This window comes from Kribbella sp. NPDC056861, assembly GCF_040687575.1.
Classification (GTDB): domain Bacteria; phylum Actinomycetota; class Actinomycetes; order Propionibacteriales; family Kribbellaceae; genus Kribbella.
Genome location: NZ_JBFBNQ010000005.1, coordinates 228250 through 285610, shown reverse-complemented (window position 1 = coordinate 285610; position 57361 = coordinate 228250). Strand labels below are relative to the sequence as shown.

The 57361-nt window shown below is 69.2% G+C and carries 51 protein-coding genes (2 of these 51 running past the window's edge); 28 read left to right on the top strand and 23 right to left on the bottom strand.

All coding sequences use genetic code 11. The annotated features are described in order from the left end of the window. From AB0P21_RS25670 to AB0P21_RS25640, 7 genes are all read left to right on the top strand, one after another. Positions 1 to 2490: the 3' portion of a DUF4153 domain-containing protein gene (locus tag AB0P21_RS25670; protein ID WP_363699725.1), read on the top strand. Its footprint begins 54 nt before the window's first position; 2490 of the gene's 2544 nt are visible here — the last part of the coding sequence; its start codon lies off the left edge, out of view; the stop codon is at positions 2488 to 2490. A 255-nt stretch (positions 2491 to 2745) separates the two neighbouring features. Next, the gene (locus AB0P21_RS25665; protein ID WP_363699724.1) at positions 2746 to 3687 is read left to right on the top strand and encodes an alanine racemase; all 942 of its coding nucleotides are present in this window, start codon (positions 2746 to 2748) and stop codon (positions 3685 to 3687) included. A 4-nt stretch (positions 3688 to 3691) separates the two neighbouring features. Further along, positions 3692 to 4900, top strand: coding sequence for an MFS transporter (locus AB0P21_RS25660; RefSeq protein ID WP_363699723.1), 1209 nt, complete (start codon positions 3692 to 3694; stop codon positions 4898 to 4900). Continuing rightward, complete coding sequence (locus tag AB0P21_RS25655; RefSeq protein ID WP_363699722.1) at positions 4897 to 5643, top strand: methyltransferase domain-containing protein; 747 nt, start codon at positions 4897 to 4899, stop codon at positions 5641 to 5643. Before AB0P21_RS25660 ends, AB0P21_RS25655 begins: the two co-directional genes overlap by 4 nt. 81 nt (positions 5644 to 5724) lie before the next feature. Then, complete coding sequence (locus AB0P21_RS25650; RefSeq protein WP_363699721.1) at positions 5725 to 6501, top strand: class I SAM-dependent methyltransferase; 777 nt, start codon at positions 5725 to 5727, stop codon at positions 6499 to 6501. A 66-nt stretch (positions 6502 to 6567) separates the two neighbouring features. Beyond that, entirely contained in the window at positions 6568 to 7938 is a 1371-nt protein-coding gene (locus tag AB0P21_RS25645) for an NAD(P)/FAD-dependent oxidoreductase (protein ID WP_363699720.1), read from the top strand. After that, complete coding sequence (locus AB0P21_RS25640; protein WP_363699719.1) at positions 7931 to 8641, top strand: hypothetical protein; 711 nt, start codon at positions 7931 to 7933, stop codon at positions 8639 to 8641. The genes AB0P21_RS25645 and AB0P21_RS25640 overlap by 8 nt, the downstream gene beginning before the upstream one ends. On the opposite strand, the gene AB0P21_RS25635 is transcribed toward AB0P21_RS25640, so the two are convergent. The 6 genes from AB0P21_RS25635 to AB0P21_RS25610 are packed head-to-tail and all read right to left on the bottom strand — an operon-like array spanning position 8595 to position 13919. Further along, positions 8595 to 10430, bottom strand: a complete 1836-nt coding sequence (locus AB0P21_RS25635) for an FAD-dependent monooxygenase (protein ID WP_363699718.1) — start codon at positions 10428 to 10430, stop codon at positions 8595 to 8597. The genes AB0P21_RS25640 and AB0P21_RS25635 overlap by 47 nt on opposite strands. Before the next feature lie 4 nt (positions 10431 to 10434). Next, the gene (locus tag AB0P21_RS25630; protein WP_363699717.1) at positions 10435 to 10800 is read right to left on the bottom strand and encodes a putative quinol monooxygenase; all 366 of its coding nucleotides are present in this window, start codon (positions 10798 to 10800) and stop codon (positions 10435 to 10437) included. Between the two features lie 22 nt (positions 10801 to 10822). Beyond that, positions 10823 to 11758, bottom strand: coding sequence for a hypothetical protein (locus tag AB0P21_RS25625; RefSeq protein WP_363699716.1), 936 nt, complete (start codon positions 11756 to 11758; stop codon positions 10823 to 10825). Then, positions 11751 to 12644 carry an alpha/beta fold hydrolase gene (locus AB0P21_RS25620; RefSeq protein WP_363699715.1) on the bottom strand — a complete coding sequence of 298 codons (894 nt, stop codon included), beginning with the start codon at positions 12642 to 12644 and terminating at the stop codon, positions 11751 to 11753. Before AB0P21_RS25620 ends, AB0P21_RS25625 begins: the two co-directional genes overlap by 8 nt. Continuing rightward, on the bottom strand, positions 12641 to 13159 hold the full coding sequence (locus AB0P21_RS25615; protein ID WP_363699714.1) for a cupin domain-containing protein: 519 nt from the start codon (positions 13157 to 13159) through the stop codon (positions 12641 to 12643). Before AB0P21_RS25615 ends, AB0P21_RS25620 begins: the two co-directional genes overlap by 4 nt. 16 nt (positions 13160 to 13175) lie before the next feature. Then, positions 13176 to 13919 carry an SDR family oxidoreductase gene (locus tag AB0P21_RS25610; protein ID WP_363699713.1) on the bottom strand — a complete coding sequence of 248 codons (744 nt, stop codon included), beginning with the start codon at positions 13917 to 13919 and terminating at the stop codon, positions 13176 to 13178. A gap of 82 nt (positions 13920 to 14001) precedes the next feature. On the opposite strand from AB0P21_RS25610, the gene AB0P21_RS25605 reads away from it, so the two are divergent. The 5 genes from AB0P21_RS25605 to AB0P21_RS25585 are packed head-to-tail and all read left to right on the top strand — an operon-like array spanning position 14002 to position 17208. Beyond that, positions 14002 to 14472, top strand: coding sequence for a helix-turn-helix domain-containing protein (locus tag AB0P21_RS25605; protein WP_363699712.1), 471 nt, complete (start codon positions 14002 to 14004; stop codon positions 14470 to 14472). Between the two features lie 24 nt (positions 14473 to 14496). Then, positions 14497 to 14841: an IclR family transcriptional regulator C-terminal domain-containing protein gene (locus tag AB0P21_RS25600; RefSeq protein WP_363699711.1), complete on the top strand. Its 345-nt coding sequence runs from the start codon at positions 14497 to 14499 to the stop codon at positions 14839 to 14841. Between the two features lie 51 nt (positions 14842 to 14892). Next, the gene (locus AB0P21_RS25595) at positions 14893 to 16440 is read left to right on the top strand and encodes an NAD(P)/FAD-dependent oxidoreductase (protein ID WP_363699710.1); all 1548 of its coding nucleotides are present in this window, start codon (positions 14893 to 14895) and stop codon (positions 16438 to 16440) included. After that, positions 16382 to 16852 (top strand): cupin domain-containing protein, encoded by a 471-nt coding sequence (locus tag AB0P21_RS25590; protein WP_363699709.1) that lies wholly within the window; start codon positions 16382 to 16384, stop codon positions 16850 to 16852. Before AB0P21_RS25595 ends, AB0P21_RS25590 begins: the two co-directional genes overlap by 59 nt. Next, positions 16849 to 17208 (top strand): nuclear transport factor 2 family protein, encoded by a 360-nt coding sequence (locus AB0P21_RS25585; RefSeq protein WP_363699708.1) that lies wholly within the window; start codon positions 16849 to 16851, stop codon positions 17206 to 17208. The genes AB0P21_RS25590 and AB0P21_RS25585 overlap by 4 nt, the downstream gene beginning before the upstream one ends. On the opposite strand, the gene AB0P21_RS25580 is transcribed toward AB0P21_RS25585, so the two are convergent. Then, complete coding sequence (locus AB0P21_RS25580; RefSeq protein WP_363699707.1) at positions 17205 to 18644, bottom strand: alkaline phosphatase PhoX; 1440 nt, start codon at positions 18642 to 18644, stop codon at positions 17205 to 17207. The genes AB0P21_RS25585 and AB0P21_RS25580 overlap by 4 nt on opposite strands. Before the next feature lie 68 nt (positions 18645 to 18712). Further along, complete coding sequence (locus tag AB0P21_RS25575; RefSeq protein ID WP_363699706.1) at positions 18713 to 19165, bottom strand: nitroreductase family deazaflavin-dependent oxidoreductase; 453 nt, start codon at positions 19163 to 19165, stop codon at positions 18713 to 18715. A 149-nt stretch (positions 19166 to 19314) separates the two neighbouring features. Between AB0P21_RS25575 and AB0P21_RS25570 the strand changes: the two genes are divergently transcribed. Further along, a complete protein-coding gene (locus AB0P21_RS25570) occupies positions 19315 to 19986 on the top strand; it encodes a VOC family protein (RefSeq protein WP_363699705.1) in 672 nt (223 codons plus the stop codon). Positions 19987 to 20058: 72 nt separating this feature from the next. Continuing rightward, positions 20059 to 20952: a redoxin domain-containing protein gene (locus tag AB0P21_RS25565; RefSeq protein WP_363699704.1), complete on the top strand. Its 894-nt coding sequence runs from the start codon at positions 20059 to 20061 to the stop codon at positions 20950 to 20952. Here the strand turns inward: AB0P21_RS25565 and AB0P21_RS25560 are convergent, their stop codons facing one another. From AB0P21_RS25560 to AB0P21_RS25540, 5 genes are all read right to left on the bottom strand, one after another. Beyond that, positions 20953 to 21666: an SDR family oxidoreductase gene (locus tag AB0P21_RS25560; RefSeq protein ID WP_363699703.1), complete on the bottom strand. Its 714-nt coding sequence runs from the start codon at positions 21664 to 21666 to the stop codon at positions 20953 to 20955. Beyond that, positions 21663 to 22013, bottom strand: coding sequence for a VOC family protein (locus AB0P21_RS25555; RefSeq protein WP_363699702.1), 351 nt, complete (start codon positions 22011 to 22013; stop codon positions 21663 to 21665). The genes AB0P21_RS25560 and AB0P21_RS25555 overlap by 4 nt, the downstream gene beginning before the upstream one ends. An 85-nt stretch (positions 22014 to 22098) precedes the next feature. Further along, positions 22099 to 24837 carry an AAA family ATPase gene (locus tag AB0P21_RS25550; protein ID WP_363699701.1) on the bottom strand — a complete coding sequence of 913 codons (2739 nt, stop codon included), beginning with the start codon at positions 24835 to 24837 and terminating at the stop codon, positions 22099 to 22101. Between the two features lie 38 nt (positions 24838 to 24875). Beyond that, positions 24876 to 25841, bottom strand: a complete 966-nt coding sequence (locus AB0P21_RS25545; RefSeq protein WP_363699700.1) for a hypothetical protein — start codon at positions 25839 to 25841, stop codon at positions 24876 to 24878. 74 nt (positions 25842 to 25915) lie between these two features. Next, complete coding sequence (locus tag AB0P21_RS25540) at positions 25916 to 26791, bottom strand: helix-turn-helix transcriptional regulator (RefSeq protein WP_363699699.1); 876 nt, start codon at positions 26789 to 26791, stop codon at positions 25916 to 25918. A 165-nt stretch (positions 26792 to 26956) separates the two neighbouring features. Between AB0P21_RS25540 and AB0P21_RS25535 the strand changes: the two genes are divergently transcribed. After that, positions 26957 to 28174 (top strand): MFS transporter, encoded by a 1218-nt coding sequence (locus AB0P21_RS25535; RefSeq protein ID WP_363699698.1) that lies wholly within the window; start codon positions 26957 to 26959, stop codon positions 28172 to 28174. Further along, positions 28171 to 28647 (top strand): helix-turn-helix domain-containing protein, encoded by a 477-nt coding sequence (locus AB0P21_RS25530; protein ID WP_363699697.1) that lies wholly within the window; start codon positions 28171 to 28173, stop codon positions 28645 to 28647. The genes AB0P21_RS25535 and AB0P21_RS25530 overlap by 4 nt, the downstream gene beginning before the upstream one ends. Before the next feature lie 3 nt (positions 28648 to 28650). Here the strand turns inward: AB0P21_RS25530 and AB0P21_RS25525 are convergent, their stop codons facing one another. The 6 genes from AB0P21_RS25525 to AB0P21_RS25500 all read right to left on the bottom strand — a co-directional run bounded on the left by AB0P21_RS25525 (position 28651) and on the right by AB0P21_RS25500 (position 36033). Beyond that, positions 28651 to 30072 carry a DUF4832 domain-containing protein gene (locus AB0P21_RS25525; RefSeq protein ID WP_363699696.1) on the bottom strand — a complete coding sequence of 474 codons (1422 nt, stop codon included), beginning with the start codon at positions 30070 to 30072 and terminating at the stop codon, positions 28651 to 28653. 21 nt (positions 30073 to 30093) lie between these two features. Further along, the gene (locus tag AB0P21_RS25520; protein ID WP_363699695.1) at positions 30094 to 31845 is read right to left on the bottom strand and encodes a DUF4832 domain-containing protein; all 1752 of its coding nucleotides are present in this window, start codon (positions 31843 to 31845) and stop codon (positions 30094 to 30096) included. Between the two features lie 28 nt (positions 31846 to 31873). Next, positions 31874 to 32683 carry a carbohydrate ABC transporter permease gene (locus AB0P21_RS25515; RefSeq protein WP_363699694.1) on the bottom strand — a complete coding sequence of 270 codons (810 nt, stop codon included), beginning with the start codon at positions 32681 to 32683 and terminating at the stop codon, positions 31874 to 31876. Then, positions 32676 to 33578, bottom strand: a complete 903-nt coding sequence (locus tag AB0P21_RS25510; RefSeq protein WP_363699693.1) for a sugar ABC transporter permease — start codon at positions 33576 to 33578, stop codon at positions 32676 to 32678. The genes AB0P21_RS25515 and AB0P21_RS25510 overlap by 8 nt, the downstream gene beginning before the upstream one ends. 1 nt (position 33579) lies before the next feature. Then, positions 33580 to 34830, bottom strand: a complete 1251-nt coding sequence (locus AB0P21_RS25505; RefSeq protein ID WP_363699692.1) for an extracellular solute-binding protein — start codon at positions 34828 to 34830, stop codon at positions 33580 to 33582. Positions 34831 to 34893: 63 nt separating this feature from the next. Further along, the gene (locus tag AB0P21_RS25500; protein WP_363699691.1) at positions 34894 to 36033 is read right to left on the bottom strand and encodes an ROK family protein; all 1140 of its coding nucleotides are present in this window, start codon (positions 36031 to 36033) and stop codon (positions 34894 to 34896) included. A 75-nt stretch (positions 36034 to 36108) separates the two neighbouring features. Between AB0P21_RS25500 and AB0P21_RS25495 the strand changes: the two genes are divergently transcribed. Continuing rightward, positions 36109 to 37347, top strand: coding sequence for a Gfo/Idh/MocA family oxidoreductase (locus tag AB0P21_RS25495; RefSeq protein WP_363699690.1), 1239 nt, complete (start codon positions 36109 to 36111; stop codon positions 37345 to 37347). Between the two features lie 20 nt (positions 37348 to 37367). Here the strand turns inward: AB0P21_RS25495 and AB0P21_RS25490 are convergent, their stop codons facing one another. Further along, on the bottom strand, positions 37368 to 38699 hold the full coding sequence (locus tag AB0P21_RS25490; protein WP_363699689.1) for an ABC transporter ATP-binding protein: 1332 nt from the start codon (positions 38697 to 38699) through the stop codon (positions 37368 to 37370). Positions 38700 to 38880: 181 nt separating this feature from the next. Between AB0P21_RS25490 and AB0P21_RS25485 the strand changes: the two genes are divergently transcribed. From AB0P21_RS25485 to AB0P21_RS25460, 6 genes are all read left to right on the top strand, one after another. Next, on the top strand, positions 38881 to 39306 hold the full coding sequence (locus tag AB0P21_RS25485) for a hypothetical protein (RefSeq protein WP_363699688.1): 426 nt from the start codon (positions 38881 to 38883) through the stop codon (positions 39304 to 39306). Between the two features lie 161 nt (positions 39307 to 39467). Next, entirely contained in the window at positions 39468 to 41516 is a 2049-nt protein-coding gene (locus AB0P21_RS25480; protein ID WP_363699687.1) for an AAA family ATPase, read from the top strand. A gap of 44 nt (positions 41517 to 41560) precedes the next feature. Beyond that, on the top strand, positions 41561 to 42763 hold the full coding sequence (locus AB0P21_RS25475; RefSeq protein WP_363699686.1) for an ATP-grasp domain-containing protein: 1203 nt from the start codon (positions 41561 to 41563) through the stop codon (positions 42761 to 42763). Next, the gene (locus AB0P21_RS25470; RefSeq protein WP_363699685.1) at positions 42760 to 44403 is read left to right on the top strand and encodes an IucA/IucC family protein; all 1644 of its coding nucleotides are present in this window, start codon (positions 42760 to 42762) and stop codon (positions 44401 to 44403) included. The genes AB0P21_RS25475 and AB0P21_RS25470 overlap by 4 nt, the downstream gene beginning before the upstream one ends. Before the next feature lie 135 nt (positions 44404 to 44538). Next, on the top strand, positions 44539 to 46260 hold the full coding sequence (locus AB0P21_RS25465; RefSeq protein WP_363699684.1) for an IucA/IucC family protein: 1722 nt from the start codon (positions 44539 to 44541) through the stop codon (positions 46258 to 46260). Continuing rightward, positions 46257 to 47444: a type III PLP-dependent enzyme gene (locus tag AB0P21_RS25460; protein ID WP_363699683.1), complete on the top strand. Its 1188-nt coding sequence runs from the start codon at positions 46257 to 46259 to the stop codon at positions 47442 to 47444. Before AB0P21_RS25465 ends, AB0P21_RS25460 begins: the two co-directional genes overlap by 4 nt. Here AB0P21_RS25460 and AB0P21_RS25455 read toward each other — a convergent pair. From AB0P21_RS25455 to AB0P21_RS25445, 3 genes are all read right to left on the bottom strand, one after another. Further along, a complete protein-coding gene (locus AB0P21_RS25455) occupies positions 47441 to 49660 on the bottom strand; it encodes an NADP-dependent isocitrate dehydrogenase (protein WP_363699682.1) in 2220 nt (739 codons plus the stop codon). The two genes, AB0P21_RS25460 and AB0P21_RS25455, sit on opposite strands and share 4 nt — an antisense overlap. 127 nt (positions 49661 to 49787) lie before the next feature. After that, positions 49788 to 50732, bottom strand: a complete 945-nt coding sequence (locus tag AB0P21_RS25450; RefSeq protein ID WP_363699681.1) for an alpha/beta fold hydrolase — start codon at positions 50730 to 50732, stop codon at positions 49788 to 49790. Between the two features lie 13 nt (positions 50733 to 50745). Beyond that, positions 50746 to 51396 carry a TetR family transcriptional regulator gene (locus AB0P21_RS25445; RefSeq protein ID WP_363699680.1) on the bottom strand — a complete coding sequence of 217 codons (651 nt, stop codon included), beginning with the start codon at positions 51394 to 51396 and terminating at the stop codon, positions 50746 to 50748. 151 nt (positions 51397 to 51547) lie between these two features. Here AB0P21_RS25445 and AB0P21_RS25440 point away from each other — a divergent pair, with 151 nt between their 5' ends. The 5 genes in view from AB0P21_RS25440 to AB0P21_RS25420 are tightly spaced (at most 57 nt apart) and all read left to right on the top strand, a layout consistent with a single transcriptional unit that may run on beyond the window. After that, positions 51548 to 54124, top strand: a complete 2577-nt coding sequence (locus AB0P21_RS25440; protein ID WP_363699679.1) for a chitobiase/beta-hexosaminidase C-terminal domain-containing protein — start codon at positions 51548 to 51550, stop codon at positions 54122 to 54124. 57 nt (positions 54125 to 54181) lie between these two features. Further along, the gene (locus tag AB0P21_RS25435; protein WP_363699678.1) at positions 54182 to 55153 is read left to right on the top strand and encodes a TIGR03885 family FMN-dependent LLM class oxidoreductase; all 972 of its coding nucleotides are present in this window, start codon (positions 54182 to 54184) and stop codon (positions 55151 to 55153) included. Continuing rightward, a complete protein-coding gene (locus AB0P21_RS25430; protein WP_363699677.1) occupies positions 55150 to 56823 on the top strand; it encodes an alpha-amylase family protein in 1674 nt (557 codons plus the stop codon). The genes AB0P21_RS25435 and AB0P21_RS25430 overlap by 4 nt, the downstream gene beginning before the upstream one ends. Positions 56824 to 56873: 50 nt before the next feature. Beyond that, positions 56874 to 57197, top strand: a complete 324-nt coding sequence (locus AB0P21_RS25425) for a plasmid stabilization protein (RefSeq protein ID WP_363699676.1) — start codon at positions 56874 to 56876, stop codon at positions 57195 to 57197. 12 nt (positions 57198 to 57209) lie between these two features. Continuing rightward, positions 57210 to 57361: the beginning of a phosphoketolase family protein gene (locus AB0P21_RS25420; RefSeq protein ID WP_363699675.1), read on the top strand. 2224 nt of this gene lie beyond the right edge of the window; 152 of the gene's 2376 nt are visible here — the first part of the coding sequence; the start codon lies at positions 57210 to 57212; the stop codon falls past the right edge of the window.

Here is a 57361-nt window from a genome sequence, read left to right as displayed (position 1 = left end):
CTGGTCGCGGTCAGCGTCACGGTGGCATCGATCCTCGCCGCGACCGGTGCTGTCGGCAGTGTGCCCTTCTGGCTCACGGTCCCCGTGACGGTGGCGCTCGCGCTGGGCGTGACTCAGCTGCTCGCCGTCGGGATGACCTCGCCGTTGCGCGAGATGACCGCGGCGGCTCGGGGCATGGCACGTGGCGACTACTCCGCTCGCGTGACCGCGACGTCGAGTGACGAGGTCGGCGAGCTGGCCAGGGCCTTCAACCGGATGGCCGAGGACCTCGCGGCGGTCGATCGTCAGCGTCGCGAGCTGGTGGCGAACGTGAGCCACGAGTTGCGTACGCCGCTGACCGCGCTGTGCGCAGTACTGGAGAACCTGGTCGACGGCGTCGCCGAGCCGGACCCCGTCACCTTGCGTACTGCGCTCGACCAAGCTGAGCGCCTTGCCGCCCTGGCCTCCGATCTCCTCGATCTGGCGCGCGTGGATGCCGGTGAGGCCAAGCTCTCCGCCACGCAGGTGCCGATCACCGACCTGCTCGAACGCGCCGTCGCCGAGGCAACGGTGACCGGCCGCGAGGTTCGGTACGACGTACAGGTCACGCCGCCGGACCTCACCGTGGCCGCCGACCTCTCGCGGTTGCACCAACTCGTCGCGAATCTGCTCGACAACGCGTCCAGGCACAGCCCGGCCGGGGGAGTCGTGCGGCTGGTCGCGTTGGAGACGCCCGACGGCTGGCGGCTGGAGGTCATCGACCAAGGGCCCGGCATCCCTGCCGCCGATCGCGACCGGGTCTTCGAGCGCTTCGGAACGCTCGCGGAGGCCGATGGCGGTGGCGGCACCGGCCTCGGGCTGGCGATCGCTCGCTGGGTGACCGATCTGCACGGCGGCACTATCCACTTCGTCGAGCCCGAGCCGCGCAGTACCGGCGCTCGAGCCCGCGTCGACCTGCCTCGCGAACCACGTCAGCTGCACAACCATCTGCCCAGCAAGGCCAAGGAGCCCGTGATGACCCAACCGGTCAGTCCCGCACCCCCCGCACCCCCAGCACTGCCTCGCGATCCAGAGTCGCCGATGGACGCGTTGTTCGGGCGGTTCTGGCCCGATGCCCGGATCCCCGGCAACGTCCGCGCGGTGCTCTACAGCCTCGGGGTCGGTCTGCTGGCCGGCATCATCCTGCCGTTCCGCGACATGGGGATCGGCTCCACGATCCTGCTGCTGGCCGCGGGCGGGGTGGTGCTGCGCTTCAGCGCCAACCGCGGCTCTCGTTTCACCCAGGCGTGCGCGGTGCTGTGTGGGCTGCTGGCCCTGACGGCGGTCGTGCGGGACGCGGAGTGGATCGTGATCCTGTGCATCCTCGCCGGTGGGGTGGTCTGCGTGGCCGGGCTCGTCAACGGCCGCAGCATGCCCGCCTTCTTCCTCGCCGGCTTCTCTCTGCCGCTCGCGGGTCTGCGCGGCCTGCCCTGGCTGGGCCGGTCCCTGCAAGCCGTGACCAGCTTCAGGAAGAGCGCCGCGGCAGTGCGTACGGTCGTCTGGTCGGTGCTGGGTGTCCTTGTCTTCGGGCTGCTGTTCGCTTCCGCTGACGCCCTGTTCGCCAAGTGGGTGGGCGCGATCGTCCCTGACCTGCAGCTGGACACCTTCGTACTGCGGGCCTTCCTGACCGTCTTCATCGGAGGCCTGGTCCTCGCGGCGGTGTATCTCGCGCTGAACCCGCCGAACGTCGAGTCCGGCAACGGTCCGGTGCGGCCGGTCGCGCGCCGCTACGAATGGCTCGCGCCGGTCCTGCTGGTGGACGCCGTCTTCCTGGTTTTCCTTGCTGCACAGGCCACCGCGAGCTTCAATGGGCATGCGTACCTCGAACGCGTCACCGGCCTGACCTACGCGGAGTACGTGCACCAGGGCTTCGGCCAGCTGACCGTCGCGACGGCGCTGACCCTGCTCGTCGTCTGGGCAGCAGCCCGCAAAGCACCCCGTACGACGCCCGCCGACCTCGCCTGGCTGCGCGGCTCACTCGGCGTCCTCTGCGCGCTCACGCTGGTCGTCGTTGCCTCGGCGCTCTACCGGATGCACCTCTACCAAGAGGCCTACGGCTTCACCGAACTCCGCCTGCTGGTCGACGTCTTCGAAGGCTGGCTCGGGCTGCTGGTGATCGGCGTGATGATCGCGGGCATCACCCTGAAGGCGACCTGGCTGCCCCGGGCAGCACTCCTCACCGGCGCGGCCTTCCTGCTCGGCCTGGCGGCGATCAACCCCGACGCCTGGATCGCCCGGCACAACATCGACCGCTACACCGCCACCGGCAAGGTCGACTGGCTGTTCCTGCAGAACCTGTCGGACGACGCCGTACCGGTCCTCGACACCCTGCCGAAGGAGGTCGCCGGCTGCGCGCTGAACGGCTACGACCGCAGCGACGACGACTGGCTGGAGTTCAACTTCGGCCGCCACCGCGCCCAGTCGGTGATCACCCGCGACCACCTGCCCTGCCCTACCCCAACCGTTCGCTGACCGCGACGTCGAGTTCCACGTCCTGATTGCTCATTTTCTGCCCAGATTCGAAGGGGTCCGGGCGGTGGATCGCTGACTTAGACTCCGATGCTCCGGACCGACCGCAGGGAAGGGGGCGTCATGCGCTGCATCGAACCGCCAGTCGAGAGCTGATCTGCAGAGTTGAAGTGTGGCGCTGCGCCCGGCGCTCCGGCGCGGGCGCACGTCACCAGCCATCCGGTATCTCCTGGCTACCGGTCGATCCTGCGAGGACCGATGCCCGCCGTACCTGTGACCGTCGACGCCCGGCAACTCGATCGGAACATCCAGCGTTTCCATCAGCAGGTGGCGGCCGCCGGCTGTGTGACCAGAGCGCACCAGAAGGCGCATCGCACCGTCGAACTGGCCTCCCGGCAGGTGCTGGCCGGCGCGGTCGGCATCGCCGTCCACAGCGCGCAGGCGGCGCTGGATCTCGCCGCCGCCGGGGTGACCGATGTCGTGGTCGCGTGGCCATGGCGGGAGCCGTGGCGATGGCCGCTCTACGTCCGCGCCGCCGCTGAGCTCGAACACCTCGCCGTGCACGTCGACGTGGCGGAATCGATCACCGGCCTGGGCCGGGTGGCAGCCGCGGCCGGGACTCAGATCGGTGTCCGGATCGACCTGCGGCACACCCCGCCCGCCGACGTCCTGCCCCTGGCCCGCCTGGCCGACGCCACTGCCGGGGTGCGGCTGGACGGAGTGACCGGCTACCACGGGCCGGAAACCACCGAGGACATCAAGGACTTCGCGCTGCTCGGGCGACGTAACGCCGAACACCTGGTCGGCGTCGCAGCGTCGATTCGGGCCGAGGGGATCGAGTGCCCGGTGGTGAGTGCGGGCGGTACCCCGACAGCTCCGGGAGCCCTTGGCGTCGACGGCATCACCGAGATCGTCGCGGGGGCGTACGCGACGCTGGACGCCGGGCTCGCCGCCGCCGGCGCGGGTGATCTCGCGGACGTCGCGATCAGCGTGTCCGGCGATCATGCCGACCTGCTGGCCGATTGTGCCCAGCCCTGGGACGCCGGATCGGACGCGACGCCCTGGCAGGGCCGGCTGCTGCCTGGTCACATCTGCCCGCTGGCCAGGAACCTGATGCGCGCCAAGGTCGAGATCACCGTGATCGACGCCGGCGTGGTGGTCGATCGGTGGCTGCCACAAGGCAGACCGGATCGCGAGTAAGCCGGTGTCGGTACGGTTCTGGATCTTTCTCAGCGCCCGGACGGTGTCGGTGCTGGGCAGCGCCTTCGGGCCGATCGCCCTCGCGTTCGGCGTGCTCTCGCTGCCAGGCGTCACGCCCGTCACCCTCGGCGTGGTGCTGGCCGCCCAAGGTGTTCCACAGCTCGCTCTGCTTCTCCTCGGTGGGGTGATCGGTGACAGGTTCCCCCGCAACCGGGTGCTGGTGGTCGCCGAATTGGCGTCAGGTCTCGCGTACGCCGGGCTGGCCACGATGCTGCTCACCGGCCGGGCCCCGCTGGCGCTGTTGTGTACGGCCGCCTTCGTCGCGGGCGCGGCCTCGGCGCTGCTGCTGCCGTCTCTCACCGGCACCGTTGCCGACCTGGTGCCGGCCGACTCGCTGCAACGCGCGAACGGTCAGCTCCGGCTGGGCACCAACTCGGCCCGCATCGCCGGCGTGCTGGCCGCGGGAGTGGTCGTCGCCTGGGTCGGACCGGGAGTGGCGCTGGCCGTCGATGCGGCGACCTATTTCGTCGCGGCCGGGCTGCTCAGCGCGGTCCGGCTGGATGGTTCGAAGAGCACCGGTCGCCGTGACCTGCGCACCGATCTGCGCGTCGGCTGGCGCGAGTTCACCAGCAGGCCCTGGTTGTGGTCCACCGTGCTCGCGGCGGCGGTGATCAACGCGGCCCTGTCCGCCGCGTTCGGCGTCCTCGGTCCCGCACTGGCCAAGGATCGCCTCGGCGGCTCCTTGAGTTGGTCGCTGGTACTGGCCGGCTACTCCGTCGGCATGCTGGCCGGAGTGGTGGTGGCGATCAGGTTCAAGCCCCGGCGGCCGCTGCCGACGGCCGTCCTGTTCGCGCCGTTGCTGGCCCTGCCCCTGCTGGCCCTCGGCTTCCGTGCGCCGGTGCCGGTCGTCGTTGCCGCGGCCGTCTGCGCGGGCGTGGCGACGGACATCTTCGGTGTCCTGTGGGACACCACCATGCAGCTCGAGGTGCCGGCTGCCGCACTGTCGCGGGTCAGCTCCTACGAGTACCTGGTTTCGCTGTCCCTGAAGCCCGTCGGCGCAGTGGTCGCGGGACTGGCGGCGGCCGAACTCGGTCCGGCCGCCGGACTGCTGCTGTTCGGCGGTCTGATCGTCCTGGCCGCGGCCGGGGCGCTGTCCCACCCAGCAGTCCGGCACCACCTACCCCGACCACAAGATCTTGGAGTCAGCTCATGAGCGAGGGATACGTCGAAGGATTCGCCCAGGCCTATGACAAGCTCTGGCATCCCTACCCGACCAAGTCCGCGGCGTCGCTGCTGAAGCTGCTGCAGAGCGCCGCGCCCGACGCCCACACCGTGCTGGATATCGGTTGTGGCACCGGCATCCTGGCGCATCACCTGCAACAGGCCGGTTACGCGGTGACCGGGCTGGACAAGTCGCCGGCGATGCTGGCACGGGCCCGGGAGCGTCTCGGTGGGGCCGTGGTGCTGATCGAGGGGGACGCGGCCGACTTCGCCGTCGACGAGCAGTTCCCGGTGGTGGTGTCGACGTACGACATCCCGAACCATCTGCCGGACCTGGAGCGGATCGCCGACTACCTCCGGTGCGTGTACCAGGCGGTCTCGCCAGGCGGTCTGTTCGTGTTCGACATCGCCACCGTGGTGGGGCTGCGGGGCATGAACACGGTCCAGATCCGGGAGACCGATGAGGTGATGCTGCTGTTCCGGGGCGCGCTGAACGAGGCCCTGGGGGTCGGCTTCTACCGGATCTCCGGAGTCGTCCAGGCCGAGGACGGCCGCTACGACAGGTTCGAGACCACGATGACCAACATCGTCGTACCGGTCGATCGGCTCGTGGAGCTGGTGGCCGAGGCCGGTTGGGTCGACAGCTACCTGGCCGCCCAGGACGATCTGCTGACGCCGCTCGACGAGGTGCCCGGTCAGCACTCGCACCTGTTCGTCGTCTCCCGCAAACCCTGAGTCGGCGGCGAACTGTCACAGCCGGTCCGGCTGCACTGTCCTAGACAGTGACACCGGCCGACGACGAGACAGGAGCTTGCCGTGACGGTTGCGGCGATGGTTGCCGAGTTCGACGATGTCGCGGGGTGGACCGCCGACGCGGTCGAGGAACTCGGGATCCGGTACGCGATACCTGCTGCTTGTCGTGGCAGCGCGAGTCCGGCGGCTCTTGCCTGGCTGGCCGAGGCGTGCGAGTTGTCGGCGGGGACCAGGTTGCTGGACGTCGGCGCGGGAGCGGGTGGGCCGGCTGCCTGGGCGGCGGAGCGGTTCGGCGTACGGCCGATCTTGGTGGAACCGATGCAGGCCGCCTGCCGTGCCGCCTCGCGACTCTTCGGGCTGCCGGTGGTTGCTGCCGATGGGGCTCGGATTCCGTTGCTCAGCGGGTCGGTCGACGCGGCTTGGTGTCTGGGTGTGCTGGACACGGTCGAGGACAAGGCTGGTCTGCTGGCCGAGATCCATCGGGTGCTGACGCCCGGCGCCTCGTTCGGGCTGCTGGCTGTTGTCGCTCACAGCAACGAGAGTCTGTGGGCGCCGGACGGCAACCATTTCCCGACCCAGCACGAACTCAGCACGCTGCTCGACCGGTCCGGCTTCACGCTGCTCGAGCAGACCAGCCGCCCGAAGGCAGCGCCGCTGTCGTGGTCGCGGCGGGTCGAGCAGGTCAACGCGGCGATCGCCGCCAGACATCGCTCGGCACATGCCTACGCGCTGGCGGCCCGGCAGGGGGAGCGGCTCAGCCGGCTCTTCGCCAGCGACCAGATCTCGATGCAGCTGATCCACGCGATCAGCCGCCCGACCGCGGAGCAAGGACCCCGATGACCCCGCCAGTCACAATTGGGAGGGCTACTCGGTCTTAGCTGGTGAGAGCGAAGAAACGAGGACATCGTGCGGACCATCTTGGTGGTGGGTGGCGGGTACGCCGGCTTCTACACGGCCTGGCGACTGGAGAAGAAGCTGCGGCGGGACGAGGCGCAGGTGGTGCTGGTCGATCCCCGGCCGTACATGACCTATCAGCCGTTCCTGCCCGAGATCGTGGCCGGGTCGATCGAGGCCCGGCATGCGGCGGTGTCGCTGCGGCGGCACCTGAAGCGGACCAAAATCCTGGCCGGGACGGTGACGGGGGTCTGCCATCGGCACAAGACCGTCACGATCCATCCGTCGCTCGGCCCCGATCTGGAGTTGAGCTACGACATCATCGTGGTCACCGCGGGCGCGGTGACCCGCAAGCTGGCCATCCCGGGCGTCGCCGAGCAGGCGATCGGGATGAAGCACGTCGAGGAAGCGGTGGCGATCCGCGACCGGCTGCTGACCGCCTTCGACCAAGCCTCGATGCTCGAGCCCGGGCCGCTGCGCCGGCGGCTGCTCACGACGACCTTCGTGGGCGGCGGTTTCTCCGGGGTCGAGGGCTTCGGTGAGCTGCTGTCGTTCGCGACTGCTCTGCTCAAGTCCTACCCGCAGCTGGACGCCAGTGAACTGGCCTTCCATCTGGTCGAGGCGCAGGGCCGGATCCTGCCCGAGGTGACCGACAAGCCGGGCGCATGGGTGGTGCGGTCGCTGGAGAAGCGGGGCGCGCACGTCCATCTCAACAGCCAGGTGGTGTCCGCTCGCGACGGCCACGTGGTGTTGTCCACCGGCGAGGAGTTCGACTCCGAGCTGATCGTGTGGACGGCCGGCAACGCCGCGAACCCGATGGTTCGCAGCCACACCGATCTGCCGATCGACCCGCGCGGCCTGCTGAGTGTCCGCGCTGACCTCCGGGTCGGAACCCGGGACGAGATCGTGCCCGACGCCTGGGGTGCCGGCGACGACGCCGCGGTCCCCGACCTCGCCTCCGGGGTGCCGGGTGCGCTGACCGTCCCGAACGCGCAGCACGCAGTACGGCAAGGGAAACTGCTGGCGAAGAACATCGTCGCCGTACTCCGGGGCCGCGAGCCCAAGAACTACGTGCACCACAGCCTCGGCGCGGTCGCCACCTTGGGGCTGGGCCGCGGGATCTTCCAGTACCGCCGGATCGTCATCAAGGGCTTCCTGGCCTGGCTGATGCACCGCGGGTACCACGTGCTGGCGGTGCCGACCTGGGAGCGCAAGATCCGGGTGCTGGCGATCTGGGTGACCGGCGCGCTGTTCGGCCGGGACATCGTCTCGCTGGCCTCGGTCCAGCATCCCCGGGACGCGTTCCTGGCCGAGGACGTGCCGGTCGTGAAGTCTGCTGACCGCTCTCACGCGCAAAGGGCGAGCGCCGCCGGTAATGGATGACTCGAGCCGACCTGCTGCCGAGTCTCTGGTCGAACTGCTCGACGAACGGCAGCACCTGCTCGAGATCGCGCTGTGGATCTTCGACTCGGAGGCAACCGCCGACCGGATCGTGCAGGAGACCTATCGCCGGTGGTACGCGCTCGCTGGGGGCGAGCGCGCCGCCATCGCAGTACCGCGGGCCTGGCTGACCCGAGTCGCGGGCGCCGTCTGCCTGGAGGTGCTCGCGTCCCTCGGCACAACGGAGTGGCCGCCGGACCCGGCGCCGATCGCCCACCTGCCGCACGGTCCGGATCAGCGGCACCTGCAGGTGCTGAGATCCATCCGGACGATGCTCAGACAGCACGACCGGGTGGTCCACCGCTTCGCTTCCGCCTGCGCCGAGCGCGACCTCGCCACGGTGGAAGGCATGCTGACCGCCGACATCACGGTCATCGCCGACGGCGGCGGCAAGGTCCGCGCACCCATCACCCCGATCCACGGCGCCGCCGAGGCCGCCCGCTTCGTCACCGCGCTGCTCGCCGATCAGCAGTCCCTCGCACTCACTCTCGAACCGGTCAACGGCCGGCTCGGCCTGACGCTGCGTCGAGCAGGACGAGCCTGTGCCGTCATCTGTCTGAGCACCGACGGCAGCGAGGTGACCGCCATCTGGATCATCCTCAACCCTGACAAACTTCGCAGGTGGCACCGGAGTACAGGCGGCTGAGGTAACGGCGGCAAGCGTCGTAGTCGAGTTCGTCCATTCGCCAGGCGACGTGGCCGTCCGGCCGGATCACGTAGAGGGCCTCGGAATCCGGCTGGGTCAGCCCGTACCGCTCGAAGACCTCGACTGATTCGACGGACTGGACACGGTCGTCGCGCCGGGCGGCGACGCGGCCGATCAGCTGAGTGGCGATGGTGCCGCCGAGCGCTTCGATCGACCGGAGCTGGGCGGTGTGCGCGGCGATCTCGGCCTCGTCGAGGTTGCGCCGCGAGAAGGCGACCACCTGCAGGCGATAGCCGGTCAGCAGGTCGAACATCTGCCGCCCCGCGCCGAGCTGCGCGTCCGGCGCGCGCTGACCCGCCCGCGGTCCGGCGAGCGAGTACAGCAGTTCGTTGATGTTGTAGTCGCTGGCCGGATAGCTCAGACCGAGCTGCGACAACCGGCGGAAGGACTTGCGATGCGGGATCGGTGCGGCCGACATCCGGCCGACCAGGAACGGGCCGAAGAAGTCGCGCAGCTTGGCCCGCACGCCGTGCAGATCGGCCGCGACCTTGTAGAGCCGGTCGGTGAACCTGAGCAGCTGCACGCCGACGGGTTGCCGCTCGTCGGAGTAGCTGTCGAGCAAGGTGGGCGCTGCGCCGGTTCGGAGTACGGCGGCGAGTTTCCAGGCGAGGTTGGCGGCGTCGTGGAGACCTGTGTTGAGGCCTTGCCCGCCGGCCGGGGAGTGGATGTGCGCGGCGTCGCCGACCAGGAAGCCACGCCCGACCCGGTACTGCTCGACCTTGCGCAGGTGCACCTTGTAGCGGGTCACCCAGACCGGCTGGCTCAAGGTGACCGGGATCTTCATGGCTTCTCGCAGCGCCGCCTGGAGCCGTTCGAGACTGGCCGGCTCGTCGGCGGAGTCGGTGGCCATCACCCGGGACACCTTGGATCCGTCGAGCGGCAGGAACAGCCCGATCCTCTCGCCGTTCATGAAGACCCGGAACCGCGAGTGGTCCAGCGGCCAGTCCACCTTGCAGTCGGCCAGCAGATACTGCTGCGCGTACTGATCGCCCTCGAAGGCCAGCCCGAGCGAGCTCCGCACCGTACTGCGGGAACCGTCCGCGCCGACGACGTACCGGCAGCTGATCGTGGACCCGTCGAGGACCGCCGTGACCTGGTCCTCGGTCTGTTCGAGCGAGACCAGCCGGGTGTCGCGCTCGACGGTCAGGCCGTGCCGGGCCAGGTCCTTCAGCAGCAGTTCCTCCACCTCGGCCTGCGGCGCCATCAAGATGAACTGGTACGGCGTATCGCCGGCCCGCGCCCGGTCGAAGTCGAGCCCGCCGACGTGCCTGCCCTTGATGTGGAACTCGATCCCGGTGGTGACCACGCCCCGGCTCAGCAACTCGTCGGCCAGCCCGAGGCCGCGGAACAACTCGATCGTCCGGGCCTGGATCGCGAAGGCCCGCGACTCGGTGGCCGGCCCGCTGCCCGCGTCGATGATCCGCACCTGCACCCCCTGCCGCACCAGCAACGCCGCGGTCATCAGCCCACTCGGCCCGGCGCCGACCACCAGCACCTCGCAATCGGTGCCGTCGGCAACCAAAGGCGAAACTGCCGGATGGTCGCAACTGCCTGTCGCAACCGGCAACCGTCGTCGCGCCTTACCGAGACTGTCCAGGAAGTGCCGGACCCGTCCGCCTCGACGCTGCCGTGCGGTGACCGTGGGCAACGGATTCCCGCTGACCCGGCCCCAGACCCTTCGCGCCATGATGATCGACAACGCCAGCAGGGCGATGACGAGGAGCCCCATGACGTCACTCCGCCACGGCGATCGCAGCCGGCAGCTCGCTGCACATCCTCAGGAACTGCTGGCGCAGCGGACCCTCGACCAACGACGCGATGGCCTGGACGAACGCCTGCGTCGTCGGCTGGGCGAGGTGCACCTCCAGATCGGCCTTGGACCGGAACATCTCGTAGATGACGAACTGCCGCCGGTCGGCGCGATCGCGATGGACGTGGAACTCGATCGCGCCCGGCTCGGCTCGCAGCGGTTCGGCGAGGGCGACGATGAGTTGCTCGACCTCGTCCTCCCGGCCCGGCCGCGCGGTGGCGAAGCCGAGATGGACGTACGGGCCGGTCTCGTCGGGATCGGGTGCTGGCAGCTGGGGGCGGGTGCTCATGGCTTCTCCGATTTCGCTGGGGTCAGTCGACGGTGAAGGTGGTGCCGATGCCCATGCCGGTGATCCACTCGGGCACGGGTTCATAGCTGGACCAGGCGAGCGGCCGGCCGGCGGCGACCTGGCCGATCAGCCAGCAGCGCACCTCGTGGCCGCCGGTCCCGGCGTACTCCTCGAGCTTTTCGTGGCCGAGGTCCGCGATCGCGGCCGGCTCGTTGTCGGTCAGCCGCTCCAGGAACCACTGGTCCCAGTCGGCGTTGACCGGCGCGGTGGGGTTGCCGCCCATCGCCCGGACCCTCGGTTCGCGCGCGGCCGCGAAGGCCTGCGCATCGGCGCGACCGTGGATCAGAGCGTCTCGCCGGTCACCCGTGACAGCGGGGTCGCGCGGGTCGTTGGACGGCAGCCAGTGGGACAGCCCGCCACTCGCGGCGATCAGCACCCGTCCGGCGTCCGGCGAACTGCGCAGCGCCTGGCCGAGCGCGTGGCCCAAGGTGAAGCAGCGTTGCAGGGAAGGCAGGGGAGGAGCCGCCGTGTTGACGACCAGCGGGACCATCGGCAGGTCGATTCCGCCGGTGATCATCTCGTAGCCCTGCACCACACCATGGTCGACCGTGAGCGAGTAGGACAGCGAGATGTCGAAGCCGGCCGCGGCCAGCCCGTCGTATGCGGACCAGGCGAGCTGGCTGGCGATCGGCAGCGGTCCGGCGGTACTGCCGAAGTCGCCGAACCCGACCGCCTGCTCGACGCCCAGCACGAACGGCGGCATCACGTCGTAGAAGTTCGCATGGAAGTGATCGGGGCCGACGACAACGATCGCGTCGGGCGCCAGCCGCTCGACCGCGCGGCGGACCCGGTCGGCGTCCCGCAGGAACCGGCCGCCGGGCGCGCTGACCTCCTCCGGCGGAAGAAGGGTGGCGAAGGGGCTGTGCGACATCCCGACGAAGCCGACGATCTCAGCCATCGGAGGGGTTCTTCCCGAGCAGCAGCCAGGCCCGATGGGTTTCGAGGTACTCCGGAACCTTCTCCCACTGCGGCCAGTGACCCGCGTCGGTGATCACGTGCAGCCGTGCGTCCGGCAGCCAGCCGAGCAGCAGGTCGGCCTCGTCGAGCCCGCCGGTCGGATCGTGATCGGTCCACAGCAGCAGGGTCGGCGCCTTGACCTGCGACACCCAGCTCGGGTCCCAGGCGAAGTCCTTGCGGACCTCTGGATTTTGGAGCACCAGGGTGTTGGTGATCGCCTGGACGAAACCCGGCCGCGAATAGACCTGGCGGCGCAGGTTCACTAGTTCGTCGGTGACCATCTCCTTGTGGTGGAAGAGAAATTCGACCCGGCGGCGTACCGTCTCGTCGCTCGGATCGGTCACCGCGGCCATCGTGCTCTCCACCAGCCGGCGCATCACCTCGGGCTTGTTGGCGATGTTGCCGGGAGTGTTGAGCACCAGCCGGTCGACCCGGTCGGGGTGGTGCGCGGCCGTCCACGCGACCACCCAGCCGCCGAGCGACTCACCGGACAGATGCGCCTTGGCGATCCCGAGGACGTCGAGCAGCCCGATCAGGTGCTCGGTCAGCACGTCGATCGTGTACGGGTAGTCGGGCAGCTCCGACCAGCCGTGGCCCACCATGTCGTACGCCGTGACGTGGAAGTCCTGCGCCAGCCCGGCCAGGTCCCGCGCGTACGCCTCCAGGTGGCCGCCGGTGCCGTGCAGCAGGACGAGCTCGGGGCCGGCGCCGGCCTGCAGCACCCGGGTCCGGACGTTGCCACCAGCAACCGGTACGTCGACGTGCCGGAGCGTGTGGTCGAGGTCGGCGAGCTCGCCCCACACGCTGACGTGGTCGGGGATCGTCATGTCTCCTCCTGATGGTCGAACCGGGCGCGAGCCTCGGCGAACGTGGCCAGTCCTGCGCTCTCGCGGCGGGCCAGCCCGAACAGGCCGAGCAGCCGGGAGTTCTCGATGGTGAGGAACTCGACCGGCAGCTCCGGTGAGTCGTTGTAGTGCCGGTGCCAGGCCCACGGTGGGGTGTAGACGAACGACCCGGTGCTCCAGCCGACCGTCTCGGTGCCGCCGTCGACCTCGATCTCGCTGTGGCCGTCGCCGGCGATCACGTAGTGCACGGTCTCGTGGTAGTGCCGTTGCATGTCGGAGCTTTCGCCCGCCGGGATGGTCTGCCGGAACAGCTCGAAGGTTGCTGTCGGCAACTTGCCGGCGATCCGCAGGGTGGTCGGGTTGGGCACCGACCCGGCCGGGATCGTGCTCAGCTCGTCGTCCTGGACGACCAGGGGGCGCTGGTCGCCGGGGCGGACGGTGTGGGTGAGACCGGCCAGGAAGTCGGTCATCGTGAAGTCGGGTCCGGAGCTGGCCATGGGTGCAGTCGTCCTCTCAGATGCTTTCGGTCCGGCCGCCGTCGACCGTCAGCACGGTGCCGTTCACGTAACCGGCGCCGAGGGAGGCCAGGAAGGCGATCGCGGCGGCGATCTCACTGGCATCGGCCGGGCGTCCGGCCGGGATGTCGGCCTGGTCGTCGGCGACCGCGGCGGCCAGGTGGATGCCCTCCGCCTGTGCTCGGCTGCGGAGGATGGCCACCCGTCGTGGCGTGAGTGTCGCACCGGGAGCGACGCAGTTCACGGTGACACCACGGGCGGCGTACTGGCGGGAGGCGAGCTTGGCCGCTGCGGTGGCGGCGGAGCGCAGTACGGTCGAGCTGGCCAGCTCTGGTTGAGGTTGGCGGACTGCGGTCGAGGTGACCAGGACCGCGCGGCCGAAGTTGCGCTCGGCCATCGCGGGGAGTGCTGCTCGGAGGAGAGCGAGCGGACCGAGGAGCAGCAGGTCGAGGTCGTGGCGCCACTGCTCGTCGGGGATGTCGAGGACACGGCCGGGTGCTGGACCGCCTGAGTTGGCGACCAGGACGTCGAGAGTGTCGTGCCGGGTCTGGACCTCGGCCACTATGTCGCGTGCCGCGGTGGGGTCGGAGAGATCGCAGACGAGGTAGTCGGTGTCCCCGCCGAGCGCCCCGGCGGTTTCCTTCAATGTGCTGAGGGTGCGTCCGGCCAGCACGACGCGGTGGCCGGACGCGCCGAGGGCAGCCGCGGTGGCAGCGCCGATCCCGCCGGCTCCGCCGCCCACCAGGGCGACACGGCTGGATGTTCGAGGGTGACTGGGCTCCATGATGGCTTTACATTCGACCCATGGCTGAGACGGACCGAGGATGAGTCCCGCTCCCCGGGACTCCGGATCGCCGACCGCCGACTCGGCGATCGGATCACTGGAGCGCGCCGCCGCGCTGCTGGACGCGTTCGACGCGACACATCGCGAGCTGGCGCTGGCCGACCTGGTACGCCGGTCCGGCCTGCCGCGCTCCACCGTGCACCGGACCGCGACCCGGATGATCCAGCTCGGCTGGCTCGACAAACCGCAGGACCGGTACCGGATCGGCAACCGGCTGTTCGAGCTGTCCGGCCTGGCTCCGGTGCGGCACGAGTTGCGCGAGGCCGTGCTGCCGTTCCTGCAGGACCTGTTCGGCGCCGCCCGGACGACCGTGCAGCTCGGCGTGCTGGACGGCGCGCAGATCCTGGTGGTCGACAAGATCACCGGGCACCGGCCGATGCCGATGCTTTCGCAGGTGGGCGGCACGGTTCCGGCGTACTGCTCGGGGCTCGGCCGCGCGATCCTCGCCTGATCGGACGAGTCGACGCTCCAAGGCGTGCTCGCGGCCGGGTTGCCGCGCCGGACCTCGCGGACCATCACGAGCGAGACCGCGCTGCGCCGCGAACTGGCGGCGATCCCGGACCGCGGCTGGGCGCACGAGCGCGAGGAAGGCAACGTCGGGATCAGCTGTGTGGCTGCACCGATCTTCGACTCGGCGGGTGAGGTGGTCGCCGCCCTGTCGGTCACCGGGCCGAGCAGCATCGTGCTGCCCGACCGGATCGGCCCCGCGGTACGGATGGCGGCTGCCGCGGCGAGCCGGGCGTATTCGACCCGTCGGTGGGCGCCACGTGGCCGGCTGGAGCCGGAGTCCCAGCCACCGGGACAGTCGGTTGGCTCCTGATCCAGGGCTCCTCCAGGCTGTGATCCACACCACGCCAGACAGGAGAAGACCATGCGCGTTGCGATCATCGGCGCAGGCGTCGCGGGGCTGACCACGGCCAAGGTGCTGACGCAGGCCGGTCATCAGGTCGAGGTCTTCGACAAGACCCCGGACGTCGGCGGCGTGTGGAGCAGGACCCGCCGGTACCCCGGGCTGACCACGCAGAGCCCCAAGGCGCAGTACTCGTTCTCGGACTTCCCGATGCCCAGGGAACTCCCCGAGTGGCCGACCGGCGCGCAGGTCCAGGAGTACCTGGCGGCGTACGTGCAGGAGTTCAAGCTCGAGCCCGTACTGCGGCTGGAGACCACCGTCGAGTCCGTCGTCCCGGACGGAACCGAATGGGTGGTCACCTCGCGGTCGAAGGAGACCAGCTCGACGGGGGTCTTCGACCGGGTGGTGGTCGCCAACGGCGTCTTCTGCGAACCCGCGCTGCCGTCGTACCCGGGGCTGGCGGAGTTCGAGGCCGCCGGCGGCCGGCTGATCGCAGGCACCGAGCTGCACGACGCCGAAGAGGCCCGTGGCAAGAACGTGCTGGTGGTCGGCTACGGCAAGTCGGCCTGCGACGTCACGGTGCCGATCAGCAAAGTTGCCGCCAGCACCGATGTCGTGGCGAGGCAGCTGCTCTGGAAGGTCCCGCGCAAGATCGCCGGCAAGGTGAACTTCAAGATGCTGCTGCTGACCCGGATGGGGGAGGCGCTGTTCCGCTATCGCTACCTGCGCGGGCTGGAGAAGTTCCTGCACGGTCCGGGCAAGGGCATCCGGCGGTCGATGCTGAACTCGATCGGCTCGGTGTCGGTGAAGCAGTTCGCCCTGGCCGAGCACGACCTGGTGCCCCGCGGCCAGATGGAGGACATCGTCAAGGGCGCGATCGGCCTGGCCACCGAGGGCTTCTTCGAAGGGGTCGCCGACGGCTCGATCAAGGTCCGCCGGGACTCGACCATCGCCCGGCTGCTGGTCACCGACGGCCGCCCGAGCGCCGAGCTGGCCGACGGCACCGTGCTGCCGGCCGACCTGATCGTCTGCGCGACCGGCTTCGTCCAGGGTGTCCCGTTCCTGCCGGAGCCGCTCCAGCACCAGCTTTTCGATGCCCGAGGCAACTTCATGCTCTACCGGCAGATCCAGCCGATCGAGCTGCCGGGGCTGTACTTCAACGGCTACAACTCGTCGTTCTTCAGCCCGCTCAACGCCGAGATGGCGGCGCTGTGGATCGCGGCGGACCTCGTCGGCGCGCTCGCCCTACCCGACGCCGCGGTACGGCGTACCGACGTGGTCGCGCAGCTCGCCTTCATGGACGAGGCGACCGACACCCATCACTGCCGCGGCACCAAGATCATCCCGTACTCGATGCACAACGTCGACGAGGTGCTCGGGGACCTCGGCCTGCAGATCAGCAGGGCCACCCGGGCCTCGCACTGGCTGAACCCGATCGACCCCGCGGCGTACCGCAAACTCACTCCTGCCCTGCTCGCCCGGCTGGACCTCACGAAGGAGACGACCCACGATGGAAACCGACACCAGTACTCCGGCCCAGCAGCAGCACCGAGTCATCCGGTCCGGTGACGGCGTCAATGTCGGGGCGATCGGCCTGGGGATCTTCACCCGACTGACCGGCGCCGACACCCAAGGCGCCTACTCGCTGTTCGAGTACGTGGTACCGCCGGGACTTGGTGGCCCGCCGACCCACATCCACTCGCGCGAGGACGAGCTGTTCATCTGCGTGCAGGGCCAGGTCCGGATCGAGCTCGACGGCCAGGAGCACATCCTCGGCCAGGGCGACTCGCTGCTGATGCCACGCGGGGTGCCGCACATGTTCCACAACCCGTTCGACGAGGAGACCAAGATCGTCGCCGTGGTCTCGCCGCCTGGGCTGGAGAACTACTACCGGGCGCTGAGCGAGCTGCCGCCCGGCCCGCGGGACATGAAGCTGGTCGCCGAGGTCATGACCCGGCACGGACTGTCGCTGAAGAAATGAGCGGCCGCCACGAGATGGTCGACGCGATGTGCGCGGCCGTCGACAAGGGCGACGCGGAGGCGTTCGGGTCGTGGTTCGCCGACGATGCGACGTACCGGTTCGGGAATCAAGAGCCGCTGACCGGCAAGGCCGCCATCATCGACGCGACGGCCGGTGCCGCGGGAGCGTTGCCCTGGGTGCGGCACACGGTCGACCAGGTGGCGGAGCTGGGCGACCAGCTGTTCTGCCGGTTCACCATCGAGACCGCGACGCCCGACGGCGAACACCTGACCCTGCCCTGCGTCACGGTGATGTGGCTCAGGGAGGATCAGGTGGTCGACTACCGCGTCCACATGGACATCAGCCCGGCGTTCTAGCCGAGGTAGTCACGCCAGGGGCCGGTGATGGCGAGCGTGATGCCCGGCGTCTGGATGTTGACGAAGAGCACCTTGCCGTCCTCGGAGAAGGTCGGGCCGGTGAACTCGGAGTCGTTGAGCTGGTTCCGGGCGATCGCGTACGTCGGTCCGCCCGGGACGGTGCTCAGCACGTGGCTGCTGGCCAGGCCGTCCTCGGCCAGGATCAGCGAGCCCCACGGGGTGACCGTGACGTTGTCCGGGGCATCGAAGTTGAAGTCCACGTACTTCGCCGCGGCGCCCTGGTCGGCGGCCGGGTTGGCCGGGAAGTAGGTGACCAGCTGGATGGTCTCCGACTTGTAGTTGTAGAACCAGATCATGCCTTCGTGCGGGACGCCGTCGGCCGGGATGTCGGTGGTACCGATCTTGGCGAACGAGTTGACCACGTAGACCCCGTCGTGGGTGCCGTAGACGCCCTCGAACTTCTTGCCCCGGGTGACCTGGCCGTCGGTGAACTGCTTGCGGGCCGAGACCGAGACGGCGTCCCGGTCGGGGACCGGGATCCACTTGACCCGGAACGGGCGCAGCAGCTGCGCCGAGGTCAGGTAGGCGACGTCCGGGATCGGCTGGCCGTCGTCGTTCAGGATCGCCATCGCCTCGAAGGTGCCGAAGTTGACGTTCTGCAGGTCCTTCCAGCTCTCCTTGCCGAGCCGGTAACCGGCCGGCGCGGTCCACCGGTAGAACGACCCGTTCGGGCCGGAGGCGTCCTCGGACAGGTAGATGTGCTCCTTGTCCCGGTCGATCGCGACCGCCTCGTGGGCGAACCGGCCGAGCGCCTTCAGCGGCACCGGGTGGTTGGTCTTGCCGTCGGTCCAGACCTCGAAGACGTAGCCGTGGTCCTTCAGCCGGGTGGTGCCGTTGGCCTTGCTCTCGGTCTCCTCGCAGGTCAGCCAGGTGCCCCACGGGGTCGGGCCGCCGGCGCAGTTGGTCAGCGTGCCGGAGATGCCGACCCACTCGCCGTAGTTCTTGCCGTCCCGGTCGACGTCGATCACGGTGCAGCCGCCGGCCGCGCCGACGCCGGAGTCGTAGACGGTGCCGGCGATCGGCGGCACGCCCAGCGGGTCGTTGGCGCTGATCTCGTGGTTCTGGATCAGCTTGTAGCGCTTGGTGCCGTTCCCGAAGACCGCCGTTCCGTCGTGCAGCGTCGGGGTCGGCTGACCGGTGGTGAGCTTGGTCTTGCCGGCCTCGGTGACGACGGCGTACTTGAAGCCCGGCGGCAGCGCGAGGATGCCCCTGGGGTCGTCCATCAGCGGCGGGAACGGGCGGTCGGTCGGGAACGGCCGCGGGGCGGGTTCCGGCGTCGCCTGGGCGAGCGAGGGAACGGCGCCGACGGCGGCGAAGCCGACACCCGTGGCGCCGACGGCGGCACCCCGGAGGACGGAACGGCGATCGAGAGACATGAATGGTGCTCCTTGGACATCGGGTGAGCCCCGATCGTGTCCCGCCAAGGCGAACGGAAGCTGAACATTCAGCGAGCAACGAGCCGAACTACTGGATAGATCCGGTCGGACTTGGTCTGATATTTCGCTATCCGTGGTTGGGCGGTCGCGATGAGCTGCCAAGCCTGCTCCCGCTCGGCTCCTTCGAGGCGCTCCGGCGTCACCGGTACCGCGCTGCCGTCGGGCAGCTCGATCGACGCCTGCTCGGGATTCGCCATCAGGTTGGCGAACCAGTCGGGGTGCTGGCTGCCCCCGCCGGAGGCGACGACGATCCGGTTCTGCTCGTCCCCGAACCAGGCCACCGGCGACTCCCGCTCGGCGCCGCTGCGCCGCCCGACGGTGTGCAGGACCAGCACGTCCATCCCCATGAAGGTGCCCTTGCCGCGCCGCACCTTGGTGTTCATCCGGGCGTTCATCCGGTGCTGCATCCAGCGCGAGAACCGCCCCGGCGTACCGCTCTTGTGCTGCTCTTTGTTCTCCATGCCCCTGACGCTAGGGGCCCGGGACACCGGGCTGCTTCTCGATTCGTGATCGATGCACGGGCCGGGCGGGGACCAGGGGGTTGCACTGGTGCGACCAGGGTGCCGGCGCGGCAGATTGGTGCTCAGAAGATCCCACTCAGGAGGAAGCAATGAGCACCGAAACCAGCACCGCGGCAACCACCACCACGACGACCGGTCTGGTCGACCTGAAGCTCGAAGCCGTGGTCATCCCGGTCACGGACGTCGACCGGTCGAAGGCCTTCTACGGCAACCTCGGCTGGCGGCTGGATGCCGACTTCGCCTTCGACAACGGCTTCCGGGTCGTTCAGTACACCTCGCCGGGATCGCCGGCCTCGGTCCAGTTCGGGACCAGGATCACCACCGCGCCGGCCGGCTCGGCCCAGGGGCTCTACCTGATCGTCTCCGACGTCGAGGCTGCCCGGGCCGACCTGATCGCCCGCGGCGCTGACGTGAGCGAGGTGTTCCACCCGGTGCAGCCGGGGGCTCAGTTCCAGGCCGACGGCACCGGCCGGGCCAGTGGCAAGCCCGCCGAAGGCAGCAGCTACGGCTCCTTTGCCACTTTCAACGATCCGGACGGCAACACCTGGCTGCTGCAGGAGGTCACCACCCGGCTCCCCGGCCGCATCGACAGCGGCGTGACGGCGTACGCGTCGGTGAAGGACCTGACGGACGCCCTGGTCCGCGCCGCGACCGCCCACGGTGAGCACGAGAAGGTCACCGGCGAGCACGACGAGCAGTGGCCCGACTGGTACGCCGCCTATCTGGTCGCCGAGCAGACCGGGGCCGACCTTCCCAAGTAGTCCCCACCTGGCATCTGGGCGGCCCGAGACCTTCGGGCCGCCCAGCCTTATGGTGGAAGGAATCCCAGGAAGGTGATCAGAGTGGCCGGTCTGCACATGCCCTCACTCACTCGGGCCACCGGCTGGCTCAACTCCGAGCCGCTGACGTCCGAGTCACTGCGCGGCCAGGTCGTCCTGGTGGACTTCTGGACCCTGACCTGCATCAACTGGCTGCGCACCGAGCCGTACCTCCGGGCCTGGTCGCGGGCCTACCGCGACGACGGGCTGGTGGTCCTCGGAGTCCACACGCCGGAGTTCTCGTTCGAGCACGACACCGACCGGATCCGGCTGGCGATCCAGGACCGGGAGATCGACTACCCGGTCGTCGTCGACAACGACTACGGCGTCTGGACGGCGTTCGCGAACCACTACTGGCCGGCCCTGTACTTCGTGGATCGGGCCGGGGTGATCCAGGACCATCACTACGGCGAAGGGCGCTACGAGCAGTCCGAGCAGGTGATCCAGCGGTTGCTCGGCATCGAGCGTGAGCTGGTCTCGACCTCCGTCGAGGGAGTCGGCGTCGAGGCCGGGGCCGACTGGACTCAGTTGCGCACGCCCGAGACGTACCTCGGCTACGCACGCGGTGAGCAGTCCGATCGGTGGTGGCTGAACGGTGAGTGGAAGACCCGGCAGGAGTACGCCGTACTGCAGCGGGCCGGTGGCGGGATCGAGTTCCGGTTCCACGCCAGGGACGCGCATCTGGTGCTGTCGAGCCGGCACCGCGAGCCGATTCCGTTCCGGGTGTCGCTCGACGGGAAGGCGCCAGGTGACTCGCACGGCGTGGATGTCGATGCCGATGGCAACGGTCTGCTGCGGGAGGGCCGGATGTACCAGCTCGTCCGGCAGCCCGGCCGGGTCCAGGAGCGGACGCTGGAGATCACGTTCCTGGAGCCCGGCGCCGAGGCTTACGCCTTCACCTTCGGCTGATCAGAGGAGCTGCTGGCCGCCGTCGATGTCGTAGGTGGCGCCGGTCAGCGCGGTGTTGGCCATCAGGTGGACGGCGAGGTTCGCGACGTCCTCCGGGCCGACCACCCGGCCGGTCGGCAGCGTCTCGCGGAGTTGCTCGCGGCGCGCCTCCAGCCCGTCGCCGAGCAGCGTGGCCGACAGGGGAGTGTCGACGAAGCCGGCCGCGATCAGGTTGACCCGGATCGGGGCGAGCTCGAGCGCGAGGTTGCGGGTCAGGGCCGGCATCGCGGCCGTCAGCGCGCCGATGATCGACAACCCGGGCGCGGTACGCCGGCCGCCGGTGCCGCCCATGAACAGCAGCGTCCCGCCCGGCCGCACCTTGCCGATCGCGTGCTTGGCGAGCTGGATCGGCAGCAGCAGATGCGACTCGACGTCCGCGCGCACCTTGTCGAGATCGAGTTCGGGGAGCGGTGCGTAGTACGGGCCTGGGCCGGTGACGAGGATGTGGTCGATCGCCGGCAGACCTTCGAAGAACTGTCCGAGCGCCTCGAAATCCGTTGCGTCGAAAGCAGCCGTCTCGGCGCCGATGTCCGCACCTGCCTTCTGCAGCCGCTCGGTGTTGCGCGCGGTGATTGTCACCGTCGCGCCTTCCGCCCGAGCACGTCGGGCGGTCTCCAGCCCGATGCCCAGACTGCCACCGATCACCACGACCGTCTGCCCGGCCAGTTGTGTCATCTCTTCTCCAATATCCAGTGGTTGCCATCGGGGTCGCTGAAGACCGAGGAGTCGCAGCCCTCGCTGCGGGAGACCGGGCCGGGCTTGGCGCCCCGCGCGAGCAGCCAGCTGCGGGCTTCCTCCAGGTCGGTCACGGTCAAGCGGGCGGTCAGGGTGCCTGGTGCGGCGCTGGTGAGGCCGGTGCCGAGGATGATCGAGCACTGCGAGCCTGGTGGGGTGAGCCAGACCAGGCGGGCGTTCGCCGCGCTCTCGTCGGCGGCCAGCTGGAAGCCCAGGGCGCGGTAGAAGTGCCGGCTCCGATCGACATCGGAGACCGGTACGACGATCGCGCCCAGCTGGTAGTCCACGGTCACTCCTTCGTGCTGCCTGTACTGCGATCCTCCCGCTCGGCCGGAGGCGTCGCACCCGTGGAACACACTGGTGCCCGGAAAGTCAGGCAGGGGAGCGGGTCAGCGCGCCGCGGAGCTGGCGGCGGGACGTGATGCCGAGCTTGGCGTAGGCCTTGCGCAGATGCCACTCGACCGTGCGGTGGCTGATGAACAGCTGCGCGGCGATCTCCGGGTTGGTCAGCCCGTCCTGGGCCAGACCGGCGATCTGCGCCTCCTGCGCGGTCAGGTCGTTCGCCGTCTCCGGGGTGCGCTTCCGGACCGTCTCGCCGGTGGCGAGCAGCTCGTGCCGGGCGCGCTCGGCGAAGCCGCCGAGTCCCATCTCGAGCAGCAACTCGTGGGCCGTGCGGAGTTGCTCGCGGGCATCGACGCGACGGCCCTCGCGGCGCAGCCACTCGCCGTACAGGAGGTGGCCGCGGGCGATCTCGACCCGGAGGCTGGTCCTGCTCAGGTGGTCGAGCGATTCGCGGTAGGCGGCCTCGTCGGAGGTGAGCAGGGCCCGGACGCGAGCCAGCAAGCCGAGTCCCCAATCGGTCGGTACGGCGGCAGTGCGCTCGGTCAGCCAGGCCAGCGTCGACTCGACCAGCTTGGTGTCGCCGGTCCTGGAGGCCGCTTCGGCCAGCTCGCCGATCACCAGTACGCCGTACCCGACGATGTCCTGCTCGAACACCCGGTTCGCGGCTTCCAGCGCCACGTCGTACCGGCCGAGGCCGTTGTGCAGGACGGCATTCGCGTACGTCGCGAAGGCCACGATCCGGCCCTGGTTCTGCGTGGTCGCCTCGCGGGTGATCGCGTTGATCAGCTGGGTGGCCGTGGCCTCGTTGCCGCGGAACGCCTCCAGCAGCATGGTGCTGTGCCCGATCCGCGGGTTGCCGGTCGCGGCGGCGATCCGGGCGTCCTCCTCGACCAGGCCTGCCACGGTGGCCAGGTCGCCGGTCTCGCAGAGCAGGTTGGCGCGGAAGTTGAGGGCGAACTGCAACTGCACCAGCGAGCCCGTCTCGCGGGCCAGGCGGGCCTGCCGGACGCCGAGTTCGAGACCGGTGTCGATGTCCCACACCTCGATCGCGACGGCGCCGCCGACGCGGTTCCCGGCCAGCCAGAGCCAGTCGCCGACCTCTGCGGTGGTGATCTCGGTCCGCAGGGCCTCGGCCACCGCCTTGGACAGGTACGGCGCGGCCGCCGCGTAGCCGCGCGTGAACCGCAGCGCCAACGCGTTGAGCAGAAGGTCGGCCGGTCGATCCGACTCGACAGCAGCCGGTACTGCGTTCGCCGTCTCCATCAGGATGCCGGGAGCATCCGGCCCGGTCGACCACATCGCGGCCGACAGCGCTTCGAGGTAGGTCTCCCGAGACTCGACCGGGTCAAGCGGCTCCAACTGCTTGGCCGCACTCAGCAACAGCCTGGCCGCGTCGCCCGCACGTCCCTGGTCGAACGCGATCCTGCCGCGCAGTCGCTCGATCTCCGCCGCCCGCAGCGCATGCGGCGGTCCCGCGGCCGCGCTGCCGAGCAGGGTCAACGCCTCGCGCAGACCACCGGAGCTGCGCCTGGCCGAGGCTGCGGCCAACGCCCGCTCGGCGCGCTGATGCGGATCGGGCGTCAAGGCCGCCGAACGCTCGAAGAAGACAGCAGCGGCAACGAAACCGCCACGCCCCTGGGATCGCCGGGCCGAACTCTCCAGCTCCGCGGCGATCGCCTCGTCCGGCCGATCGGTCGCCTGACCGCGATGCCACGCGCGGCGATCTGGATCGACCTCAGGATCGGTGACGGTCGCGAGGGCCCGGTGCGCGGCCTGCCGCTCCTGCGGCGAAGCCATCCGGTACGCCGCGGAGCGCACCAGCGGATGCCGGAACCGAATGTGCTGACCGAAGCTGATCAGCCCCGACTCGACCGCCGGGGCAGCGGGGTCAGCGCCCAACCCCAGTTCCTCGGCGGCACGCCAGAGCAGGGTCGCGTCGCCGAGTGGCTCAGCGGCCGCGATGAGCAGCAGCAAGCGGGTGTCGGCCGGGAGCGGTTCAAGCCGCCGGACGAAACTCTCCTCGATTCGCCCGGCCAGCGAGCCGGAGCTGACGCCGTCCGCGAGCTCTGCCGTCGTCCAGGCCTGCGGCAGTTCGAGCAGGGCCAGCGGATTGCCGCGCGTCTCGGCCAGGATCCGCTCGCGAACCCGCGGATCGGTCGGGCCGGGGAGCACCGAGTCCAGCAAGGCCCGGGCATCGTCATCGTCCAGGCCGTCGACGGTCAGTTCGGTCAGGCCGGTCAGCTCGTGCCGTTCACCATCGCGAACGGCGAACAGCATCACCACCGACTCGGCCTCCAGCCGGCGGGAGACGAAGGCGAGCACCTGCGCGGACATCCGGTCCAACCACTGCGCGTCGTCGACCACGCACAGCACCGGACGCGACGCGCCGGCCGCCTCCGACAGCAGGCTCAGCACCGCCAGCCCGACCAGGAACCGATCCGGCGCCGGGCCGGAGACCAGGCCGAACGCCGTACCGAGAGCGTCGCGTTGCGGAGCCGGCAGCCGATCGAGCCGGTCGAGGAACGGGTGGATCAACTGCTGGAGTCCGGAGTAGACCAGCTCCATCTCGGACTCGACGCCGGCGGCACGGGCCACCTGACAATGGTTGCTCCGTGCCACCAGCGACTCGAGCAGTGCGGACTTGCCGACGCCGGCCTCGCCGCGGAGTACCAGTACTCCGCTCCGGCCGGCCCGCGCGGCGTCGAGCAGACCGTCGAGTACGGCGAACTCCTGCTGACGGCCCTGCAGTTCCCGCTCTCGCTTTGCCACCCGGCCAGGTTTACACCCGGGCGACCTCGATGCAACGACTACCGGTTGATGCGGGCGAGGATCAGGTTCGGGTCCTGCTGGGTGAGATAGGCGGCGCTGAAGACGTAGGCCGTCGTGCCTCGGATCGCGATCGAGGTCGGGTTCTGCAGGCCGTCGGCCGCGGTCAGCACCGTCTCGCTGGTGCCGTTCGGCTGGACCAGGACGACGGTGTTCGGCCCGTTGAGGGCGGCCAGAAGTTGGTCGCCGCGTCCGGTGAAGGCGAAGTCGTCGATGCCGGTCAGGCCGGTCGCCCGGGTCTGGACCTGCCCGGGACGACCGCGGTGGTCGATCGGGATCCGTAGTACGGTGCCCTGGTCGAGGTTGGTCACCCAGACGGCTCCGCCGCGGAGCTTCAGGCCGTTCACGCCGAGGAAGCCCGTCGAGGCCAGCTCGGGAGCGGTCGACCAGGCCTTGGCAGTGCCGCCGGACTTCGAGACTCGCCAGATCGTGCCGAGCACCGAGTCGGCGACGAAGAGGTCACCGCTGCGCTGGTCGAGCGCGAGGCCGTTCGGTACGCCGGTGGCGGGCAGGGCCGCAATGCGCTCCGGCTTGCCGCCCGGTCGGAGTCGCCAGACGCCGGTCAGGTCCGCAGTACCGGTGGCGTAGAGGAAGTAGAGCGTGCCGTGGCTGTCGCGGACGATGCCGGTGGTGAGCGGGAAGCCGAGCACCGGAGTGTTGCTGCCGCCGTCCGCGGGGGCGGGCAGCGTGGTGAGGATCCGGGTCGTGCCGTCGGGGGAGACGCGGGCGATCTGACGGCCGGCCGCGAAGGTCACGTAGGCGACACCGCCAGGAGCCAGCGCGACGTTCTCGGGCAGTTGGCCGGTCGCGAGGTCGAAGTGGGCCGCGATGTAGGCACGCGAGGAGACGGCAGTGGTGGAGATTGTGGGGGAGGCCGTGGCCGGCTGGAGGCCGATCACCGCGAGGCTCGCGGTGGCCAGCGCGGCGATGGCGAATGACTTGTGCATGGGTTTCCTTCAGTTGTGGGCGTGCTTGTCAGCGGCAACGACCGGTGCGGTCGGGCCGTGGCTGTTGGGTGGTGTCAGACCGGCTGGTGCGCCTTAGCCGGGGTGGTCGCCTGGGCGAGAAGGTTCAGCGCGGTCTGGGACGGCGACCCCGCCGGCGCCGTCGAGACGACGATGAACTGGTCCGGCTGGGAAGGGCTCTGCAGGGTCTGCTGGGTGATGGTCATCGTGCCGACCAGCGGGTGGCGCAGCTCGTACTCGCTGACGTCGCAGGTCTTGATCCGGTGGTCGGCCCACAGCTTGGCGAACTCGGGACTGTTCACGGTCAGGTCGCCGATCAGCCCGAGCAGCACCGGATCATCGGCGTGCCGGGCCACCGTGATCCGCAGGTTGCCGACCACCGCGCGGGCCTTGGCCAGCCAGCCGGAGTACAGCTCGCGGGTGTGGGCGTCGAGGAAGACCAGCCGGGCCATGTTCGGCCGGGTGGCCGCCTTCTGCGGTGCCTCGAAGTCCAGGTGCCCGGCATAGAGCGCATGCGCCTGCCGATTCCACGCGAGTACTTCGGTACTCCGTCCGAGCACGATCGTCGGCGCATCTCCCAACGCGGCCAGCAGCGCCTTGGTCGCGTCCGTGACCCGCTCGGGTGCCGGCCGCCGCGTCGGCTGCCGGCGCTGCTTCGCGTCGGCCAGTGCTCGCAGGTGGGTCCGCTCGGAGTCGGTCAGACACAGCGCCTGGGCGATCGCGTCGAGGATCTCCGGCGAGGCCCGATGCGACTGCCCCTGCTCCAGCCGGGTGTAGTACGGAACGCTGATCCCGGCCAGCAACGCGACTTCCTCCCGCCGCAGACCGGGCACCCGGCGGCGTTCGTCGTACGTCTTGATCCCGACCTCGCCGGGCCGCAACTGCGCCCGCCGGGCCTTCAAGAAGCCGCCGAGTTCTCCGCTACCGGTCATACGAACGAGTATGCGTGGCTTCGGCGGACCTAGCCTGACCCGCCCAAGGTCAGGGAAACCGGCCATCACCGACATCGGCATCTCGGCGGTGACCCGGGTCTGCCGTGTGACCGGGCTCACGGGTGGAGCTGGATTGCAGTGAGCAACTCAGGCGTTCTGATCAGCATGGCTACTCTCGATCTCCCCCTCACCGCGACCCGGCGGGCACCCCGCACGCTGGGCCGGCGGGCCACCTTCTGGACGGCCGCGGCGGTCGCCGGGCTGAGTCTGTGGACCAGCGCCGCGCCGACCACGACGTACCCGCTCTACGCCCGGACCTGGCACCTGACGCCGGCCGCCACGACCGCGATCTTCGCCGTCTACCCGATCGTGCTGGTGGTCTTCCTGCTGGTCTTCGGTCAGCTCTCCGACTTCATCGGCCGCCGGACCGCGATGCTGTACGGCGTCGGCGCGCTGCTGGCCGGTGTCCTGCTGTTCGCGCTCGCGCCTTCGGTCGGCTGGGTGTACGCCGGTCGCGCGGTGATGGGTGCGGGCGTCGGCCTCGCGCTGACCCCGGCGACGGCGGCAGTGGTCGAGTTCAGCGCCCGCGGCAAGGCAGCCCGGGCCTCCTCCATCACCACCGCGGCGACGGCGGCCGGTCTGGCACTCGCCACCATCGTCGGCGGCGCGCTGATCCAGTACGCGCCGGCGCCTCAGCACCTTGACTTCTGGGTGCTGCTCGGCGTGATCGCGCTGGTCGTCCCGTTCGTCTGGATGATGCCGCGGCACACCAAGGACGAGTCGCAGGCACCGTGGCGGCCGCGCCCGATCCGGGTCCCGAAGAGCATCCGCCTGCTGTACGCCGCGGCCGCGCTCGCCGTCACGACGTCGTTCGCCTTCGGCTCGGTGTTCCTGGCTCTCGGCGCCCAGCTGGGGCGTGACCTGATCGGCTCGACCAACATCTTCGTGATCGGCCTGGTGCTGGCGATCCTGTCCGCGGTCGGCGGCCTGACCGCGATCGCCACCCGGAGCGTCCCGGCCGGTCGTCAGGTCCAGCTCGGCACCGGCACCGTACTGGTAGCGCTGACGCTGCTGCAGCTCTCGGCGTCGGCCCACTCACTGCCGCTGTTCATCCTCACCAGCCTGCTCGGCGGCATCAGCTATGGGCTGCTCTTCTCCGGCGGCCTCGGCCTCATCTCGACCCACGCGCCGGCCCACCACCGCGGCGGAACGGTTGCGGCCGTCTACCTGGTCGCGTACGTCGGCCAAGGCGTGGTCGCGCTATCCCTCGGCCTGATCGCCACCGCGTCGGGCCTGAGCACCGCGTTGCTGATCGGAGTGCTGGCGATCGGCGTACTCGCAGTCTCAACCTTCATCGTCGCGACGCTTAGGGTTGTGCGATGAGCACCACGACCGAACCGCGGCCGACCTGCTCGATCGCCAGGACCCTCGAGGTCATCGGCGATCGCTGGTCGGTCCTGATCCTGCGCGAGGCGCACCGCGGCCGGACCCGGTTCGCCGACTTCCGCGACGTGCTCGGCATCGCGCCGAACATCCTCACGAACCGGCTGGCCGCCTTGGTCGAGGCCGGCGTGCTGGAGAAGCGCGAGTACCGCCCGGAAGGCGAGCGCACCCGCTCGTCGTACCACCTCACCCCGGCCGGTGTGGACCTCAAGCTCGTGCTCGCCGCCCTGCAGCAATGGGGCGACGTGCACGAGCCACGCAAAGAAGGCCCGACCGTACTGCGCCGCAACACCCGCACCGGAGGCCTGGCGACAGTCGGCTTCCTAGACGAGAACGGCAACGCAGTACCGGATCGGGACGTCACCTTCGAGCCGGTCCCCGGTGGTCCCGCGGACCGGCTCATCTGGCGCTGATCGTCAGCGGCCCACTGTCACCGTTTGGCCGAGGTCGTTGGTGCCGGTGGCGGGTTGCCAGGTGCCCTGGTTGGCCAGCTGTACGGAGTACTCGGGGCGGTTGGACAGTTGGGGGTCGGCGATCTTCAGCAGCAGCTTGTACTTGCCTGGGGCAAACGGTGCGCGCACCTTCTGCTGCAGGGTTGTGGTGGTGCCCGGGGCCCAGCGCCTCGGGTCGGCCTGCAGCGGCACGGCGTAGGTGTGCCGGTCGCTCTGGAAGATCAGCTTGACCTTCCGGGGGTTGTACGGCGCGGCCCAGCCGTCGTTGCGCAGATCGAGGCTGATCGACACCTCGCCGTGCGGCCGGGTGGTCTTGCTGAAGGTGCCCTTGACCAGGGTGAAGCGGTAGCCGAGGTTCTTCTTCGTGGTGGTGATACCGGCCTCGCCCCAGGTGCCGAGCACGTCCTGGTTGTAGTCGGTGTTCAGGTACGACCAGTGCTGCTCGGCCATCTCGGCGGATGCCTCGGGCCAGTCCGAGCGGGGTGAGTTGACGGCGCAGGTCTCGCCGCCTTGGGGCAGGTACTTGCTGTCCTGCGCGACGAAGTCCTTGTCGAGCTGAATCGGGTCGCTCAGGTAGGTCCCGTAGTCGTCGGGGCTGGCCAGGAAGCAGTCGTTGTGGTGTCCGATCCGGGCCTGTGCCGAGCCGCTGTAGGCCTGCTGCGCGGTCAGTCCACCCGCGGTACCGGTCGGGACGCCGTAGGTGCGCTGCTTCATGTACGGCGTACGGACCTGGATCATCCGGTCGCGGGGGAGTGCACGGAGCAGCGCGTCGGTGACGGCCTTGCGGTCGGCCCAGTTCTGGTCGGTGACGATGCTCGGGTCGGCCGGGTCGGAGAAGTGGTCGGTGTAGTAGCCCTCGCCCCACAGCCCGACGAAGCCCTGCTGGACCACCTCGATCACATCGGAGTTTTGCCGCAGGATCGGCTTCAGCTGATCGATGTGCTTGAGCACCCGGGCCACCGGTGCGTCGCCGTACGGCGTGGGTGGTGGCCAGCCGGCGCCGGGCTGGGCGTAGGCGAACCGGACGATCGCCTTCACGCCGGACGCGCGGATCGTCTTGAAATCTGCGCGGACCTGGTCCAGGTACGCCTTGTCGAGCTTGTCCTGGCCGGCGAACTTCTCCAGGTAGAAGACGCGCAGGATCTGGGTGATGTTCTCCTGCGTCCGGAAGTTGGTCAGGGTGGTCCGGTCGAGCGGCGTGTAGCCGGTGCCGTCGGCGCGGTAGTGCGTCTCGGTGTGGTGGTAGAAACCGCGCTCGGGGTTGGCGATCACCGCGTCGGAGGCGGTGTACGTGCGGGTGGTCGTCGATCGGTTGCCAGAGGCAACGGCAGTCTGGATCGGCAACGCCAGACCCAACAGTGCGACGGAGGCGAGAAGCCGTTTCACAATGCTCTCCTAGAGAACTAGCTAGCTGACGGTGATGGTGCGCAGGAGCGAGTTCAGGCCGGTCGAGGCTTCCCAGGTGGACTGGTTCGCGAACCGCACGGAGTACTCGGGGCGACTGGACAGCTGCGGGTCGGGCAGGTTGAGCAACAGCGCGTAGGACCCGGTCGGCAGACTCGCGGGGACGGTGACCGTCTGCGAGATCGTGGTGGTGGCGCCGGCCGTCCAGCGGCGCGGGTTGGTGCTCAGGGCAAGCTTCTGGACGGCGCCGGTGGAGGTGTTGCGGAGGACGAGTTCGACCGGATGCGGGTTGTACGGCGTAGCGAATCCGTCGTTGCGCAGATTGATCGTCACCGGCAGGCCGCCGCCTCGGGTGGCGGTGGTCGGCAAGGTGGCGGTCTGCAGGGTGAAGCGGTAGCCGAGACGCTTGGTGACGTCGGCCAGGCAACCGCCGCTGTTCCAGGAGCTGATCACGTTCGGCTCGTAGTCGGTGTTCAGGTAGGACCAGTGGAACTGGCCGAGCTCGCTGAGCGCCGTCGGGCAGCTCGACCGCGGCGGGTTGGACGCGCAGGTCTCGCCGCCCATCGCCAGGTAGGTGGTCTCGGCCTGCAGGTACGGGTACTCGACCGAGGTGTTCTCGTAGGTGCCGAAGTCGTCCGGGCTCGCCAGGAAGCAGTCGTTGTGGTGCCCGAGCCTGGACAGCGTCGAGCCGTTGTAGGCCTGGCCGGAGGTGACGGTGGCGGTCGAGTACGTGGTGCGCTTGATCTTCGGCGTCCGCAGCTGGACCATCCGGTCCGCCGGCAGCACGCTGAGCAGCTTGTCGGTGACGGCCTTGCGGTTGGCCAGGTCGGTCGCGCTGATCACGCCGGCGTTGCCGAAGTTCTGCGTGTAGTACCACTCACCCCAGGCGCCGATGAAGCCTGCCTGCATGACCGCGATGACGTCCTTGTTGCTGCTCAGGTACGGCGCCAGCTGGTCGAGGTGCGACTGCACCCGGGACAGCGGCGCGTCGTCGCCGGCCGTCGAGGTGGTGTACGCGAACCGCAGGATCATCTTGAGCCCGGCCGCGCGGACCGTCGCGGCCTGCTGCTGGAGCTGGTCCAGCGCGGCCTGCCCGATCGCCGAGTTCTTGTACTCCGCGAGGTAGAAGACGCACATCACCAGCGAGATGCCCTGGCTGGTCCGGTACCCCTGCAGGGTCGCCAGCGAGAAGTCGTTCTTGTCGCAGTCCCCGGTGTGGTGGTAGAGCCCGCGCTCCGGGTTGGCGAAGTTGTCGCTCGACGCCGTATAGGTGACGTCGCTGCCACCCCCACCGCCTCCACCACTGTAGGTGTGCGTGTACTTCGCGGACGTCTCCAGCGGACTCTCCACCTGGAAGACCAGATCGGCGTCGTTCGGCGTGGCGGTCTCACCGAGGCTCGACCGGTTCACCGTCCACTGGGCCAGCCCGCCGGTCGCCGAGAAGGTGACCGACCCGACCAGCGTCCAGCTCCAGCCGCCCCCGTTGTGGCTGTACAGACTGCCGTTCTCCAGCAGGTAGTTGGCGCCGATCCCGCTCTGCGCGAAGCCGGTCCCCGCGTTGCGGTCGGTGTCGACGTACACCCGGGCGAACGCCGGAGCGCCGGTGTAGTTGAACTTGTAGGTGACGGTGCTCGCGGTGTTCGTCGCGGACTGGCCGCTGATGGTGGCGTAGGCGGGGGAGACGGCGAGCAGGGCGGCGATCAGCGTGCCGGCGATGACGCCGGCCAGCAGTTTGAAGGGGCGGGCAAATCTCATGGCGGGGTCCTCCTGGGGCGGGTAGGGGTCAGCCTTTGATGCCGGATGTAGCGATTCCTTGGATGAACTGGCGTTGCAGGACGACGAAGATCGCGATGATCGGCAGCGACGCGAGCAGCGAGCCGGCCATCAGTACGGGGTAGTCGGTCTGGAACTGTCCTTGCAGGGAAGCGAGTCCGGCCGACAAAGTCATCTTGTCGGGGTCGGTGTTGACCACCAGCGGCCAGAACAGGTCGTTCCAGGACCAGAGCAGGACGAGCAGGGACAGCGCGACCAGGCCGGGCCGCGCGAGCGGGAGCACGATCGACCAGTAGATCCGCACCGGACCCGCGCCGTCGATCGCCGCGGCCTCCTCGAGCTCCTTGGGCAGGCCGAGGAAGAACTGCCGGAGCAGGAAGACGCCGAACGCGCTGAACAGACCCGGAACCACCAACGCCTGCAGGGAGTTGAGCCAGCCGAGGTCGGACATGATCTGGTACTGCGGAATGATGAACAGCTGCGGCGGAACCATCAGCACCGACAACAGCACCCCGAACAGGACGTTGCGGCCCGGGAACCGCAGCCGGGCGAAGGCGTAGGCGGCCATCGAGCAGAACAGCACCTGGCCGATCGTCCGCAACCCGGCCATCAGCACCGTGTTCAGGAACTGGTGGCCGAACGGGAGGACGTCGAACACCTTGCTGTAGTTCTCCCAGCGTCCTTCCGGCAGCAGCGACGGCGGCACACTCGTTGCGCTGCTCAACGACTTCAGCGAGGTGATCACCTGCCAGACGAACGGCGCCACCATCGCCAGCGCCGAGGCGATCAGGATCGTGTGCACGCCGAGGTTCTTACGCATAGTGCACCCACCTCTTCTGGAACCGGAACTGCACGGCGGTCAGCACCACGATCAGGAGCAGCAGCATCATCACGATGGCCGCGGCGTAGCCCCGGTCGTTGGTGACGAACGCGCGGTCGTAGAACAACTGGACGACGGTCTGCAGTCGCGGGAACGCCGGGTTGGCGCGCGCCGCCGCACCGGATCCCGCCATCACGTAGACCAGGTCGAACAGCTGCAGCGAGCCGATCACCGAGACGACCGAGACGAAGAAGGCGGTCGGCGACAGCAACGGCAGCGTGACGTGGAAGAACTGCCGGGCCGGACCGGCGCCGTCGATCTCGGCCGCCTCGTAGTACTCCTTCGGGATCGCCTGCAGGCCGGCCAGGAAGATGATCAGGTTGTAGCCGACACTGGCCCAGATGCCGACCACGACCAGGGCGTACAGCGCGGTCGCCGGGTCGGCGACCCAGTTCGGGCCCTCGATCCCGACCAGCGACAGCAGGTAGTTGATCAGCCCGTAGTCGCCGTTGTAGAGCCACCGCCAGACCATCGCGATCGCGACCGGCATGGTGATCACCGGCAGGAAGAACAGCGTCCGGTACAGGCCGACGAACCGCATCCCCTTGCGGTTGAGCAGTACGGCGAAGCCGATCGCCAGCGGGATGCTGATCAGTCCGAGCCCGGTGTAGGTCAGGGTGTTGACCAGGGACCGGCCGACCTCGGGATCGCTGACCATCCGCCGGTAGTTGTCCAGCCCGGTCCAGGTGTGCCCGCCGAACGCACCCCACTCGGTGAGCGAGAAGTACGCCGTCTGGAGCACCGGCCAGAGGTAGAAGATCGCGATCCCCAGCCCGGTGGGGGCGATGAACGCGTACCCCCACAGGGCTTCCTTCACTCGTCCGCGCCGAGACACGTCACTCCTTGGCAAGCAGTGCGTCCATGGCCTTGGCCAGGTCCTTGGCGGCCTGGTCGGTCGGTACCTCACCGGTCCACGCCTTGGTGAGGTAGGTGAGCTCGGCCTCGTTCCAGGCCGCGGTGTTCTTCGAGACCGGGAACGGCACGGCGTAGCTGACCGAGTCGAGGAAGGTCTGCAGCTTGAGCTCGGGGTGCGCCTTCACCCAGGTGGTCTGGGTGCCGTTGTACGCCGGGATCGGGCCCTTCTGGCCGAGCAGGTCGGCGGCCTCCTTCGACCCGAGGTACTTGACGAACTCCCAGGCCTGGTCCGGGTGCTGGGTCTTGGTCGAGACGACGTTCGCGACGCCGTGGATGACGGTGGCCTGCTTCTCGCCGCGGGGCAGCGGAGCGACGTCCACCTTGCCCTTGGTGTAGGTGTTCGCGGTGAACTCCGAGACGTTCCAGGAGCCACCCCAGTACATCGCCAGCTTGCCGGCCTCGAACAGCTGCAGCGGGGTGGTGTCGGTCATCGTCTTCAGGTCCGGCGACTGCTTGTTCTTGATCAGGTCGGTCCAGAACGTCAGGCCGGCGATCGTCTTCGGGTCGTCGTACCCGGACTTCTTGCCGTCCGGCGAGATCACGTAGCCGCCGGCCTGGGCGATTGTGTCGTACTGGTACTCCTGGAAGCTGCCCAGCTGGGCGGCGGTGCCGTAGACGCCCTTGGCCGGGTCGGTCAGCTTGGCCGTCGCGTCCTGGAAATCGGCCCAGGTCCAGTCGTCCTTGGGGTACGGCACCTTCTTGGCGTCGAAGAGCGTCTTGTTGTACCAGACGCCGACCGTGTCCATGTCCTTCGGCAACCCGTACGGCTTGCCCTCGAAGGTGTACAGGTCGGTCAGCGGCTTGGGGTAGACCGACAGGTCGGCCTCGCCGGGCATCGGGCCGATCACCTTGTTGGAGGCGTAGAGCTGGAAGTTCGGCCCGTTCATCCAGAACACGTCCGGGGCCGCGCCGCCGGTGGCCGCCGCCTTGAGCTTGGTCCAGTAGTCGGCCCACGGGGTGAGCTGGACCTGAACGGTGATGTTCGGGTGCGTCTTGGTGAACGCGGCGGCCAGCGACTCCATCACCGGCTTCTGGTTGGCGTCCCAGACGCCGTACGACAACGTCACCTTCGCGTTCGGGTCGGCGGCGGACTTGGCGTCCCCGTCACCCCCGGAACAGGCTGAGACGGCGAGCAGCGTTCCGATCAGTACGGCGCTCAGCCTCTTCGACATCCGCATCGTGGGTCCTCCAGACACATCCCGAGTGATTGGGACTAATCATGGAGTCCATTGAAATTATGTCAAGGGGTCAGCGCCCTCGGACATGCTCGTCTCGACCTGTTCGAGCGCCAGCCGGACCGCTCCGAGCACCACTCCTTCGTCGCCGAAGGTCGAGATCCGGATCTCCGGGGTGCGCAGGCACCAGCGGTCCAGCTCGGTCCGCAGCGGCTGCACGAGCACGTCCGCGGAGCGGGAGAAGCCACCGCCGATCACGACCAGCTCCGGATCGAGGGTGAGGACCAGCGCGGAGACGCCGACCGCGATGTCGCGGGTGTACCGGCGGATCGCCTTCACGGCCGTGCGGTCGCCGTCGCGAGCCGCCTGGAAGACGTCCTCGAACTCGTCCTCGAAGTTGTCACGGTCGCCTGACCAGGCGCGCAGGTGGTCCGGCGCCTTGAGCCAGCCGACCGCGGGCAGCGCGCCGATCTCACCGGCGGCGTTGCCGAAACCGCGGTGCAGCTTGCCGTCGATGATCAGGCCGGTGCCGGTCCGCACACCGGCCAGCAGGAAGACCACGTCCTTGGCGTAGCGGGCCACCCCGCGCCACGACTCGGCGAGCGCGGCCAGCTTGCTGTCGTTCTCGACCCGGGTCGGCGCGGGGACGAGCCGGCGCAGGTGCTCCGCGAGGTCGACGCCGGTCCACTCGGTCAGGGAATCCGACAGCATCACCCGGCCGGTCCCGTCGACCAGACCGGTGGTGGCGACGCCGGTCGACCAGATCTGAGCGGGCGTGACGCCGGCGCCACTGAGCGCCGCGGTCACGCACTTGTCCAGCGCGGCGAGGCGCTCCCGGCGGCCGATCTCGGGCGTCACCGGCACGCTGGTCGAGTGCAGCACCTCGCCGTCGAGATCGGTGACCAGGGCGCGGATGGTGTGACCGCCGATGTCGACCCCGAGCACCCGGCCGGCGTCGGCGCGGAAGCGGTAGCGGCGGGCGGGCCGGCCGACGCCGCCCGCGGTCGGCTCGACCTCGGCGACCCAGCCCCGGTCGATCAGCTCCCGGGCGACGTCCTCGGTGGAGGCCCGGGACAGCCCGGTGCGTTTGGCCAGCTCCGTCAGCGTCAGCGGCTTGTCGTCGCGCAGCGCGCGCATCAAGGTCATCGCGTTGAGCTGCCGCAACCGCGACAGGTCGCCGCCACTGGGTTCCTCGGTCATGCGCCGCCCCCTTGAGCTTTGGCAGATTCGATGCCAATAATGATGGACTCCTTAATAAGTATAGGAAAGGAATCCATGACTAGCGTGACTCTAGCCCTGGTCGGCGGGGGACTGCGTGGTCAGCTCTACGCGCGGTCGGCGGTCGGCTCCGGAGCGGCGCGGGTGACCGCGATCGCCGAGCCCGACCCGGTCCGCCGATCCGCCCTCGGCCTCGAGTTCGCCGTACCGGACGACCGCCTGTACTCCGACTGGGCCGAGCTCGCCGATGCGGGCCGGCTGGCCGACGCGGCGATCATCGCCACCCAGGACCAGTTGCACACCGCCCCCGCGGTGCGGCTGGCGGATCTCGGCTACCACCTGCTGCTGGAGAAGCCGATGGCCACCACGGAGGAGGAGGCCGGCGCGATCGCCAGCGCGGCGCAGCGCAACGGGATCATCCTGGCGGTCTGCCACGTGCTCAGGTACACGCCGTACACGCGGATGCTGAAGGAACTGCTCGAGTCCGGCCGGATCGGCCGCCTGGTGAACGTGCAGCACCTCGAACCCGTGGGCTGGTGGCATCACGCGCATTCCTTCGTCCGTGGGCATTGGCGGCGGTCGGACACCTCGGCGCCGATGCTGCTGACGAAGGCGTGTCACGATCTCGACTGGCTGGTGCACCTGTTCGGCGCCGTACCGGCTCGGGTGAGTTCGTTCGGGAGTCTGACGCATTTCAAGGCGAGTGAGCGGCCGGCCGGGGCCGCGCCGCGATGCGTCGAGTGTCCGCTGGAGCAGACCTGCCCGTACTCCGCCAAGCGGCTCTACCTCGACTGCCTGGCCGACCCTGATCGGCACTTCTGGCCATTGGGCGCTGTGACGGACGATCGCACCGAGGCCGGGGTGCTGGAGGCATTGCGGACCGGTCCGTACGGGCGGTGTGTGTATGCCTGTGACAACGATGTGGTCGACCACCAGGTGGTGAACCTGGAGTTCGCCGACGGCGGCACGTGCTCGTTCACGATGAGCGCGTTCACTCCGATGGAGCATCGTCGGACCCGGTTGCTCGGGACCCATGGGTATCTGGACGGCGATGGTCAGACGATCCGGCTGGTGGACTTCCGGACCGGCGACGAGGAGCTTCTCGCCGTACCGGAGGCCGACGGTGACGGGCATGGTGGGGGAGATGAGGAGCTGACGGCAACCTTCCTGCGGGCCGTCGAGACCGGCGATCCGGCCTTGCTGTCCAGCGATGCCGGGACGAGTCTCGCGACCCACCGCGTTGTCTGGGCCGCAGAAGAAGCCCGCACCAGCGGCACGGTGGTCACCCTGGCCTAGGCCTTGCCGAACCCCTTGGTTCAGCGAGTGACGCGGTCGACCCGGCGGCCGGACTCGTCGAAGATGTGCAGCCGGGAGGTGTCGACCGCCAGGTGCACCTTGGTGTTGGTCTGGAGTCCGGCGCCGGCCGGGATCTCGATCACCAGGTCGGCGCGGCGGTGGGTCGGGGTCGCCAGCGGCTCGAGCGCGGCCGGTTTGTCCGGCCGGCCGAGGCGGGATCTGGCCTTGGTCCCGATCGCCGACAGCCGGTTGCTCAGGCCGGACATGTGGGGTGCCACGTGCCGGTTCGGCGAGCCGCCGTTGAGGGCGAGCGGCCGCCTGGTCTTCTTCGGCGCGGTGGCCAGGCCGATCAGGTCGGCGTTGACCATGTCGATGCCGCACTCGATGAAGGCGATCCACTGGTTGCCGTGGAACTCCAGCGTCCGCAGCCGGCCGGTGAGCTGAGCGGGGCTCGCGCCGTCCGCTGCTGGCGTGAACGCGTCGGAGCGGGCGCCGACGATCACCTTTTCGCCGTCGTGGCTGCTCAGGATCAGCGACCGCTTGTCGATCGGCGGCAGCTGGATGGACTGGGAGCCGAAGTCGAGGCTGACCCGGTGGTGCGCGGTGACCCGGACGGTCGCGGACATCAGGTTGATCCGCGGCGTGCCGAGGAAGCCGGCGGCGAAGGCGGTGGCCGGGTCGTTGAAGACCTCGTCGGGGGTGCCGACGTCCTCGATCCGGCCGTCCCGCATCACGGTGATCCGGTCGGCCAGGGTGAGCGCCTCGATCTGGTCGTGGGTGACGTAGACCGTGGTCACCTTGAGATCGCGCGCCATCGCGCCGATCTCCTGCCGCAGCTCGGTCCGCATCGTCGCGTCCAGGTTGGACAGCGGCTCGTCCATCAGGAAGATCTTCGGTTTCCGGACGATCGCCCGGCCGATCGCGACCCGCTGGCGCTGACCGCCGGACAGTGTCCTGGGCAACCGGTCCAGCGCGGCGTCGATACGCAGGATCCGGGCCAGCCCGGCCGCCTTCTCGCTGGCCTCGTGCACGTCCTCGCCGGCCATCCGCAACGGGAACATGATGTTCTCCCGCGCGGTCCGGTTCGGGTAGAGCGCGCCGTTCTGGAACACCAGCGCGACCCCGCGCTCCTTCGGCGACAGCATGGTGGCCTGGGTCCGGCCGAACCACAGCTCGCCGGCGGTGATCTCCTCCAGGCCGGCGATCATCCGCAGCAGCGTGGTCTTGCCGCACCCCGACGGCCCGAGCAGCACCATGAACTCGCCGTCGCCGACGTCCAGTGAGACACCGTCGACGGCGAGATAGTTCCCGTCGTACACCTTCGAGACCGCGTCCAGCCGGATCCCCGCCATCCCCACCTCCTACAAGCTGGTCAGGGCTGAGTACACAGCCAGCCGAATGCGTTGTCCAGGCATCGCGGGTCACGGATAGGTCCGGCGGCAATGTCCGGACGTTGCGGAGCGGACCAGCCCGACCGCAGCGCGTAATGCTGTTGCGGCAGGCAACAATTCTGGCGGCCCGTAGAGTGGCCGGGTGGAGAACGAGGCGAGTTGGCGGGACCGGCGGCGGGATGCCTCCATCGAGCAGGCGGCCGCGCTGACCCGGCGGCGGGCGGCCGAGACCGCGAAGGCCCGCGGCCTGCTGGCGGATTTCCGCGCCGAGCTGACGGCCCGGGGGATCGAGCCCGGCCCGTTGCGGGCGCAGGTGGTGGGGAGCGGAGCGAGCTACCGCACCGGCCTGACGGGGTGGTACCTGAAGCGCAACCGGTCGCTCGGGCTGGATGTCGAGGGCAACTTCTACATCCTCGGCACTCCCGCCAGCCTGAAGGCGCGGTTGTTCGGGGTGAAGCTGCTGCCGTCCGACCCACCGCTGAACGTCGGGCAGGGCGCCCGCGACGGTGAGTCGCTGCCGTTGGCCGAGCTGCTCCAGAACCGGCTCGACGAGGCCCCGGCCGAATAATCGGGTTGCCGGGCCCAGGGCGCGCTGGTAGCGTCGCCGGTCTGTCTTTTCGGGTGGCTTCCGAGCACTACGTGAAGGATCGAATCGAACCGGACTGCTCCGGGGCGGGATCTGTTACCGCCGCCAGTCCCGTCGTTCCGTCACGAACAGAGGCTCCTTCCATGCCAGTACTCCGTCCTGTCGCCGCTCCCGAGCTCGACGCCGAGCGGGCCTTCCTCGCCGAGGCTCGGGCCGCCCTGGCCCGGATGCACCAGGAGGTGGAGGAGCGCGACGTCCCGCTGATCGGCGGCGAGGACAACGACGAGCGCTTCACCAACGAGGCGAACGAGCGGGCCAAGCGGATGCGCACCCAGGCGCTGCTCGATCTGCCGGACGTCCCGCTGTTCTTCGGGCGGCTCGACTACGAGGCCGGCACCATCGAGGGGATCGACCTGATCTACATCGGTCGCCGGCACGTCCACGACGGCAGCGGGACGCCGCTGGTGATCGACTGGCGGGCGCCGGTCTCGGTGCCCTTCTACCGGGCGACCCGCAGCGACAGGCAACACGTTCTGATGCGCCGGAGGTACGGGTTCTCCGACGTCGCCGAGCTGACCGGCTTCGAGGACGAGCCGCTGATCGGGGCCGGCGAGACCGATCAGGCCGACGCCTTCCTGCGCGCCGAGATCGAGCGACCGCGGACCGGGCCGATGCGCGACATCGTGGCCACCATCCAGCCCGAGCAGGACGACCTGGTCCGGGCGCCGCTGCATCCGAGCGTCTGCGTGCAAGGTGCCCCTGGCACCGGCAAGACGGCCGTCGGTCTGCACCGGGTCGCCTATTTGCTCTACACCGAGCGGGAGCGGCTGACGCGAGGTGGCGTCGTGATCGTCGGGCCGAACCGTTCCTTCCTCTCCTACATTCGCAAGGTGCTGCCGGCCCTCGGTGAGGTCGACGTCCGGCAGATCACCATCGACGAACTGATCAACCAGCCCGCGACGGCGACCGACGAGCCCGCGGCCGCGCGACTCAAGAGCGACGTCCGGATGGCCGGCGTGCTGCACCGCGCGCTGTGGTCCTACGTCACCGCTCCGACCGAGGGAATCCTTTACAGCAAGGGCTCCCAGCGCTTCCGGGTGCACGACTACGAGGTGGTCGACATCGTCGCGGCCCTGCGCGAGTCCACCCGGTACGCTCCCGGCCGGGATGCCTTGGCGCAGCGGATCGCGCACGCAGTACTGGTGTTGATGGAGCAGCGGGGTGAGTCGCCGGACGACCGGACCCAGAACGCCGTGGCCCGGTCCAAGCCGGTGAAGGCGATGCTCGACACGGTCTGGCCGCGCGTCGCCCCGGCGCAGGTCCTGCATCGGTTGCTGTCCGACGCCGACTTCCTGGCGCAGTGCGCGGGTGACGAGTTCAGCGCGGACGAGTGCGCGGACCTGCTCTGGCAGAAGCCGGCCCGCTCCTGGAAGTCGGCGAAGTGGTCGGCGGCCGACATCTTGCTGCTCGACGAACTGGAAGACCTGATCGAGCGCCGTTCGGGTTCGCTCGGCCACCTCGTCCTGGACGAGGCGCAGGACCTGTCAGCCATGCAACTGCGCGCGTTGGGACGACGGTGCCGCACTGGCTCCGCGACCGTCCTCGGAGATCTTGCGCAAGCAACCGCCGCAGCGGCGGCCGGGCCTTGGGAGCGAGTCCTCGGTCATCTCGGGAAGTCCGACGCACTGGTGGTCGAGCTCGATCGTGGGTTCCGCGTCCCTGACCAGATCATCAACTTCGCGGCGAAACTGCTGCCGCAGATCGCCCCGACGCTCGGCGTACCGCGTGGGGTGCGTACGGTCGCTGACGCGTTAACCATCGCCCGCACCGGTGAAGACACCTTCGTGCCGGCTCTCGTCGAAGCCTGCCGTACTGCGTTGGCCGGAGACGGATCGGTCGCCCTGATCGCCGCCGACGACCAAGTCGCCGCCCTCCGTGATGCGCTCGTCGAGGCCGGTCTGCAGCCCGCGCTGCTCGGCGCCACCGAGGACGAGATGGACACCTCCCGGCTGGTCTGCGTCCCGGCCACACTCGCGAAGGGACTGGAGTTCGACTCGGTCGTCGTGGCCGAGCCGGCCCAGATCGTGGCGGCCGAACCGCGTGGCCTGCAACGGCTTTACGTCGTCCTGACCCGGGCGGTCAGCAGCCTGCAGATCGTGCACGCGACATCGTTGCCAACGGCATTGATCTGATCCCGGTTGAGCCTTTAGGTGACCCTTACCTAACATAGGTCACTATGCGGTTGTACCTGCTCGCCCTGCCACCGACCGATTCCGTCACGGAAGGATTCCTGCCTGCGGCCCAGCGCCTCGGTCTCGACGTCACCGTGATCACGGATCACGCCGAACCCCACCGGCGCGCCTACGCCGGACTGGCCGTGGTCCCGGAGGTGGTCGAGCTGGACCCGCGGGACTTCCGCGAGGTGATCAGCTTCGTCTCCCGGCATCATCCGCCGGCCGCGATCTTCAGCAACAGCGACCATCTGCAGACCCAGACCGCCCTGGCCGCGCAGTACTTCGGGCTGCCGGCCAAGGACTGGAAGGCGACCTTCCGCGCCAAGAACAAGGCCCAGCTGCGGCGGCACCTGGCGGCCACCGGGCTGGACACCGTCCGGTCCGCGGAAGTGGCTCCTGGCAACGATCCCGCTGAGCTGGCCGAGCTGGACATCCCGTTCCCCTGCATCGTCAAGCCGCGGGAGGGAGTCGCCAGCGAGGACGTGGCGCTGGCCGAGAACCTCGACCAGTTGCTGGCCGCCGCGCGGGGGATCCGCGAGCGCCGCCCGACCGGTGGGCTGGTGATCGAGGAGTACCTCGAAGGTCAGCTCTGCACGCTGGAGACGCTCGGCGACGCCACCACGCGTCACGTGGTCGGCGGGTTCCGGACCGAGGTGCTGCTGCCCACCTTCATCGAGAAGCTGCTGGAGTTCGTCCCCCAGCACCCGCAGCCGGTGGTCGACCAGATCCTCGCGCAGCTCGACGAGGTCGGGGTGGGGCTCGGCGCCTGCCACACCGAGTTCGTCATCCAGGCCGATGGCCGGGCGCGGATCATCGAGGTGAACTACCGCGCGATCGGCGACCGTCTCGATCTGCTGCTGCCCAGGTTGCTCGGCATCCCGTACTTCGAACTGGTACTCCGCGTCCACCTCGGCGAGGCGCTGCCGGCCGACCTCGGCATCCGCAGCGGCCTGCTGACCCACAGCTTCTACCTCTGCGCCGACCAGGCCGGCACGCTGACCACGGCCCCGGAGGCAACCGACCAGGTGATCGACGGCGTCGAGCTCTCGTACCGTCCGCTGCGGGCGATCGGCGAGACTCATCCGCTGCACGGCACCAACCGGGACTACCTCGGCGTGATCGAGACGATCGGACCCGACCTGGACGAAGTACGGCGGGTCGCCGCCGAGTTCCTCGAGGCTCACCGCTGGGAGATCACCCCGTGAGCGCTGAAGACCGGCTCACCCTACGGGTGCTGTCCGCGCTCCTTCGCGAGGGCGTGCTCGAGGTCGGCACGCTGGACGAGCGGGCCGACGGTTTGTGGTTGCGCGGCGAGGACTTGGCGCTGCCGGTCGTCAAGGAAGGCTTCCAGTGCGAGTACGCCGCTCGCCTGCCACTCCTGGAGCTCAACGGCCAGCCAGTCACCGGCCTCGACCACCTCATCGCAGTACTGCGTGAGCGCGCCGACCCGCAGGACCAGGGCGGCTACGACGCCTTCGCCGAGGAATGCCGGCAGACACTCGCCACTATGGACCTGCACGACCAGGTGCAGCCAAGCGTGGTAGCCGCGCTGGGTGCTCGGTACGGCAGCGACCCGGCACAGTGGACAGGCCTGGGCGACTCGCTCGCTCAGGACACGCTGGCCGCCTTCGTGGACCACCCTGTCTACCCGACCGCGCGGGGGCGGTCGGGGCTCACCGAAGACCAGTTGGAGCGCTATGCGCCCGAGTTCCATCCTTCGTTCAAGCTGCGCTGGATCGCAGTGCCGAGTGACGGAGTTGCCTTCCAGGGCAAGGAGTTGCCGCCGTGGTGGCCGACCCCGGCGCAGATCGGGCTGCCCGAGCTAGGCGGATATCTGACACTGCCGGTGCATCCCTTGACGCTGCAGGCAGTCAACGGAGTCAAGGGACCTGAGCCGTACCTGGACGTGGTGCCGACGCTGTCCATGCGGAGTGTGGCCGTCGTCCAGGATCCCCGGCATCACCTCAAGCTGCCGCTGGCGACCGCGACCCTCGGCGTACGCAATCGCCGGACCATCAAGGCGGGTGTCCTGCCGGATGGAGCGGCGGGGGAGCGGCTGATGCTCAGTGTCATCAAGCAGGAGCCGCGGTTCGCCACCACGATTCTCAACGCCGACGAGCAGACCTATTGGGAGAGCGGCGACGAGCTGCTGGCCGTCCTGCTGCGCCGCTATCCGACCGACCTTGATGATGCGGTGATCGTGCCGTTGGCCGCCTTGCCCGCCACCGCGCCGAGCGGCCGACTCGTCATCGAGCAGCTCGCGGACACCTTCTACGGCAGCGACCTCCTCGCCCTGTACGACGCCTTCCTGGTCCTGCTGTTCGACTGGCAGACCACCCTCTTCCGCTACGGCATCGCGCTGGAGTCGCACCAGCAGAACACCTCGCTCGTCCTCGACCGGGTCGACGGCGTGACCCGGATCCGACTGCTCTACAAGGACAACGACGGGCTGCGGATCAATCCGGCCCGGTTGGCCGCGAGCCTGCCGGTCGAGGTGTTCGACGATGCCCGAGTCTTCACCGACGGGGATCGCCCGCTGACCGACCTGTTCACCACCATCACGGTCCATCTCTGCGCGGCTTCTCTCGCCTTCGCGCTGGCCGACCGGATCCCGGTGGAGCGCTCCCTCGGCGTACTGCGGCAGCGGCTGACCGAGGCCGTCGACGCCCTCGGAACCGACGGCGCCGCGTTGCGCGCCGACCTGCTCGATGCCGATCGGCTGCCGATCAAGGCGATGGTGACGGCCGGAACGCTGCTCAGCAAGGCGCGCTCAGGCGCCGCCGACATCAACAAGCACTACACCACCGGCCCGAACTACCTCCGTGGCGCGGCGGACGCGCGATGACCACCGCGTCCCCGCCACGGATCCCTTCGGACCGGCAGTATTTAGGGATGGCCTTTCTCTCGCTGCCCGCTGCCGGTCACCGCGCTGTGCGCGCCCTTCGTCGTTTTCGCCCCTCGTCCTCTCCTGGAGCCATATATGCCTGCGTCCGCACAGTCGATCACCTCAACCGGCACCAAGCTGCCCAGCGCTGACCACGTCGTCGCGCACACCCTGCTGAACTGCGTCCTCCGCGAGGTCTCCAGCCCTGAGCACCAGGGCACCGTGATCGACGGCCACCTGCTGATCCGCCTTCCGCGGTGCGGCGCTCTGCTCCGCGTCGCGCTCCGGCGTACCTCGCTGATCGGCGCCCACCGGTTCACCGGCCCGGTCGCCACCGAGGGCCCGCTCGGCTGGACCGAGCTCAGCTGGCAGCAGCTCGCCGAGTACGTCGGTCAGGAGCTGGCGCTGCGCAGCGGCTTCGGCAACGAGGAGTTCCTCGAGCAGGTCGCCTTGAGCCACGAGGGCGTCACGAACGCGCTGGAGAGCCGCGGCGAGGCCGGCCCGGACCGCTACCTGGAGTCCGAGCAGGCGCTGGTCTTCGGCCACCGCTTCCACCCCGCGCCCAAGTCCCGGTCGGAAGGTGCGGACTCGTGGACCAACTACGCGCCGGAGGCTCGCGCGTCCTTCCCTTTGCGCTACCTCGCGGTCCGCGAAGAGCTGCTCGCCGAGGAGAGCCTCACCGACCAGGCGACCGCACTGCTCGACAACCTGTACGACGTACCCGCCGGGTACCGCGTGCTGCCGGCGCACCCGTGGCAGTACGAGTTGCTGCAGGACAACCAGGCCTTGCGCGGTGCCCTCGCGCGCGGCGACGTACTCGATCTCGGGACTGGTGGCGGCCACTTCACCCCGACGGCCTCGGTGCGCACGCTGCACGGCGCGGAGGCGTTCCTGAAGTTCAGCCTGAATGTCCGGATCACCAACTGCCTGCGCAAGAACGCCGCGTACGAGCTGACTGGCGCCGTCGCGATCACCAGACTGCTGGCACCGGCCCTCGACGACCTGGCCGCTCGATTCCCCGACGCTGCGATGCTGCGCGAGCCCGCGTTCCGCACGCTGGGCCTGCCGGGCCCGGACGGTACGCCGGACGTCTCGCTGTTCGAGGGTTTCGGGTTGATCGTCCGCGACAGCCTGGACAGCGTCGTACGCCCCGGCCTGACCCCGCTGCTCGCGGCCGCGGTCGCCGACGAGTACCCGACCAGCTCGGCGCAGATCTCGCGGCTGCTCGACGGCGCCGGCCCCGAGGAAGCGTTGACCTGGTGGACGACGTACCTGCGGCTGCTGCTTCCGCCCGTCCTCGCCGCGTACTTCGACCACGGCGTCGTGCTGGAGCCGCACCTGCAGAACGTGATGGTCTGCGTGGACGACAGCAATCACCCGGCCCAGATCCTCTTCCGCGACATGGAGGGGACCAAGCTGGTGCCCGACCAGAACGCGGCGCTGCTGGCCCAGCTGCCGCTCGATGTCGCCCAGCCGATGACGTACGACGCACAGCGCGGCTGGGACCGGGTCGTCTACTGCCTGCTGGTCAACAACGTCTCCGAGGTGCTCGCCGCGATCGCAGACCAGTACCCGGAGCTGGAAGGCGAGTTGTGGGAGACCGTGCGAGCCACCCTGCAGTCGTACGCCGATGAGCACGGCAGCCGGCCGAGGCTGAGCGCGCTGCTCGCCGGTGTTCCGCTGCCTGCCAAGGCCAACATGCTGATCCGCTGGGCCCGCAAGGCCGACCGCGAGGCGGAGTACGTGCTGCTGCCGTCGCCGATCGCCGAGTCGGTGCTGGCAGCGGCAGCTCGGCCGGCCGCTTGGAACCGGCGATGACGGCTGCGGTCCGTGATTTCGTCGCGGCGCTGGAACCGGAGGCGTTCCCGGCGTACGTGTACGACCTGGCCGCCCTGCGAACTCATGTGACTCGGGTCCGCGCCGCGCTGCCGGACCGGGTCGAGCTGTACTACGCGGCGAAGGCCAACCCCGAGACGGCCGTCCTGACCACGTTGCACGGGATCGTGGACGGCTTCGAGGTGTCCAGCGGGGGAGAGTTGGCGCACGTTCACCAGGCTGAGCCTGCCGCGCGGTTGGCTTTCGGGGGACCGGGCAAGACGATGACCGAGATCGCGGCGGCGCTCCAGGTTGGCGTGCACCGGTGGCATGTGGAGAGCGTGCAGGAGATCCATCAGTTGGCCGCCGCGCTGGCTGGGATGCCCGAGGTCACGCTCGACATCCTGCTCCGGGTGAATCTGCCGGTGGTGGCCGGTTCGCTGGACAAGGTCTCGCTCGCGATGGGCGGGCGGCCGAGTCCGTTCGGGCTGGATCCTCTGGGCGCGGACGAGTGCATGCAACTGCTGGCAGGACCGCTCGGCGAGCAGTTGCGGCTGCAGGGCATCAACGCTCACCTGGCCAGCGGGCTGGCCGCCAGTGAGCAACTGTTGCTGGCCGAGCAGATCGTGGAGTGGTCGAAGCTGTTCGCCGAGCGCTACGGCCACACCTTCAGCGAGGTCAACATCGGTGGTGGCATGGCTGTCGACTACGCCGATTCCACGGCGCTCTTCGACTGGGTCGCCTTCGGAGCGGGCCTGAAGAAGCTGCTCGACTGGCATCCCGGGCTGACGCTGCGACTCGAGCCCGGACGCGCGCTCACGGCGTACTGCGGCTGGTATGTGACCGAGGTACTGGATGTGAAGCGCAGCCACGGCGAGGACTTCGCGGTGGTCAAGGGCGGCACGCATCACCTGCGTACGCCGGCCACGAAGGGCCACGACCAGCCGTTCATGGTGCTCAACGTGAATCGCTGGCCGCACTCGTGGCCACGGCCCGTCGCGAGAGGACTGGTCACCCTCACCGGTCAGCTCTGTACGCCGAAGGACGTGCTGGCTTCCCGGGTCCCGGTCGGCGTCATTCGCGCCGCCGACCGGGTCCTGTTCGGGTTAGCGGGTGCCTACGCGTGGAACATCTCGCACCACGAGTTCCTGATGCACCCGCATCCGACGTTTCACTTCATTGACTAGGCCAAGGTGGCCAGGGCGTCGTTCCAGGTCTTCGACGGGCGCATGATCGCGGCCGCCTTGGCCGGGTCGGGCTGGTAGTAGCCGCCCAGGTCGACCGGGCTGCCCTGCACGGCCTGCAGCTCGCCGATGATGGTCTGCTCGTTGCTGGTCAGCGTCTCGGCCACCTCGGTGAACGACTTCGCCAGCTCGGCGTCGTCGGTCTGCTTGGCCAGCTCCTGGGCCCAGTACAGGGACAGGAAGAAGTGGCTGCCGCGGTTGTCGATGCCACCGACGCGACGGGTCGGCGACTTGTCCTCGTTCAGGAAGGTCGCCGTCGCCCGGTCCAGGGTGTCCGCGAGGACCTGGGCCCGGGCGTTGCCGGTGGTCTGGGCCAGGTGCTCGAAGCTCGCGGCCAGCGCGAAGAACTCACCCAGGCTGTCCCAGCGCAGGTAGTTCTCCTTCACCAGCTGCTGCACGTGCTTCGGCGCCGAGCCACCCGCGCCGGTCTCGAACAGACCGCCGCCGGCCATCAGCGGGACGACCGACAGCATCTTCGCGCTGGTGCCCAGCTCGAGGATCGGGAACAGGTCGGTCAGGTAGTCACGCAGCACGTTGCCGGTCACCGAGATGGTGTCCTCGCCGCGCCGGATCCGGTCCAGCGAGAACTTGATCGCCTCCACCGGCGCCAGGATCTTCAGGTCCAGGCCCTCGGTGTCGTACTCGGTCAGGTACTCGGTGACCTTGGTGATCAGCAGCGCGTCGTGGGCGCGGGTCTCGTCCAGCCAGAACACCGCCGGGCTACCGGTGGCGCGGGCCCGGGTGACGGCCAGCTTGACCCAGTCCCGGATCGGCGCGTCCTTGGTCTGGCAGGCGCGGAAGATGTCGCCGGCGGCGACCTCCTGCTCCAGTACTACGTTGCCTTCGGCATCGACCAGCCGGACGGTGCCGGCCGCGGCCAGCTCGAAGGTCTTGTCGTGACTGCCGTACTCCTCGGCCTTCTGCGCCATCAGGCCGACGTTCGGGACCGAGCCCATCGTCGCCGGGTCGAACGCGCCGTTCTCGCGGCAGTCGTCCAGGACGACCTGGTAGATGCCGGCGTAGCTGCTGTCCGGCAGCACCGCGAGGGTGTCCTGCTCGTCGCCGGCCGGGCCCCACATGTGGCCGGAGGTGCGGATCATGGCCGGCATCGAGGCGTCGACGATCACGTCGGACGGCACGTGCAGGTTGGAGATGCCCTTGTCGGAGTCGACCATCGCCAGCTCCGGGCCGTCGGCCAGCTCGGCGTCGAACGAGGCCTTGATCGCGTCGCCGTCGGGCAGCGCGGCCAGGCCGTGATAGATCCCGCCGAGACCGTCGTTGGGGGACAGGCCGGCCGGGGCCAGCGTCGCGCCGTACTGCTCGAAGGTCTTCGGGAAGAACCGGCGGACCACGTGGCCGAACACGATCGGGTCGGAGACCTTCATCATGGTGGCCTTCAGGTGCACCGAGAACAGCACGCCGTCGGCCTTGGCCCGGGCGATCTGGGCGGTCAGGAACTCGTCCAGCGCGGCGACGTGCATCACCGAGGAGTCGACGACCTCGCCGGCGAGCACGGGGATCGACTCCCGCAGTACGGTCGTGGCGCCGTCGGCCCCGACGAACTCGATCCGCAGCGTGTCGTCGGCCGCCAGCACCAGCGACTTCTCGGTCGAGCGGAAGTCGCCGCCGGCCATCGTCGCGACGTTGGTCTTGGAGTCGGCGGTCCAGGCACCCATCCGGTGCGGGTGGGTCTTGGCGTAGTTCTTCACCGAGGCGGGCGCGCGGCGGTCCGAGTTGCCCTCGCGCAGGACCGGGTTCACGGCCGAGCCCTTGGTGCTGTCGTAGCGGGTGCGGATCTCCCGCTCCTCGTCGGTCTTCGGCTCGTCCGGGTACTCCGGCAGCGCGTAGCCCTGGCTCTGCAGCTCGGCGATCGCGGCCTTCAGCTGCGGGGCCGAGGCGGAGACGTTCGGCAGCTTGATGATGTTCGCGCCCGGCGTCTTGGTCAGCGCGCCGAGCTCGGCGAGCGCGTCCGGGATCCGCTGGTCCTCGGTCAGGTGGTCGCCGAAGACGGCGATGATCCGCCCGGCCAGCGAGATGTCCCGGGTCTCCACGCCTACCCCGGCCTGCGCGGCGTACGCCTGGATCACCGGCAGGAACGAGTACGTCGCCAGGGCCGGGGCCTCGTCCGTATGGGTGTAGATGATGGTCGACTCAGTCACTCGCGTCTGTCCTCTGCTCCGTCGATGTCACTCCCGGGCCACCCCGTGAGGCAGTTCCCACCTTAGTAGGCCGACCGGCCGGGACGGACCGGGAGTGGCGATGGTCACCGACCGTCGCATACCACTGTCACCGCTGGGCCCCGGCGGTGAGCGAGATGTCCTGGGCCTTGGGCGACAGCGCGGGCAGCGGCGTCCGCCGCAGGTACCGGTCGAACCAGTCGACGGCCTGCTTCATCGCGGCGCCCAGCCCGGGCTCGGAGTACAGGCCCATGGCGTCGAAGGGCAGGATCTCGAGGTGTTTGGGCTGGCCGGCCTTCGCGAACGAGGTCTGCACCTCGGACAGCTCGTGGTACGGGTCCGGACCGCCGTTGGTGACGATCAGCAACGGGGTGGGCGCCAGCCGGTCGATCAGGTACTCCGGCGCCCAGGTGAGGAAGTGCTCGTGCGATTCGAGCAGGATCTCGTTGCGGAAGCTCGGGTAGCTGTCGGCCAGGTCGACGTAGCTCTGGCTGACCTCGTCACCAGCCTTACCGAACTGCAACCAGGGCACGGCCTGACCGTCGTGACTGCCGGCCCGCTGCTCGAAGTCGGCCTGTAGGGAGTCGCGCAGCTTGCCGAACGCGGGACTGCCGGCGATCTTGAGAGTGGCCGACCACCCGTTCAGCATCGACGGGCTCTGCGCCACCACGCAGCCGATCCGCCGGTCGAGGACCGCGGTCTGGATCACCACCGATCCCGCGACGCTGTTGCCCCAGATCCCGATCCGGTCGGCGTCGACCTCGTCGCGGCCCTGCAGGTACGAGATCGCGTTGCGGAAGTCGGTCACCTGCTGCTCGGGGAAGAGTTGACCGCGCGGCTCTCCCTCACTGCCACCGGTACTGCGGTAGTCGATCGCCAGCACGGCGAACCCGGCCTCCACCAGGTACTTCGCCGGCGCGGCGATCATCTCCTTGACCTTCACCCCGCTCTCCCCGCAGACCACGCCGGGGACCGGTCCGGGAGTGTCGGGCAGGTAGAGATCCGCGGCGCAGGTCAGGCCGGCGCTGGTGTAGTTGACGGTTTCGACTCGCATGATGCTCTTCCTCTCACTGGTTGTGCTTCAGTCCGTGCAGGCCTTTCTCCGCGAGCTGGGCGATCTCCGCGCCGCTCCCGGTCAGGCCGGGGCCGATCAGGGCGAGCAGTGCCGCGCTGATCCGCTGCCGGCCGGCTTCGGTGTCGTCCAGTTCGAGCGAGCGGACCAGGTGCTGGTGCAGGATCGTGAGACCGAGCTTCATCGCGGTGAGTACGGCGGCCAGCGTGCGGGCCGGTACGGCGTCGTCCCCGGTCGCGCGCTGGTCGCCCGGGCCGAGGTGCTCGACCGCGATGGCCACCATCTCGTCGAACATCGCCGCCGCGCCGGGGGAGTCGTCGACCAGGGCCCGGGACAGGTAGGCCATCACGGGCGGCGCGCCGCGGTACTCCGCGGACAGGAACTCGGGGTCCTCGAGTCGCCGCTCGACGATCCCGGCCTGCGTCTCCCGCCGGATGAACTCCACCGTGTAGCTGTCACAGGCCTCGATCAGCTTCGCCTTGGTGCCGAAGTGATGCTGCACCAGGCCGACGGAGACCCCGGCCGCCGCGGCCACCGAGCGCAGCGAAGTACCGGCGAAGCCGCCGGTGGCGAACTGCCGCAGCGCGGCGTTCCTGACCTTCGCCCGGCCGGTCAGATCGGCGTCGTCGGTCTCCGATAGGTTCATATCCCTGACAATACGAGCGTATTGCCGACAGGTCAAACGTACTGGCGGCTTCCGCGCTCTTCCGCGCGGGCGGAAAGAGGTCTACATTCACCGGAACGTGAGAGCGCTCTCACTCTCATCCTCCTGCATTCCGCCCCCGGAGGTGGTTCCCGTGACCCCTGACCCCCAAAGAACCCGTCGACGTCGCCCGCGCTGGCGCGCCGCGATCGTCGCGCTCGTGCTGGCTGTCTGCTCGACCCTCCTGGTGGGTGGCGTGGCGACAGCGGCCGACGACTACACGCAGTCCGCCACCTCGCTGAACGCGACCCAGGCCCAGATCTCGTTCACTCCGACCACCGCGGCGGTCTACGTCGACGTGCACTACGTCGTCGCGGGGCAGGGCCAGCAGAACTTCCGGATGGACCTGTCCGGCGGCACCTGGCGCAAGACCGTCAGCGGGCTGTCCACGGGCAGCACCATCGACTACTGGTTCACCTACGAGAAGAGCGGGCCGCAGTACGACACGCCGCACTTCAGCTACACCCACGGCGGCGGTACGACGACGGTCGCGACGCCGACCTTCTCGCCGGCCGCCGGGACCTACCCGACCGCGCAGTCGGTGACGATCTCGACCGCCACCTCGGGCGCCACCATTCGCTACACGCTGGACGGCTCCACGCCGACCGCGTCGTCGACGCTCTACAGCGGCGCGATCTCGATCACCAGCAACAAGACGGTGAAGGCGATCGGCCTCAAGTCCGGCTCGGCCAACTCGGCGGTCGCGACCGCGGGCTATGTCATCGGCACCCCGGTGGCGACGCCGACCTTCTCCCCGGCGGGCGGCAGCTACACGTCGGCCCAGACGGTGACCATCTCCACCGCCACCTCCGGCTCGACCATCCGCTACACGGTCGACGGCTCCACCCCGACCGCGTCCTCCACCCTGTACACCGGGCCGATCAGCGTGCCGTCGACGCGGACGGTGAACGCGATCGGGATCAAGTCCGGTCTGGCCAACTCCGCCGTCGCGAGCGCGACGTACACGATCGGCACCACGCAGGTCAGCTGCACCACCCAGCCCGACGTGCCGAACTTCGGCCCGAACACCCGGATCTTCGACCCGAGCATGCCGGCCGCGACCATCCAGGCGCAGCTGGACGCCGACTTCAACGCGCAGAAGGACACCCTGGCGCACCAGATGGGCAACGGGCGGATCGCGCACCTGTTCAAGCCCGGCGCGTACAGCGTGCACGACGACGTCGGCTACTACACCTCGGTCGCGGGCCTCGGCCAGAACCCCGGTGACGTGGTCATCAACGGCGCCATCACGGTGGACGCCTTCAACGAGTCCGACCAGGGCGTCGCGCTGCAGAACTTCTGGCGGTCCGCGGAGAACATGGCAGTGAACCCGATCGGCGGCTCCAACCGCTGGGCGGTCGCGCAGGCGGCGCCGTTCCGCCGGATGGACATCCGCGGCAACCTGCAGCTCTACCCGGCCAGCTACGGCTTCGCCAGCGGCGGCTACATCGCCGACACCAAGGTGTCGGGCCAGACGGCCTCCATCTCGCAGCAGCAGTGGTACACCCGGGACAGCAACCTCGGCAGCTGGGCCGGTGGCGTCTGGAACATGGTCTTCTCCGGTACGCCGGGAGCTCCGCCGACCACCTTCCCGAACCCGCCCGAGACCACCCTGGCCACCACGCCGGTCTCCCGCGACGTGCCGTACCTCTACCTTGACAGCGCCGGAAAGTACCGCGTGTTCACGCCGTCGCTGCGCACCAACGCGTCCGGCGCGAGCTGGGCGAACGGCTCCACCCCGGGCACCTCGATCCCGATGAGCCAGTTCTACGTGGTGAAGGCGGGCGACACCGCGTCGACCATCAACGCCGCGCTGGCCTCGGGCTGCAACCTGTTCTTCACCCCGGGCATCTACCACCTCAACCAGACCCTGAACGTGACCCGGGCCAACACCGTCGTGCTCGGCATCGGCTACCCGACGCTGATCCCGGACAACGGGGTCAACGCCATGCAGGTCGCCGACGTCGACGGCGTCAAGATCAAGGGCATCCTGTTCGACGCCGGTACGACGAACTCCGCGGCGCTGCTGACCGTCGGCCCGTCGGGCTCCTCGGCCAGTCACGCCTCGAACCCGACCACCCTGCAGGACGTCTTCTTCCGGATCGGCGGCTCGATCGCCGGGCACGCCACCACCAGCCTGATCGTGAACAGCCACAACACGATCATCGACCACATCTGGGCCTGGCGCGCCGACCACGGCAACGCGGGCACCTGGGGGTGGACGCAGGCCACCGGGGACACCGGATTGATTGTCAACGGCAACAATGTGCTGGCCACCGGGCTGTTCGTCGAGCACTACCAGAAGACCCAGGTGATCTGGAACGGCCAGGGCGGCAAGACGATCTTCTTCCAGAACGAGATGCCGTACGACGTGCCGAACCAGGCCAGCTGGAACCGGCCGAGCGGGAAGAACGGCTACGCGGCGTACAAGGTCGGCGACAACGTCACCTCACACGAGGCCTGGGGGCTCGGCAGCTACAACTTCTTCAACGTCAACCCGTCGGTGAGCGCGTACAACGCGTTCGAGGCGCCGAACAACGGAGGAGTCCGGTTCCACAGCCTGTGCACGGTCTCGCTGAACTACCAGGGCACGATCACCCACGTCATCAACGACACGGGTGGTGTCACACCGCCGGGGACCGTCCCGGTGAACGTCGTCAGCTACCCGTGATCTGACCTCGGACCTGTCCGGCCGCATGGCCGGGCAGGTCTGTGGGCACGGGGGAGGATGACTGTTTACGGATTCCATGCTTCTCACGAACAGATCCCGCCCGCAGATCTGTTGGCCGCGGTGGTGCGGGCCGAGCAGGTGGGGTTCACCGCGGCGATGTGTTCCGACCACTTCAGCCCGTGGAGCGCCCGGCAGGGGGAGTCCGGCTTCGCCTGGTCGTGGCTGGGCGCCGCGTTGCAGGCGACCGACCTGTCGTTCGGGGTGGTGAACGCCCCCGGACAGCGCTACCACCCGGCGATCATCGCGCAGGCGATCGGGACGCTCGGGTCGATGTTCCCCGGCCGGTTCTGGGCCGCGCTCGGCACCGGTGAGGCGAGCAACGAGCACATCACCGGTGGCGGCTGGCCGCGCAAGGAGGTGCGGCAGCAGCGGCTGGAGGAGTCCGTCGACGTGATCCGGAAGCTGTTGCAGGGTGAGGAAGTCAGCCACGACGGGCTGGTGACCGTCGATCGGGCCCGTGTCTGGACCCGTCCGGAGGAGCCGCCCGCGCTGCTGGCCGCGGCGGTCTCCACGGCGACTGCCGAGCGCAGTGCTGCCTGGGCGGACGGGCTGATCACCATCCCGTCCGGCGACGACGACCACCTGCGCCGGATGATCGCGGCGTACAAGGACAACGGCGGGCGCGGCAAGGTGTGCCTGCAGGTGCACGTGAGCTATCACCAGGACGAGGTCGAGGCGGTCCGGATCGCGCACGAGCAGTGGCGGTCCAACGTGTTCGCTCCGCCGTTCTGCTGGGACACCGACACCGCGGAGGCGTTCGACCTGGCGGCCGAGCACGTCAGCCCGGAGGCTATGCACGACGCGGTACGGATCTCGGCCGATCCGGGCCGGCACGCCGAGTGGCTGCAGGCGTACGCCGATCTGGGGTTCGACGCGATCTACCTGCATCACGTCGGGCAGGAGCAGTCGGAGTTCCTGGACGCCTTCGGCGCGAAGGTGCTGCCGCAACTGGAGGTGACCCGCCCGTGAGGCTGACCGAGACCGCTGACGTCTGGTGGAAGAACGCCGTCGTCTACTGCCTGGACATCGAGACCTACTTCGACACCGACGGCGACGGCCGCGGCGACATCCGCGGGCTGTCGCAGCGGATCGACCATCTGGCCGATCTCGGCGTCACGTGTCTGTGGCTGATGCCGTTCTACCCGACGCCCGATCGCGACGACGGCTACGACATCACCGACTTCTACGGCGTCGACCCGAACCTGGGCACCCACGGTGACCTGGTCGAGCTGATCACGCTCGCGCAGGACCGCGGCATCCGGGTGATCGCCGACCTGGTCGTGAACCACACCTCCGACCAGCACCCGTGGTTCCAGAGCGCGCGGAAGTCGCGCGATTCGAAGTACCGGGACTGGTACGTCTGGCAAGACCAGCCGCCGGCGAACGAGCACGAGGGGATCGTCTTCCCCGACCAGGAGGACAGCCTCTGGGAGTACGACGAGGAGGCCGGGCAGTACTACCTGCACCAGTTCTACAAGCACCAGCCTGACCTGGACATCGCGAACCCCGAGGTGCGCGCCGAGATCCTGAAGATCATCGGCTTCTGGCTGCAGCTCGGCCTGTCCGGTTTCCGGGTCGATGCGGTGCCGTTCCTGCTGGACACGGCCGGCTCGACCGACGCGGCGAATCTGGCCGACCCGCACGACTACCTGCGCGATCTGCGGGCCTTCCTGACCCGGCGGAACGGTCAGGCGGTGCTGCTCGGCGAGGTGAACCTGTCGTACAAGGACACTCGGACGTTCTTCGGTGACGAGGACGGCGACGAGCTAAATATGGTGTTCGACTTCATCGGGATGCAGAAGCTGTACCTGTCACTCGCGCGGTCGGAGCCGGCTGAGCTGGTCAAGGCGCTGCGGGAGCGGCCGGCGCCGCCGGAGGAGGCTCAGTGGGGCACCTTCGTACGGAACCACGACGAGCTGACGCTGGACAAGCTGTCGAAGGCCGAGCGGCAGGAGGTCTTCGACGCCTTCGGGCCGGACAAGGAGATGCAGCTGTACGGCCGCGGGCTGCGGCGCCGGTTGCCCGGGATGCTCGACAACAACCTGGACCGGATCAAGATGGTCTACAGCCTGCTGTTCTCGCTACCCGGTACGCCGGTGCTGTTCTACGGCGAGGAGATCGGGATGGGGGAGAACCTCGCCGCGGAGGGGCGGAGCGCAGTACGGACTCCGATGCAGTGGACGAAGGACGTCAACGGTGGCTTCTCGACCGCCGACCCCGACGACCTGGCCGGTCCGGTGGTGGAGGGTGAGCTCTCGCCCGAGCACGTCAATGTCGCCGATCAGCGGCAGGACCCGGACTCGCTGCTGAACTGGATCAAGCTGCTGGTCCGGCGCTACCGGGAGGCCCCCGAGCTGTCCTGGGGCGAGTGCACGATCCTCGATGTCGACTCCGCGTCGGTCTTCGCTCATCGTTCGGAGTACGAGGACGGGGTGGTGATCGCGGTCCACAACTTCGCCGGTACGCCGGCCGACGTCGTCCTGCCGGTCGCCGGAGCCGGTGTCGGCCTCCGGGTCACCGACCTGCTGACCGGCGAAACCACGCCGGTCGAGGCCGACGGCAGCCTGCCGCACCGGATCGACGGTTACGGCTCGTGCTGGCTGCGGGTCGTGCGGCCGGGGGACCGGTATCTCCTCTGATTGATGTCCGGACCGTGGGGTACTAGCGAAACGCCGGAGAGGAGACGAAGATGCCAGCAGGATCGAGCAAGAAGCGCGAACGGCAGTACGAGCACATCAAGGCCGGGCTGAAGAAGAGTGGCCGCAGCGAGGACACCGCTGAGGAGATCGCCGCTCGCACGGTCAACAAGGAGCGTGCCCGCTCCGGCGAGGCGAAGCAGAAGAGCCGAAGCTCCACCCACGACATCTCGTCCAGCCGGCGGGGCGGTCTGCGGTCCCACAGCGGGGCCCAGGGCCGGACCAAGGAACAGCTCTACAACGAGGCCAGGCAGAAGAACGTCAAGGGCCGATCCAAGATGAGCAAGGCCGAGCTGGAGAAGGCTGTCGGCCGCTAAGGGAGCACCACAGTGCAACTGATCGACGCCACCCCGCTGCGCGACGAGGAGTTGCAAGCCCTCGACGCCTACTGGCGGGCGGCCAACTACTTGTCCGTCGGCCAGATCTACCTGCTGGACAACCCGTTGCTGACCGAGCCGCTGCGGCCTGAGCACATCAAGCC

Coding starts and splice junctions, on each gene's coding strand:
- AB0P21_RS25665 (WP_363699724.1), top strand. CDS start 2,746: ATGCCCGCCGTACCTGTGACCGTCGACGCCCGGCAACTCGATCGGAAC.
- AB0P21_RS25655 (WP_363699722.1), top strand. CDS start 4,897: ATGAGCGAGGGATACGTCGAAGGATTCGCCCAGGCCTATGACAAGCTC.
- AB0P21_RS25640 (WP_363699719.1), top strand. CDS start 7,931: ATGGATGACTCGAGCCGACCTGCTGCCGAGTCTCTGGTCGAACTGCTC.
- AB0P21_RS25635 (WP_363699718.1), bottom strand. CDS start 10,430: ATGGGGCTCCTCGTCATCGCCCTGCTGGCGTTGTCGATCATCATGGCG.
- AB0P21_RS25630 (WP_363699717.1), bottom strand. CDS start 10,800: ATGAGCACCCGCCCCCAGCTGCCAGCACCCGATCCCGACGAGACCGGC.
- AB0P21_RS25625 (WP_363699716.1), bottom strand. CDS start 11,758: ATGGCTGAGATCGTCGGCTTCGTCGGGATGTCGCACAGCCCCTTCGCC.
- AB0P21_RS25620 (WP_363699715.1), bottom strand. CDS start 12,644: ATGACGATCCCCGACCACGTCAGCGTGTGGGGCGAGCTCGCCGACCTC.
- AB0P21_RS25615 (WP_363699714.1), bottom strand. CDS start 13,159: ATGGCCAGCTCCGGACCCGACTTCACGATGACCGACTTCCTGGCCGGT.
- AB0P21_RS25605 (WP_363699712.1), top strand. CDS start 14,002: ATGAGTCCCGCTCCCCGGGACTCCGGATCGCCGACCGCCGACTCGGCG.
- AB0P21_RS25595 (WP_363699710.1), top strand. CDS start 14,893: ATGCGCGTTGCGATCATCGGCGCAGGCGTCGCGGGGCTGACCACGGCC.
- AB0P21_RS25590 (WP_363699709.1), top strand. CDS start 16,382: ATGGAAACCGACACCAGTACTCCGGCCCAGCAGCAGCACCGAGTCATC.
- AB0P21_RS25585 (WP_363699708.1), top strand. CDS start 16,849: ATGAGCGGCCGCCACGAGATGGTCGACGCGATGTGCGCGGCCGTCGAC.
- AB0P21_RS25580 (WP_363699707.1), bottom strand. CDS start 18,644: ATGTCTCTCGATCGCCGTTCCGTCCTCCGGGGTGCCGCCGTCGGCGCC.
- AB0P21_RS25575 (WP_363699706.1), bottom strand. CDS start 19,165: ATGGAGAACAAAGAGCAGCACAAGAGCGGTACGCCGGGGCGGTTCTCG.
- AB0P21_RS25570 (WP_363699705.1), top strand. CDS start 19,315: ATGAGCACCGAAACCAGCACCGCGGCAACCACCACCACGACGACCGGT.
- AB0P21_RS25560 (WP_363699703.1), bottom strand. CDS start 21,666: ATGACACAACTGGCCGGGCAGACGGTCGTGGTGATCGGTGGCAGTCTG.
- AB0P21_RS25545 (WP_363699700.1), bottom strand. CDS start 25,841: ATGCACAAGTCATTCGCCATCGCCGCGCTGGCCACCGCGAGCCTCGCG.
- AB0P21_RS25540 (WP_363699699.1), bottom strand. CDS start 26,791: ATGACCGGTAGCGGAGAACTCGGCGGCTTCTTGAAGGCCCGGCGGGCG.
- AB0P21_RS25535 (WP_363699698.1), top strand. CDS start 26,957: ATGGCTACTCTCGATCTCCCCCTCACCGCGACCCGGCGGGCACCCCGC.
- AB0P21_RS25530 (WP_363699697.1), top strand. CDS start 28,171: ATGAGCACCACGACCGAACCGCGGCCGACCTGCTCGATCGCCAGGACC.
- AB0P21_RS25520 (WP_363699695.1), bottom strand. CDS start 31,845: ATGAGATTTGCCCGCCCCTTCAAACTGCTGGCCGGCGTCATCGCCGGC.
- AB0P21_RS25515 (WP_363699694.1), bottom strand. CDS start 32,683: ATGCGTAAGAACCTCGGCGTGCACACGATCCTGATCGCCTCGGCGCTG.
- AB0P21_RS25505 (WP_363699692.1), bottom strand. CDS start 34,830: ATGTCGAAGAGGCTGAGCGCCGTACTGATCGGAACGCTGCTCGCCGTC.
- AB0P21_RS25500 (WP_363699691.1), bottom strand. CDS start 36,033: ATGACCGAGGAACCCAGTGGCGGCGACCTGTCGCGGTTGCGGCAGCTC.
- AB0P21_RS25495 (WP_363699690.1), top strand. CDS start 36,109: ATGACTAGCGTGACTCTAGCCCTGGTCGGCGGGGGACTGCGTGGTCAG.
- AB0P21_RS25490 (WP_363699689.1), bottom strand. CDS start 38,699: ATGGCGGGGATCCGGCTGGACGCGGTCTCGAAGGTGTACGACGGGAAC.
- AB0P21_RS25480 (WP_363699687.1), top strand. CDS start 39,468: ATGCCAGTACTCCGTCCTGTCGCCGCTCCCGAGCTCGACGCCGAGCGG.
- AB0P21_RS25475 (WP_363699686.1), top strand. CDS start 41,561: ATGCGGTTGTACCTGCTCGCCCTGCCACCGACCGATTCCGTCACGGAA.
- AB0P21_RS25465 (WP_363699684.1), top strand. CDS start 44,539: ATGCCTGCGTCCGCACAGTCGATCACCTCAACCGGCACCAAGCTGCCC.
- AB0P21_RS25460 (WP_363699683.1), top strand. CDS start 46,257: ATGACGGCTGCGGTCCGTGATTTCGTCGCGGCGCTGGAACCGGAGGCG.
- AB0P21_RS25450 (WP_363699681.1), bottom strand. CDS start 50,732: ATGCGAGTCGAAACCGTCAACTACACCAGCGCCGGCCTGACCTGCGCC.
- AB0P21_RS25445 (WP_363699680.1), bottom strand. CDS start 51,396: ATGAACCTATCGGAGACCGACGACGCCGATCTGACCGGCCGGGCGAAG.
- AB0P21_RS25435 (WP_363699678.1), top strand. CDS start 54,182: ATGACTGTTTACGGATTCCATGCTTCTCACGAACAGATCCCGCCCGCA.
- AB0P21_RS25425 (WP_363699676.1), top strand. CDS start 56,874: ATGCCAGCAGGATCGAGCAAGAAGCGCGAACGGCAGTACGAGCACATC.